The 54,819-nt window shown below is 64.4% G+C and carries 59 protein-coding genes, 2 tRNA genes and 1 CRISPR repeat array (1 of these 62 running past the window's edge); of the genes, 14 read left to right on the top strand and 47 right to left on the bottom strand.

Annotation, left to right across the window (positions count from 1 at the left end):
• On the top strand, positions 1-72 hold the end of the coding sequence (locus D000_RS0100325; RefSeq protein ID WP_018871553.1) for a hypothetical protein. The gene continues 567 nt to the left of window position 1, outside the view; the window shows 72 of its 639 coding nt (coding positions 568-639); its start codon lies beyond the left edge, outside the window; it ends in the stop codon at positions 70-72.
• A 13-nt stretch (positions 73-85) separates the two neighbouring features.
• On the opposite strand, the gene D000_RS0100320 is transcribed toward D000_RS0100325, so the two are convergent.
• The 7 genes from D000_RS0100320 to D000_RS0100290 all read right to left on the bottom strand — a co-directional run bounded on the left by D000_RS0100320 (position 86) and on the right by D000_RS0100290 (position 7,165).
• Positions 86-820: a ThiF family adenylyltransferase gene (locus D000_RS0100320; RefSeq protein ID WP_018871552.1), complete on the bottom strand. Its 735-nt coding sequence runs from the start codon at positions 818-820 to the stop codon at positions 86-88.
• On the bottom strand, positions 817-1,599 hold the full coding sequence (locus tag D000_RS0100315; RefSeq protein WP_018871551.1) for a TatD family hydrolase: 783 nt from the start codon (positions 1,597-1,599) through the stop codon (positions 817-819). Before D000_RS0100315 ends, D000_RS0100320 begins: the two co-directional genes overlap by 4 nt.
• A gap of 11 nt (positions 1,600-1,610) precedes the next feature.
• Entirely contained in the window at positions 1,611-2,645 is a 1,035-nt protein-coding gene (locus tag D000_RS0100310; RefSeq protein WP_018871550.1) for an NADP(H)-dependent aldo-keto reductase, read from the bottom strand.
• A 26-nt stretch (positions 2,646-2,671) separates the two neighbouring features.
• Entirely contained in the window at positions 2,672-3,802 is a 1,131-nt protein-coding gene (locus D000_RS0100305) for an FIST C-terminal domain-containing protein (protein ID WP_018871549.1), read from the bottom strand.
• A complete protein-coding gene (locus D000_RS0100300; protein ID WP_018871548.1) occupies positions 3,799-4,257 on the bottom strand; it encodes a hypothetical protein in 459 nt (152 codons plus the stop codon). Before D000_RS0100300 ends, D000_RS0100305 begins: the two co-directional genes overlap by 4 nt.
• Positions 4,258-4,364: 107 nt before the next feature.
• Positions 4,365-5,255 (bottom strand): phosphoribulokinase, encoded by an 891-nt coding sequence (locus D000_RS0100295; protein WP_018871547.1) that lies wholly within the window; start codon positions 5,253-5,255, stop codon positions 4,365-4,367.
• A gap of 71 nt (positions 5,256-5,326) precedes the next feature.
• On the bottom strand, positions 5,327-7,165 hold the full coding sequence (locus D000_RS0100290; RefSeq protein WP_018871546.1) for an SLC13 family permease: 1,839 nt from the start codon (positions 7,163-7,165) through the stop codon (positions 5,327-5,329).
• Between the two features lie 266 nt (positions 7,166-7,431).
• Here D000_RS0100290 and D000_RS0100285 point away from each other — a divergent pair, with 266 nt between their 5' ends.
• Positions 7,432-8,280, top strand: coding sequence for a universal stress protein (locus D000_RS0100285; RefSeq protein ID WP_018871545.1), 849 nt, complete (start codon positions 7,432-7,434; stop codon positions 8,278-8,280).
• Positions 8,281-8,292: 12 nt separating this feature from the next.
• On the opposite strand, the gene trmB is transcribed toward D000_RS0100285, so the two are convergent.
• From trmB to thiS, 3 genes are all read right to left on the bottom strand, one after another.
• Positions 8,293-9,021 carry a tRNA (guanosine(46)-N7)-methyltransferase TrmB gene (gene trmB, locus D000_RS0100280; protein ID WP_018871544.1) on the bottom strand — a complete coding sequence of 243 codons (729 nt, stop codon included), beginning with the start codon at positions 9,019-9,021 and terminating at the stop codon, positions 8,293-8,295.
• Positions 9,022-9,323: 302 nt separating this feature from the next.
• Positions 9,324-10,130: a thiazole synthase gene (locus tag D000_RS0100275; protein ID WP_018871543.1), complete on the bottom strand. Its 807-nt coding sequence runs from the start codon at positions 10,128-10,130 to the stop codon at positions 9,324-9,326.
• 59 nt (positions 10,131-10,189) lie between these two features.
• Positions 10,190-10,396, bottom strand: coding sequence for a sulfur carrier protein ThiS (gene thiS / locus D000_RS0100270; protein ID WP_018871542.1), 207 nt, complete (start codon positions 10,394-10,396; stop codon positions 10,190-10,192).
• A gap of 66 nt (positions 10,397-10,462) precedes the next feature.
• On the opposite strand from thiS, the gene D000_RS0100265 reads away from it, so the two are divergent.
• From D000_RS0100265 to D000_RS0100255, 3 genes are all read left to right on the top strand, one after another.
• Positions 10,463-10,536, top strand: a tRNA-Gly gene (locus D000_RS0100265).
• A 186-nt stretch (positions 10,537-10,722) separates the two neighbouring features.
• Positions 10,723-11,160 carry a Fur family transcriptional regulator gene (locus D000_RS0100260; RefSeq protein ID WP_026279647.1) on the top strand — a complete coding sequence of 146 codons (438 nt, stop codon included), beginning with the start codon at positions 10,723-10,725 and terminating at the stop codon, positions 11,158-11,160.
• Between the two features lie 90 nt (positions 11,161-11,250).
• Positions 11,251-11,326, top strand: a tRNA-Thr gene (locus D000_RS0100255).
• 262 nt (positions 11,327-11,588) lie between these two features.
• Here D000_RS0100255 and D000_RS0100250 read toward each other — a convergent pair.
• The 3 genes from D000_RS0100250 to mobH all read right to left on the bottom strand — a co-directional run bounded on the left by D000_RS0100250 (position 11,589) and on the right by mobH (position 14,922).
• A complete protein-coding gene (locus tag D000_RS0100250) occupies positions 11,589-12,527 on the bottom strand; it encodes a site-specific integrase (RefSeq protein WP_018871540.1) in 939 nt (312 codons plus the stop codon).
• Positions 12,528-12,631: 104 nt separating this feature from the next.
• Entirely contained in the window at positions 12,632-12,943 is a 312-nt protein-coding gene (locus D000_RS0100245) for a carbon storage regulator (RefSeq protein ID WP_018871539.1), read from the bottom strand.
• Positions 12,944-13,089: 146 nt separating this feature from the next.
• Positions 13,090-14,922 (bottom strand): MobH family relaxase, encoded by a 1,833-nt coding sequence (gene mobH, locus D000_RS0100240; RefSeq protein ID WP_018871538.1) that lies wholly within the window; start codon positions 14,920-14,922, stop codon positions 13,090-13,092.
• 394 nt (positions 14,923-15,316) lie between these two features.
• Between mobH and D000_RS14255 the strand changes: the two genes are divergently transcribed.
• Positions 15,317-15,478, top strand: a complete 162-nt coding sequence (locus D000_RS14255) for a hypothetical protein (RefSeq protein ID WP_018871537.1) — start codon at positions 15,317-15,319, stop codon at positions 15,476-15,478.
• A 43-nt stretch (positions 15,479-15,521) separates the two neighbouring features.
• Here the strand turns inward: D000_RS14255 and cas3f are convergent, their stop codons facing one another.
• Positions 15,522-18,713, bottom strand: coding sequence for a type I-F CRISPR-associated helicase Cas3f (cas3f, locus tag D000_RS13630; RefSeq protein WP_081616616.1), 3,192 nt, complete (start codon positions 18,711-18,713; stop codon positions 15,522-15,524).
• 76 nt (positions 18,714-18,789) lie between these two features.
• Here cas3f and D000_RS0100205 point away from each other — a divergent pair, with 76 nt between their 5' ends.
• From D000_RS0100205 to cas1f, 5 genes are read left to right on the top strand one after another with little or no spacing between them, the layout of a single operon-like run.
• Complete coding sequence (locus D000_RS0100205) at positions 18,790-19,968, top strand: hypothetical protein (RefSeq protein WP_231363213.1); 1,179 nt, start codon at positions 18,790-18,792, stop codon at positions 19,966-19,968.
• Complete coding sequence (locus D000_RS0100200; RefSeq protein ID WP_018871531.1) at positions 19,965-20,855, top strand: type I-F CRISPR-associated protein Csy2; 891 nt, start codon at positions 19,965-19,967, stop codon at positions 20,853-20,855. The genes D000_RS0100205 and D000_RS0100200 overlap by 4 nt, the downstream gene beginning before the upstream one ends.
• Positions 20,856-20,867: 12 nt before the next feature.
• On the top strand, positions 20,868-21,989 hold the full coding sequence (gene csy3 / locus D000_RS0100195) for a type I-F CRISPR-associated protein Csy3 (protein ID WP_018871530.1): 1,122 nt from the start codon (positions 20,868-20,870) through the stop codon (positions 21,987-21,989).
• 14 nt (positions 21,990-22,003) lie between these two features.
• Positions 22,004-22,606: a type I-F CRISPR-associated endoribonuclease Cas6/Csy4 gene (locus D000_RS0100190; protein ID WP_018871529.1), complete on the top strand. Its 603-nt coding sequence runs from the start codon at positions 22,004-22,006 to the stop codon at positions 22,604-22,606.
• Positions 22,603-23,538: a type I-F CRISPR-associated endonuclease Cas1f gene (gene cas1f, locus D000_RS0100185; protein WP_018871528.1), complete on the top strand. Its 936-nt coding sequence runs from the start codon at positions 22,603-22,605 to the stop codon at positions 23,536-23,538. The genes D000_RS0100190 and cas1f overlap by 4 nt, the downstream gene beginning before the upstream one ends.
• Positions 23,539-23,677: 139 nt before the next feature.
• Positions 23,678-25,926: direct repeats of the CRISPR family, unit length 28 nt; unit sequence GTTTCCCGCCCCGTGGGCGGCTTAGAAG.
• Between the two features lie 73 nt (positions 25,927-25,999).
• Here the strand turns inward: cas1f and D000_RS13625 are convergent.
• Both D000_RS13625 and D000_RS0100180 read right to left on the bottom strand, forming a co-directional pair.
• On the bottom strand, positions 26,000-26,242 hold the full coding sequence (locus D000_RS13625; RefSeq protein ID WP_081616623.1) for a WGR domain-containing protein: 243 nt from the start codon (positions 26,240-26,242) through the stop codon (positions 26,000-26,002).
• Entirely contained in the window at positions 26,235-26,816 is a 582-nt protein-coding gene (locus D000_RS0100180) for a recombinase family protein (protein ID WP_018871527.1), read from the bottom strand. The genes D000_RS13625 and D000_RS0100180 overlap by 8 nt, the downstream gene beginning before the upstream one ends.
• Before the next feature lie 231 nt (positions 26,817-27,047).
• Between D000_RS0100180 and D000_RS0100175 the strand changes: the two genes are divergently transcribed.
• The 3 genes from D000_RS0100175 (at position 27,048) to D000_RS13620 (ending at position 28,107) form a co-directional block, all read left to right on the top strand.
• A complete protein-coding gene (locus tag D000_RS0100175; RefSeq protein ID WP_018871526.1) occupies positions 27,048-27,320 on the top strand; it encodes a CopG family ribbon-helix-helix protein in 273 nt (90 codons plus the stop codon).
• Positions 27,321-27,373: 53 nt separating this feature from the next.
• Positions 27,374-27,601, top strand: coding sequence for a type II toxin-antitoxin system RelE/ParE family toxin (locus D000_RS0100170; RefSeq protein ID WP_018871525.1), 228 nt, complete (start codon positions 27,374-27,376; stop codon positions 27,599-27,601).
• Positions 27,602-27,720: 119 nt separating this feature from the next.
• On the top strand, positions 27,721-28,107 hold the full coding sequence (locus tag D000_RS13620; RefSeq protein WP_081616615.1) for a hypothetical protein: 387 nt from the start codon (positions 27,721-27,723) through the stop codon (positions 28,105-28,107).
• 72 nt (positions 28,108-28,179) lie between these two features.
• On the opposite strand, the gene D000_RS0100165 is transcribed toward D000_RS13620, so the two are convergent.
• From D000_RS0100165 to D000_RS0100010, 31 genes are all read right to left on the bottom strand, one after another.
• Positions 28,180-29,715: a conjugal transfer protein TraG N-terminal domain-containing protein gene (locus tag D000_RS0100165; protein WP_018871524.1), complete on the bottom strand. Its 1,536-nt coding sequence runs from the start codon at positions 29,713-29,715 to the stop codon at positions 28,180-28,182.
• On the bottom strand, positions 29,712-30,050 hold the full coding sequence (locus tag D000_RS0100160) for a hypothetical protein (RefSeq protein ID WP_018871523.1): 339 nt from the start codon (positions 30,048-30,050) through the stop codon (positions 29,712-29,714). Before D000_RS0100160 ends, D000_RS0100165 begins: the two co-directional genes overlap by 4 nt.
• Positions 30,047-31,315, bottom strand: coding sequence for an integrating conjugative element protein (locus tag D000_RS0100155; protein ID WP_018871522.1), 1,269 nt, complete (start codon positions 31,313-31,315; stop codon positions 30,047-30,049). Before D000_RS0100155 ends, D000_RS0100160 begins: the two co-directional genes overlap by 4 nt.
• Positions 31,316-31,400: 85 nt before the next feature.
• Positions 31,401-32,438 carry a TIGR03756 family integrating conjugative element protein gene (locus D000_RS0100150; protein WP_018871521.1) on the bottom strand — a complete coding sequence of 346 codons (1,038 nt, stop codon included), beginning with the start codon at positions 32,436-32,438 and terminating at the stop codon, positions 31,401-31,403.
• Positions 32,435-32,830, bottom strand: coding sequence for a TIGR03757 family integrating conjugative element protein (locus tag D000_RS0100145; RefSeq protein WP_018871520.1), 396 nt, complete (start codon positions 32,828-32,830; stop codon positions 32,435-32,437). Before D000_RS0100145 ends, D000_RS0100150 begins: the two co-directional genes overlap by 4 nt.
• On the bottom strand, positions 32,827-33,252 hold the full coding sequence (locus tag D000_RS0100140; protein WP_018871519.1) for a hypothetical protein: 426 nt from the start codon (positions 33,250-33,252) through the stop codon (positions 32,827-32,829). The genes D000_RS0100145 and D000_RS0100140 overlap by 4 nt, the downstream gene beginning before the upstream one ends.
• Entirely contained in the window at positions 33,252-35,990 is a 2,739-nt protein-coding gene (locus tag D000_RS0100135; protein WP_026279644.1) for a conjugative transfer ATPase, read from the bottom strand. Before D000_RS0100135 ends, D000_RS0100140 begins: the two co-directional genes overlap by 1 nt.
• A complete protein-coding gene (locus D000_RS0100130; protein ID WP_155999180.1) occupies positions 35,990-36,409 on the bottom strand; it encodes a TIGR03751 family conjugal transfer lipoprotein in 420 nt (139 codons plus the stop codon). The genes D000_RS0100135 and D000_RS0100130 overlap by 1 nt, the downstream gene beginning before the upstream one ends.
• A complete protein-coding gene (locus tag D000_RS0100125) occupies positions 36,366-37,769 on the bottom strand; it encodes a TIGR03752 family integrating conjugative element protein (protein WP_018993129.1) in 1,404 nt (467 codons plus the stop codon). Before D000_RS0100125 ends, D000_RS0100130 begins: the two co-directional genes overlap by 44 nt.
• Complete coding sequence (locus tag D000_RS0100120) at positions 37,754-38,536, bottom strand: TIGR03749 family integrating conjugative element protein (RefSeq protein WP_018871515.1); 783 nt, start codon at positions 38,534-38,536, stop codon at positions 37,754-37,756. The genes D000_RS0100125 and D000_RS0100120 overlap by 16 nt, the downstream gene beginning before the upstream one ends.
• Positions 38,536-39,162: a PFL_4703 family integrating conjugative element protein gene (locus D000_RS0100115; protein ID WP_018871514.1), complete on the bottom strand. Its 627-nt coding sequence runs from the start codon at positions 39,160-39,162 to the stop codon at positions 38,536-38,538. Before D000_RS0100115 ends, D000_RS0100120 begins: the two co-directional genes overlap by 1 nt.
• Entirely contained in the window at positions 39,159-39,491 is a 333-nt protein-coding gene (locus D000_RS0100110) for a TIGR03750 family conjugal transfer protein (protein ID WP_018871513.1), read from the bottom strand. The genes D000_RS0100115 and D000_RS0100110 overlap by 4 nt, the downstream gene beginning before the upstream one ends.
• 38 nt (positions 39,492-39,529) lie before the next feature.
• The gene (locus D000_RS0100105) at positions 39,530-39,907 is read right to left on the bottom strand and encodes a TIGR03745 family integrating conjugative element membrane protein (protein WP_018871512.1); all 378 of its coding nucleotides are present in this window, start codon (positions 39,905-39,907) and stop codon (positions 39,530-39,532) included.
• A 12-nt stretch (positions 39,908-39,919) separates the two neighbouring features.
• A complete protein-coding gene (locus D000_RS0100100) occupies positions 39,920-40,153 on the bottom strand; it encodes a TIGR03758 family integrating conjugative element protein (protein ID WP_018871511.1) in 234 nt (77 codons plus the stop codon).
• Positions 40,150-40,452 (bottom strand): RAQPRD family integrative conjugative element protein, encoded by a 303-nt coding sequence (locus tag D000_RS0100095; protein WP_018871510.1) that lies wholly within the window; start codon positions 40,450-40,452, stop codon positions 40,150-40,152. Before D000_RS0100095 ends, D000_RS0100100 begins: the two co-directional genes overlap by 4 nt.
• Before the next feature lie 309 nt (positions 40,453-40,761).
• Positions 40,762-41,505 carry a TIGR03747 family integrating conjugative element membrane protein gene (locus D000_RS0100090; protein ID WP_018871509.1) on the bottom strand — a complete coding sequence of 248 codons (744 nt, stop codon included), beginning with the start codon at positions 41,503-41,505 and terminating at the stop codon, positions 40,762-40,764.
• Positions 41,505-43,586 carry a type IV conjugative transfer system coupling protein TraD gene (gene traD, locus D000_RS0100085; protein WP_026279642.1) on the bottom strand — a complete coding sequence of 694 codons (2,082 nt, stop codon included), beginning with the start codon at positions 43,584-43,586 and terminating at the stop codon, positions 41,505-41,507. Before traD ends, D000_RS0100090 begins: the two co-directional genes overlap by 1 nt.
• Entirely contained in the window at positions 43,583-44,095 is a 513-nt protein-coding gene (locus tag D000_RS0100080) for a PFL_4695 family integrating conjugative element protein (RefSeq protein ID WP_018871507.1), read from the bottom strand. Before D000_RS0100080 ends, traD begins: the two co-directional genes overlap by 4 nt.
• Before the next feature lie 118 nt (positions 44,096-44,213).
• On the bottom strand, positions 44,214-44,468 hold the full coding sequence (locus D000_RS0100075) for a hypothetical protein (RefSeq protein ID WP_018871506.1): 255 nt from the start codon (positions 44,466-44,468) through the stop codon (positions 44,214-44,216).
• 69 nt (positions 44,469-44,537) lie between these two features.
• On the bottom strand, positions 44,538-44,858 hold the full coding sequence (locus D000_RS13615) for a transglycosylase SLT domain-containing protein (RefSeq protein WP_369772905.1): 321 nt from the start codon (positions 44,856-44,858) through the stop codon (positions 44,538-44,540).
• Positions 44,859-45,016: 158 nt separating this feature from the next.
• Positions 45,017-45,787 (bottom strand): TIGR03759 family integrating conjugative element protein, encoded by a 771-nt coding sequence (locus D000_RS0100065; protein WP_018871504.1) that lies wholly within the window; start codon positions 45,785-45,787, stop codon positions 45,017-45,019.
• On the bottom strand, positions 45,784-46,023 hold the full coding sequence (locus tag D000_RS14450; RefSeq protein ID WP_018871503.1) for a hypothetical protein: 240 nt from the start codon (positions 46,021-46,023) through the stop codon (positions 45,784-45,786). Before D000_RS14450 ends, D000_RS0100065 begins: the two co-directional genes overlap by 4 nt.
• A 15-nt stretch (positions 46,024-46,038) precedes the next feature.
• Positions 46,039-46,746 (bottom strand): hypothetical protein, encoded by a 708-nt coding sequence (locus tag D000_RS0100055; protein WP_018993128.1) that lies wholly within the window; start codon positions 46,744-46,746, stop codon positions 46,039-46,041.
• Complete coding sequence (locus D000_RS0100050) at positions 46,743-47,447, bottom strand: hypothetical protein (protein WP_018871501.1); 705 nt, start codon at positions 47,445-47,447, stop codon at positions 46,743-46,745. Before D000_RS0100050 ends, D000_RS0100055 begins: the two co-directional genes overlap by 4 nt.
• A 952-nt stretch (positions 47,448-48,399) precedes the next feature.
• Positions 48,400-48,855 carry a hypothetical protein gene (locus tag D000_RS0100045; protein ID WP_018871500.1) on the bottom strand — a complete coding sequence of 152 codons (456 nt, stop codon included), beginning with the start codon at positions 48,853-48,855 and terminating at the stop codon, positions 48,400-48,402.
• Positions 48,856-48,992: 137 nt separating this feature from the next.
• Positions 48,993-49,637, bottom strand: a complete 645-nt coding sequence (locus D000_RS0100040; RefSeq protein ID WP_018871499.1) for a hypothetical protein — start codon at positions 49,635-49,637, stop codon at positions 48,993-48,995.
• A 249-nt stretch (positions 49,638-49,886) separates the two neighbouring features.
• Positions 49,887-50,261 (bottom strand): hypothetical protein, encoded by a 375-nt coding sequence (locus D000_RS0100035; RefSeq protein ID WP_018871498.1) that lies wholly within the window; start codon positions 50,259-50,261, stop codon positions 49,887-49,889.
• Between the two features lie 340 nt (positions 50,262-50,601).
• Positions 50,602-50,766 carry a hypothetical protein gene (locus tag D000_RS14250; RefSeq protein WP_018871496.1) on the bottom strand — a complete coding sequence of 55 codons (165 nt, stop codon included), beginning with the start codon at positions 50,764-50,766 and terminating at the stop codon, positions 50,602-50,604.
• Positions 50,767-50,884: 118 nt separating this feature from the next.
• Positions 50,885-52,279, bottom strand: a complete 1,395-nt coding sequence (locus D000_RS0100020; RefSeq protein WP_018871495.1) for a DNA cytosine methyltransferase — start codon at positions 52,277-52,279, stop codon at positions 50,885-50,887.
• A 107-nt stretch (positions 52,280-52,386) separates the two neighbouring features.
• Complete coding sequence (locus D000_RS0100015; RefSeq protein WP_017926590.1) at positions 52,387-52,722, bottom strand: hypothetical protein; 336 nt, start codon at positions 52,720-52,722, stop codon at positions 52,387-52,389.
• A gap of 280 nt (positions 52,723-53,002) precedes the next feature.
• Positions 53,003-54,727 (bottom strand): DUF4942 domain-containing protein, encoded by a 1,725-nt coding sequence (locus tag D000_RS0100010; RefSeq protein WP_018871494.1) that lies wholly within the window; start codon positions 54,725-54,727, stop codon positions 53,003-53,005.
• Positions 54,728-54,819: the final 92 nt, after the last annotated feature.

The following is a 54,819-nucleotide window of genomic DNA, read 5'->3' as shown; positions in this document are numbered from 1 at the left end:
CCGGCCAGCACGCAGTACGGCCCGGACGCCGACCAGCACATCCAGGCCCGCATCGAGGCCGTGTTCGACTAAGGATTGCGCCGCGTCAGGCGCGGGCGATCAGGGTCTGGATCACGTGGCCGGCGGCGGTCAGGCCGAAGATCGCGGGCAGGTAGGAGATCGTGCCGTTGACCGAGCGCGGGCGCCCGCCGCCGTCGACCGGGCGATGCTCGGTGCCCTTGCGCGGCTGTTCGATGGAAAACACCACCGGGTAGTCGAGATGCGCACCCAGGCGTCGCAGGCGCTTGCGCATCTGGCGCGCCAGCGGGCATACGCGGGTACCCGACAGCGGCCCCACCCGCACGCCGGTGGGGTCAATGCGGCCGCCGGCCCCCATGCTCGAGATCACCGCCTGGCCGCGCTGCTGTGCCGTGGCCACCAGGGCCGCCTTGCAGACGATGGAGTCGATCGCGTCGAGGACGAAGTCGGCATCCTCCGGCACCAGATCGGCGATGGTATCGGGCTGCAGGAACTCGTGGCGCACCGTGACCTCGATGTCGGGATCGATGTCATGGATCCGGTTGGTCATGATCTCGGTCTTGGGGCGGTCGACGGTGGAGCGCAGCGCAACGAGCTGACGGTTCAGGTTGGAGGCCGCAACCACGTCATGATCCGCAAGCGTCAGGCGTCCCACGCCGGCACGGGCGATCGCCTCGGCCGCGTAGCTCCCAACCCCGCCAAGGCCGGCAATGAACACGTGCCGGTCGCGCAGGCTTGCGGTGACGTCCGCGCCCAGCAGCAGGTCGGTGCGTTCGCTGTAAGGGTTGTGAGGTGTGCTCATGACTCCGGGTCACCTGGGAGCCGGAGGACCCGGCGTGCGTTTTGTGACGTGATTATAGCCATCTCGGCCGGGTCGATGTCCCGCAGGCGCGCCAGATGGCGGTTTACCTCGGCGGTCATCATCGGTTCGTTGCGCTCGCCCTGGTGCCCGGCCAGTGGCTGGTCCGGGGCATCGGTCTCCACGACCAAGGCCTCCAGCGGGACTTCGCGCACGACGCGGTGCAGTCGTTTCGCCCGTTCGTAAGTGACCGGCCCGCCGATGCCCAGGCAGCAGCCAAGGTCGGCGGCCTGCCGGGCCTGCTGCGGCGAGCCGATGAAGGCATGCAGGATGCCGGTCACGCCGGGGTGCTCGCGCAGGCCCTTCAGCACCGCGTCCAGCGCCCGGCGGCTGTGGACGATCACCGGCAGGTCGTGTTCGCGGGCGATGGCCAGTTGCCGCGTGTAGAACCGCCACTGCCGGTCCCAGTCCAGTCCGTCCTGGTAGCCATCCAGCCCGATCTCGCCGATGGCGATGGTCTCCGGGTGCGTATCCAGCCAGGCCTCCAGGGCGTCGAGGTCCGCGTCCGCATGTGCCTGCAGGAAGATCGGGTGCAGGCCGTAGGCGACATGCAGACCCGTGTGCTGTTGGTAAAGGGCGTCGAGGTCCGGCCAGCGCGCGCGGGTGACGCCGGGCAGGACCAGTTCCCGCACCCCGGCGGCGCGGGCGCGGTCCAGCACCGCCGGGCGATCCGGATCGAACGCGTCCAGGTCCAGGTGGACATGCGTATCGATCAGGTGCACCGGCGGTGGTCCTACGGACAGGGGTAGGTATAGCGGGCGTGGATGGCCTCGATGGCCTCCAGCACGGCATCGGACAGGGTGATGTCGACGGTCGCGATGTTCTCGCGCAGCTGCTCCATGGTGGTCGCCCCGATCAGGTTGCTGGTCACGAACGGCTGCTGGTTGACGAAGGCCAGTGCCAGTTGCGACGGGGTCAGGCCATGTTCGTGCGCCAGGCGCGCGTACTCCGCCGTCGCGGCCAGGCCGGATTCGTTGCTGTAGCGCTGGAAGCGTTCGAACAGCGTCAGGCGGGCCCCCGCAGGCTTCGCCCCGTCCAGGTACTTGCCGGAGAGCATGCCGAAGGCCAGCGGCGAATAGGCCAGCAGGCCGGCCTCCTCGCGGATGGCCATCTCGGCCAGTCCCGCCTCGAAGCTGCGGTTGAGCAGGTTGTAGGGGTTCTGGATGGAGACGATGCGTTCGGACAGGCCGCGGTCATGGGCGCGGATCCACTCCATGAATCCCCACGGGGTCTCGTTGGAGATGCCGATGGTGCGCACGCGGCCGCTCTCGACCACGGCCTTCAGCGCCGCCGCGGTCTCCTCGATCGGAGTCGCGCTCTCGTCCGGTTTGTGGACGTAGCCGAGCTGGCCGAAGAAGTTGGTGGCGCGCGCCGGCCAGTGGACCTGGTAGAGGTCCAGGTAGTCGGTCTGCAGACGCTTCAGGCTGTCGTTCAGGGTCTGCTCGATGTGTTCGCGGTTCAGCTGCGGGCCGCCGCGCAGGTAGTCGATCATCCCGGGGCCGGCGACCTTGCTGGCCAGCACCACGCGGTCGCGGTTGCCGCGCTTCGCCAGCCAGTTGCCGATATAGGTCTCGGTCAGGCCCTGGGTCTCCTCGCGCGGCGGCACCGGGTACATCTCGGCGGCATCGATCAGGTTCACGCCCTGGCCGAGCGCGTAGTCCAGCTGCTCGTGGGCCTCGGCCTCGGTGTTCTGCTCGCCCCAGGTCATGGTGCCCAGGCCGATCAGGCTGACGTCGATGTCGGTGCGTCCCAGTTTGCGGTATTGCATGTCAGTCCCTCGCCTTCGCGGGCGGTTCAGGTGAACAGGGTGAGGACCCCGGTGTAGCCATACAGGCGGTTGGCGAAGATCTCGCCGTTGGCGAAAAAGCCGACCAGGGGTACATCTCCCAGACCCTTTTGCACGATCGCCAGTTCCGCGCCCTCCTGACCGAACTGATGGCGCCCGCGCCCGACGCAGGAGACGTAGATGGCCCCGCGAATCCCGTTCGGGGCCTGGGCGCGGATCTGCTCCAGCATGCGCTCGAGGTCCTCGATCGCGGCCTGGCCGTCGCGGCGCACGAACAGGATTTCCGCACCCGGTTCCAGCATCTCGCCAACCGCCAGTACCTCCTGGTCCAGGTCCACCCCGATGATGTTGCGCACCCGATAGTCGCCGGTGTCGGAGCCGGGGATCGGGAAGCCCACCAGGATGTAGCCCAGCGCCCGCTCCAGATCGCGCGAGAGCACGTCGCCGATGATGCCCTTGAACGCCGGCAGGGCCTGCTGCCCGTCCAGGCGCACGATGATGTTGCGCCAGGTCTCGGTCAGTTCGTGCTTGCCGGGCAGGGGCGTGCAGCCCTGGCTGTGACGCGCGGCGATGGTTACGTCGTCGCGCAGGGCCAGGCCGGTGATACCCGAGGCGGCGACACCGTCGGCGATCTGCACCATCCCGTCGGCGCCGGAATTGACCCCCCCGGTGGCGAACCAGGCGGTCTCCTCGCCGATGGCGGTCAGGACTGCCTCCAGACCCTCCATGCGCGGGTCGGCGTTCAGCAGCAGCCGCCCCGGGGACTGCGGATCCAGGAAGCCGTCCAGCTCGCGCCGGAGATCATCCAGCGAGCGCACCGGGCGGGCGATCACGCGCACGCTGGCGGCGGGCAAATCCCCGACCATCAGGCTCGCTCCGGCCGTCTCGTACAGCTCGGCATCCGGGCCGATCACGGCCATGCCCATGCCGCCGACGAAGTGCTCGATGTCCAGGGTCTCGCGCAGCTGCTGCAGCAGGCTGCGGGCATGCCGCGACAGCGCGTCGGAGAGATAGATAAAACCGATCCGGGTCTGACCGTCCGGACACGGCAGCAGGCTGCCCAGGCGATCGACCAGGTCCGCGGCCAGGGCCTTGGGTTCGGTTCCGGTGGCGGATGCACTGCGGAAAGTCGAGGTCATAAACCGAGTTGCTCCGGCATGCTGAGGGCCTCGTTATCGTTAACCGGCAGGCCGTACTGCACCTGCGGCGCGGCATCCCCGTCCAGGGTCAGGCGCGCATGGTGGCGGGTGTCCAGCTCCTCCAGGAACCAGGCGATCTCGGAGGGGTGCACCGCATGCTCGCCACGGGTGAGGTGGCGCACCAGGATGGCGCCCTCACGCACGTCCAGGAACAGTGGCTGCGGCAGCCCCAGGGGCAGGATGTGGGTCTGCACCAGCCACTCCACCGGAGACGGACGCCGCCGCGGCAGGGGGCGGCTGTCGATCCGGAAATGGCCACCGCCCCCGGGCTGTTTCAGGAGCTCCTCCAGCCAGTCGCCGGCGAAGCCCTGATGGACGATCAGGGAGCGCCCGGTGTAGCGGTCGCGAAAGCGTTCCATCTGCTGGGCCGGCCGTGGCCCGAAGAGTCCGAACACGCCATATCCACCTGGTTGGGGAAAGCCCGAATCGTAGCCGAATGCCGGCCGCAAACGAAAAAGGCCCCGCCGAAGCGGGGCCTGGGAACTTCTCCGGCGCAACCGGATCAGCCGCGACGCGACAGCATGTCGTGGATGATCGGCGCGAGGATGACCTCCATCGCGAAGCTCATCTTGCCGCCGGGCACCACGATGGTGTTCGGGCGCGACATGAACGAGTTCGGGAGCATGTTCAGCAGGTAGGGGAAGTCCACGCCGAGTTTCTTCGGATCCTCGAAGCGGATGACCACCATGCTCTCGTCCGGGGTGGGGATGTCACGGGCGATGAACGGGTTGGAGGTGTCCACGGTGGGCACGCGCTGGAAGTTGATGTCGGTGCGCGAGAACTGCGGGGTAATGTAGTTCACGTAGTCCGGCATGCGGCGCAGGATCGTGTCCACGATGGCCTCGGCGGAATAGCCACGCTCGGCGTTGTCGCGGAAGATCTTCTGGATCCACTCGAGGTTCACGATCGGCACCACGCCGATGCCCAGGTCCACGTGCTGCGCGGCGTTCACTTCACCGTCGACCACCAGCCCGTGCAGGCCTTCGTAGAACATCAGGTCGGAGCCCGGCTGGATCTCTTCCCAGGGGGTGAACTCGCCCGGGCCGAGGCTGGTGCCGAGGCGCTCGTTGTGAGCAGCGGCTTCGTCGTCGGAGTGCAGGTAGTAGCGCTTCTGGCCCTGGCCGGTCTCGCCGTAGGTCTTGAACAGGTCCTCGATGCGATCGAACAGGTTGGCCTCGGGGCCGAAATGCGAGAAGTGGTGATTGCCGTCATCGGCGGCCTTCTGCATGGCCTCCTTCATCGCCTTGCGGTCATAGCGATGGAAGCTGTCGCCTTCGATCACCACCGGGTTGATCTGCTCGCGGCGGAAGATGGACTCGAACGAGCGCTTGACGGTGGAAGTGCCGGCACCCGAGGAGCCGGTCACCGCGATCACGGGATGTTTCTGGGACATGGGTTTTCTCCTTGCAAACAGCGTTGCCTAAAGATGATGGAAAGGGCGTCCGGGTGCGCGCCAGCGCCGCCCTAGAAAACGAGATTCAGCATGATCAGGGCGACCACGGCGAACAGGATGGTCATGATGCCGCCGGCCTTCATGAAGTCCTTCACCCGGTAGCCGCCGGGACCCATGATCAGGGCGTTCACCTGGTGGGTCGGGATCAGGAAGGAATTCGAGGTGGCGATCGCCACCGTCAGCGCGAACACGCGGGGGTCGGCCTCCATGCCTGCGGCTTGTGCGGCGATCGCGAAGTTGATCGCCAGCGGCACCAGCAGCACGGTCGCACCGACATTGGACATGACCAGGGTAAAGAACGTGGCCAGCGCGAAGATTGTCGCCTGCAGCACCCAGGGCGGGACGGTCCCCAGCATCTCCAGCGTGTTCTGTGCGATCCAGGCGGCGGTGCCGGTGTTCTCCACCGCCATCCCCAGTGGTATCAGCGAGGCCAGCAGGAAAACCGTCTTCCAGCTCACCGAGCGATAGGCGTCGTCGATACTGATGACCCCGGTCAGGATCATGCCCAGCGCGCCGGTCAGCAGCGCGACCGACAGCATGATGTCGGTGAACAGGATCAGACCCACGGTCAGCGCGAGGAAGAACAGCGCATGCGGGACCTTGGAGGGGCGCAGTTCCTCGCGCGGGTAGTCGGAGGTGATCACCACGAAGTCGCGGTCCGTCTCCAGGCGTGCCAGCGATTCCCAGGTGCAGTGCACGACCAGGATGTCGCCATTCTCCAGCGGGATATCGCGCAGGCCCTCGCCGAAGGTCTCGCTGCCGCGCTGGATGCGCATCACCGACAGGCCGTAGGTCTGGCGCATGGCCAGTTCGGTTACGGTCTTGCCGGCGAGGTTGGAGCCGGGGGCGATGGCGACCTCGGCGACCCCCGAGCGGCCCGTATCCAGCGCGTTCGCGAACACGTCCAGGCGCGTGGTCGGGCGTTTGCGCGTGCCCTCGCACAGCTTTTCCATGCGTGCGGGGCTGGCCAGTATAGCCAGGTGCGAGTTGGCCTGGATCTCGTAGCCGGTCCAGGGCGCCATGCGCAGCTCGTCGCGCACGTAGGTGCCGACAATCGCGATCCCGGTTTCGCGTTCGATCTCGGCCACGGTGCGGCCCACCAGCGGGTCCTTCTCGGGCACGAAGACCTCGTGGATCTCGTAGGACAGGCCGTACACGCGCTGGAAGTATTCCTGTGCGCTCTCGCGCTGCGCGGACTTGGATTGGACCGACGGCAGGACGAAGCGGCCCAGCAGCACGAAATAGACGATGGTGGTGGCCAGCAGGGCCAGGCCGATCGGGGTCACGTCGAACAGCTGGAAGGGCTCCATGTCCGACGGCAGCAGGTCGTTCAGCAGGATCAGCGGGCTGGAACCGACCAGGGTGATGGTGCCGCCGACGATCGCGGCAAAGCCCATCGGCATCAACAGGCGCGACAGCGGGATGCCGAGGCGGCTGGAGATCCGACTCATCACCGGCATGAACAGCGCCGCCGCGCCGATGTTCTGCATGAAGCTCGAGATGACCCCGACGGTGCCGGACACGGTCGGGATGATGCTCTTCTCGGTGGTGCCCCCCACGCGCATGATGAAGGCGGCCACCTTGTGCATCACGCCGGTCTTGTCGAGCCCGGCGCCGATGATCATCACCGCGATGATCGCGATCACGGCGTTGGAGGCAAAACCGCTGAACAGCTGATCCTGCGCGACCAGCAGCCCGAGCCCGGGTACCAGCGTCAGCAGGCCGAGCAGCACCATCACCGATATGGCGGCCAGGTCCACGCGGATGACTTCCGTAACAAACAGGAAGATGGTGAACGCCAGCAGCGCGAGCACCACGATCATCTCGGTGGTCAGCGTAAGGTTTTCCATGTATCGATTCGTGTCCTGAAGGCCCGTGCCGGACGGCGCGGGGCCGGAAGCCGAAGGTGGCGCGTGCGCATGCCGGGCCTGCTGGCCGACCGGGGCGCGCCTTTCCCTTGAAAGCGCGGGATTATTTCATTCCGCGCGCCTTGACGCAAAAAACGCGGGGGGCGTGCTTCCGTGACCGCGCCGATTGCAGCCCTCCCGCGCACCGGTGGTGGCGTTTGCCGGTGTGTCGGTTATGCTGAGAAAAAACGATCAGGTGGAGACCCCGCATGTCCGATTCCGATGCCCCGCTGTGCCGCTTCGAGACCATTCTCCTGGCGACCGACGGTTCCGAGTACAGCGAAGCTGCGGAGAACGTGGCACTGGATCTTGCGCAACGCTGCGGAGCGCGGCTGGTGGCCGCGCGGATCATCCCGACGGACACCCAGCATGACGCCCTGTCGCCGCCGCGTGGCGGCGAGGCCAGCAAGGAAGCCCAGGCGCATCTGGATACGCTGGACAAGCGCGCTCGGGAGGCCGGGATCGATGCCTCCATGGTTCTGCGTCACGGGGTCGACCGGCATCAGGAGATCGTGGCCATTGCCGAGGACTTCAAGGCCGGCCTGATTGTCATCGGGCGCCGCGACCGCGGTGACCTCTCGCGTCTGATGGTCGGGGATGCCACGCGCAAGGTGATCGGCCTCGCCCCGTGCAATGTGATGGTCATTCCGCGTGGCGCCCAGGCGCCGCATCGCGGGCTGCTGGTGGGGACCGATGGTTCCGAACTGGGTGACCAGGCCGCGCGCGCCGCGATCGAGCTGTCCGGGTATTGCCAGCTGCCGCTGACCATCGTCTCGGTTGCGGTTCCGGGGCAGAACGAGGAGCGGCGTCAGGAGGGCGTTCAAGCGATCCAGCGCCTGCAGGCCGAGGCTCGCGAGAAGGGACTGGAGGCGGATGCGACCTTCGAGGAGGGGCGCCCCGAGGTCACCCTGCTGGATGTGGCCGCGCGCGAGCACCGTGACCTGATCGTGCTGGGCAGCCATGGCCGCACCGGCCTCAAGCGCCTGCTGATGGGCAGCGTCTCCGAGCGTGTGATCGGCGGTGCCGACCGCCCGGTGCTGGTGGTCAAGAACGTCTGATCGCGGTTCGCCTCAGGCGGGTGCGGTCGTGCGTCGGTAGAGCAGGTCGGCCACCGCGTGACCGCGGCGTTCCCCGCGGCGCTCGAACTTGGTCACTGGCCGCTCCGGCGGCCGCCCCGGGGCCGGCACCGGGCCGTCCGGCTCGAACCACGGGGCGCATTCCTCCAGCACCGCCATCATGTGCTCGGCGTACTCGGCCCAGTCGGTCGCCAGATGCAGCCGCCCGCCCGGACGCATGCGCGAGGCCAGCAGACGCACGAACGGCGGCTGGATCAGGCGGCGCTTGTGGTGGCGCTTCTTGTGCCACGGGTCGGGGAAATACACCTGTACGCCGTCCAGGGCCGCCGGCGCGATGTAGTGCTCCAGCAGTTCCACGGCATCGTGGTCGGAGACACGCACGTTGGTCAGGCCGCGCTGTTCCACCTCGCGCAGCAGGTGGCCCACGCCCGGGCGATGGACCTCGGTGCCGATGTAGTCACGCCCCGGGTTCTGCGCCGCCTGTTCGGCCAGGCTCTCGCCATCGCCAAAACCGATCTCCAGCGTCACCGGCGCCTCGCGGCCAAAGACGGTCGCCAGGTCCAGCGGTGCCGCGGGCTCCGGTAGTGCGAGCCCGAAGCGTGGCAGCAGCTCGTCCAGCGCGCGCTGCTGGCCCGGCGTCAGCCGCCCCTCGCGGCGCACGAAACTGCGGATACGGCGGTAGAACGGCTTGTCTTGCGTCGCGGGGCTGTCCGGATCGTTCATGCCAAGGGAGACACTGACCAATGTACACGCTCGCGCTCGAGTCGCTTTTGCGTGCGAACAAGGCGCGGTGACCGCCGTGCAGTCATTCTGCACAAGGGAGCCGCAACGCAGTGCGCGCGCCCGTTTTTGATAATCACGGTCGGCCGAGCCCCTTCGTTCATTAAGTTGTGGGGTTGGCACCCCAGGTTCCCCGATCCTGCGTTGCGCCCCTTGCGGGTAGAACCACTACCCGCTGCACGACGCGCCTTGTCTCGGAAAACCTGGGGTACCAACGCGAGTGTGTACATTGATCAGTGTCTCCCTCAGCTGAAAAACAGGCCGGTCTGCGGCGAGGAGGCCGAGGCGTAGCGGCGCGGCGCCATGCGCCCGGCACGGTAGGCCTGACGCCCGGCGATGATTGCGTGGCGCATGGCCGAGGCCATCATCACCGGATCCTCGGCGGCGGCGATGGCGGTGTTCATCAGTACGCCGTCGCAGCCCAGCTCCATCGCAATTGCGGCATCCGAGGCTGTACCGACGCCGGCATCGACCAGCACCGGAACGTTGGCGGTTTCGACGATCTCGCGGATGTTGTAGCGATTCTGGATGCCCAGCCCGGAGCCGATCGGGGCGGCCAGTGGCATGATGGCCTGACAGCCGATGTCCTCGAGGCGCCGGGCCAGCAGTGGGTCGTCGGTCGTGTAGACCATCACGTCGAAGCCCTCGGCCACCAGGATCTCCGCGGCCTTCACGGTCTCGAATGCGTCCGGATACAGGGTCTTCTCGTCGCCCAGCACCTCCAGTTTCACCAGGTTGTGCCCGTCCAGCAGCTCGCGCGCCAGGCGGCAGGTGCGGATCGCGTCCTCGGCGTTGAAGCAGCCGGCGGTATTCGGCAGCAGCGTGTAGCGCTCCGGCGAGATCACGTCCAGCAGGTTGGGCTCGTCCGGGTTCTGGCCGATGTTGGTGCGGCGGATCGCGACCGTGACGATCTCTGCCCCGCTGGCCTCGATGGCATCACGGGTCTGATCCAGGTCGCGGTACTTGCCGGTGCCCACCAGCAGACGGGAGGTGAACTCGCGTGAACCCACGCGGAAGAGATCGTCGGCAGACGCGGCGGCCGATTCGGTCATGGTGATTCCTTGGTTGAAGGTGGTTGCGGACGGGCTGCGGCCGGGCGAAACGTATTCTCCTACCCGCCCCCGATCGCCTGCACGATTTCCACACGATCGCCGGGATGCAATGGGTGCGCGGCATGCGCGCTGCGTGGCACCAGTTCCTCGTTGACCTCCACCGCCAGGCGGCGATCCCCCAGGCCACGGGCCTCGATCAGCGCGGCCAGCGTGGGCGCGCGATCGTCGGGGAGTTCGAAGGGTTCACCGTTCAGCTGGATCTGCATGGTTGGTCGTCCGGCGTTCGAAGCCGTTGAGCCGGAGGCCGACAAGGCCTACAATCGCCGGCTCAAGCGGGTGTAGTTCAATGGTAGAACGGGAGCTTCCCAAGCTCTTAATGTGGGTTCGATTCCCATCACCCGCTCCATTTTAGGGAACCGCTGCGCAATGTACACACTCGTGCTCGAACGCCTTCGAGCCGGGCTGCCGTGTGCGCCGGTTCGAGCGTTCCGCGCACCGCCGTTTGCGCGGGTCTCGCGGCGATCGCGGGCCCCGGCCTGCCGCGACCGCGGGATATGGACTTGCTCCAGATCCCTGTTATATCTTCCGTTTCATGAGCACTGTACCCCACAGCTCGGATCTTCTGCCGGTGGACGAGGCCCGCGCCCTGTTGCGCGACCACGCGATCTCCCCGACCGAGCAGCGCGTCGAGATCGCGCGCGTGATGTTTGCCCGGCACCAGCACCTCAGCGCCGAGCAGATCCTGGCGCAGCTGGTGCGGCATGATTCGCGGGTATCCAAGGCCACGGTGTACAACACCCTGAACCTGTTTGCCGAGAAGGGACTGGTGCGCGAGGTGCTGATCGATCCCGCCAAGCTGTTCTACGACTCCAACCTGAACCCCCATCACCACCTGTTCCACACCGATACCGGTGAACTGGAGGATGTGGACCCGGCGCGGGTCGATCTCTCCGACCTGCCGCCCCTGCCGGAAGGCAAGGCGCTGCAGGGGGTGGACGTGATCATTCGGGTGGGGCGCCCGCGGTCCTGAGTCGCGCCCCGGGCATCATGGCCCGGGAACACGCGGCGCGGCGGCCCTGCATTGTGGTCGCCCCCGCCCCTCGCTATCATGTCGCGCTTCGCCGGTGTAGCTCAGTTGGTAGAGCAATCGATTCGTAATCGATAGGTCGGAGGTTCGACTCCTCTCGCCGGCACCAAACTTGCAGTCATCGTCAGATCAAGGGGACGATGACTGACCAGAGCCAGGGACAGGTCCGCCCTATTCGGACCATCGGAAGGGCGGTGTTGTGAGCACCGCCCTTCTTTTTTGCGTCCCCCGCTCACAATGTCGAGGCGTGCCGTCAGGTGGCACGTGCTGACTGGCTGCTGGCGGCACAAGGCCGCTTAGCCCGTTACTATCCCATACCTGAACCCATAGTCAAGGCAGGGTTTGCTTGTTTGCCGCAACCCGAACTAAGGCTACGACCGCCCTGGCTGCGGCAGGTGGTCAACCAGCTGCCGCAGCTGCCCCATGTCGGGCTCTACGTACTGCATGGTAGTCGAGAGGTTGGTGTGTCCCAGCAAGTGTTGCAGCGCACGAAGCGGCGGATTTTCCCGCCGCCCCACCTCGGTCCCCAGCGTATGCCGGAGACGGTGCGGTGATATGGGCTGTCCCAGTACCTCGCCTAGCTTCCGAAAAAAGCCGCTGACCTGTCCTACTCGGATGCCGTCTCCCTGGTAGCGCGTTTCGCCTCGATGCAGGCCCAGGTCGAATACTGGAGCTTTCTCAAGGCCCCGGGGACTGCGTAGCGCGATGGTGCGCCCGTATAGTTCCCGTAACGGTTCCATCAAGGGTGCGGGGATCGGAATATCCCACTCGCGGTGGGTTTTGGATCCCGCTGCTGAAAGCCGCAGCTCGCCTTCTTTCCAGCACACGTCGCCCCAGGTCAGTGCCACCAGTTGCCGCCGTCGCATGCCGGTGTAGTAGAAGGTGAGCAGCACCACGTGCCAGAACCAGCGGGGCTCAAGGCATCGGTTCTCGGGATCGTCCAGCGCGGTGATCGCCTGATCCAGCAGGTCTCGGGAAACCGTCTTGATCCGGCGATCTTCAGGAGCCGCATCCACCCGTTCCAGCGGGTCGTGGCTGATCCATTCCGCTTCCATGGCGAAGCGCCACATCGCACGAAAATGGCGCCGGTAGTAGTTCCAGGTCGTCGCACGGGCGCGCTGCAGGACCAGGCTTCGCCACTCCAGCAGTGTCTCGCGCTGGATCGTCTCCAGCGTCCTGGGGCCCAAATCATTCTGAAATTGACGAGCGACCTGTTGATAGCGCATTGCGGTCTCAGGCCGCAGGATCCGCTCGCGCAGATAAGTCTGCACCAGGTCGTCTAGGGTGCGGTGGGTTTCCATCGCGGGCATGCCCTCCCCTGTAACGGGTACAAGTCACGCCCCTGGCATCACTGAAATTAGCACACGGTCTCCCTGCCAGGCGCGCGTCCTCACGAATTCAGCAGTGAAACCGCCTACTCCGTTTGCGATGGAGTCGAAATTTCCTGGGAGGATTGACGTCGTTCGCGCAATACCTCGCGCACGATCTCTACGCTTTCGGGGGCCTCGATGCCAAGGCGCGCCTTGCGATGATCGATGTACTCCATACGGACAGGGCCGTCCGGGTGGTGAAGCGTGATTCGGCTACCTGCACTGTCCCAATCGACATTGAGACCGGGCGCGCACGCCGACAGTCGAAGGGGTGCTTCCTGGGTCTGCACCGCGACCACGAGGGCGCTATCCCCCACGTACAGCGCTTCCCCGTCCTTCAGGGTCACAACCAACATTCCTTTTCCTCCTCGGTGCTTCCTTGCTTGTTCCTCCGCATTTCTTCCGAATATTCGATTTTTATGATGCCGGAAGAAGCCATGCAGACTATTCCGTTATGGCTCCCGTGTCACACGCCCATAACTATTTGGGCAAGACGGCTAGCTCACGCTTCGGCGGCGGGTGTCAGGTGGTCGTTGGGTGAGGGTGTCCAGTCTGGACCGAAGACAACGGAGACGTCGCGGATCAGGAGACCGTTGATCCGGCTGGTCTGGCGTTCGCCCCTCACCACATAGCGATGGATGTTGGTGCCCTCGGAGGACTTCTCGTGCAGCTGTAACCGCTGAAAGCGCTTCTGGGCCGCGTTCCACGTGTGGCCAGTCGCACTCGCAAAGTCGCGGAAGATCCCGGGACTGACGAGGAGCACGCCCTCGGGGACGACGTGGATCCGGGCTTCTCGCGTGTTCACCAGGAGCGAACCATCCGCCACGCCTCGCTGGATCCATTCGAGGCAGGCGTCGCCCGGATCTTCGGGCAAGCGAGTGTCCGCATCCGTATCGCAGGACGACATCGCCTGCGATGGTGGCTCGGCTGTCGGTTCGTCAGCGGTTTTTTCCAGGGCACCGTCGAGCCCCGGAGGGAGCGGAAGATCCTCAACACCGGCCGAAATGGCCGGGTGGGGGTTTGAGTGGCTTTCCGCCACCACGCCAGACTGACCCGTCTGGATCGCGACGGGTTCGACGGGGGCCGGATCTGACGCGGGGGCGTTCGCCCCTTCTGGTGCCGGGGGACTTGGCGTTGCGTTCGCAGATTCCGTTGTCTCCTCGGTCGATGCCTCGCCAAGCGGAGTCACAGAACCCTCGAACACCATCGGCATCGTCTCAGGTTCGGACCAGAGACGGGCCACCGGCAGGCGGATCAGCGTCAGCTCGTGCGACCAGCCGTCACCGGCAACTTGTGCCCTCCAGATGGCCCGATCCCCATTGGCGACCAACAGTCCGTGTTCCTGCAGCGTGTCGAAGATCCGGTCGTTACTCGACGGAATACCGGAATGCCCCTCCTCACGGAGCTGTGCCCGCAGCGCGTCGGCCGCGCGTTTCGATACGAGCCACAGATCCGACTCCGTGCGCCAGCCTGCCGCCCCGTTGCGATTCAGCGGCAGATCCGCGCTGCTCAGCAGGTGCCGAAGCGATGTCATCAATTTCTCGTGAAGCGGCTTCGTGGGCGTCGGAAGTCGGTCCGGTGATTCGCCGCCCAGGTTCCGCGCCACCGACTCCCGGTCGGCCTGTAGGATGATCTGTCCCAGCGCCCCCGCATCCTCCATGTGCCCGTGGATTGCATGGATCCATGACTGCAGCAGCTCCTGGTGTTCACCGACCCAGGACATGCCTTCCGGCGGCAGGATCCAATGGGCCATGAGACTGGATACCGGTTCGTGGAGTTTGTGAACGCGACCGCGTCTGTACCGAACGGAGTACCAGTACGCACCCGGCCGCTCGGTCATCGGCCCGTGCCAGGGTTCCCAGCGCCCCAGGCGGTCTCCTGAGCGGTCGTACAGTACGATCTCCTGGTCAACCACGGGCTTGCCTACGTCGTGCAGCAGAGCTGCCGAGAAGACGCCGTAGGACCACACATCCGCCTCGTGTGACAGCCGCTCGGGTTCCGCCCCGGGTGGCAGGACGTATCCCCGGCGGATCTGAAGCGCCTTGAGCACCACCTCAAGGCCGTGGTCCAGCATGCCCCCGCGACCGGAGTGGTGGTGTACCTCGGACGCGGGTACTTCCTGGACGAATGCTGCGTACTTGCGCAGGGCCGAGGCGACATACCGTTCGGCGCAATCCGACGGAAGCGCGAGCAGGCCGGTGATCTGGCGCAGTAGTGCCTGACGGTGGGGTGGCTGCAGCAGATCGTCGGGCGTGAGGACGGGAAGCAGGCCGTCAATCGGCGGCTTGAGCTTCGGGCCATCTGGACGGGTCGATCGACGAAACAGGCGCAGCATGGTTCAGCCAGAAATGGGGACCGTGTGATGATGCTGGCTTCGCGGCGCTGATGTCGGGAAAATCCCTTTTCGCGCTCTGCCGCTTTTCTCGAATGAATCGTCCATGTTTCTATCGCTCCCGTTCCTTTGGTAGCGCCCACTCCAGGGCCTTACCCCATGCCTGCCCAGCGTTGCCGGCGCTGGCGATCGCGCGCCCATCCCGCCAGGGAAACGGCTTCAGATTGCCGGGCAGATAGAGCGGGGTGGCCGTGACCTTCATGGCATACCCCGCCGGCGGTTCATCTGAGACATCGACAGGCTCATAGCTGTATCAAGAGCCGTCCTTATGGTCGCCTGTTTTTGTGGTTTTCCCGCTAAGGGGGAGTCTTCGATTTCCTACGAGGATGTTCGGGCGATGAATATCGATATCCAGAAGGGTGAACGGTACGTCCATGCGAATGGCCGCACCTGCGTCGACTTCACCGTGGATGCCTCGAATCTTCCGGAGGGGCAGGCGGACCAGTTCCAGCAAACCACCGCCTGCAAGACGGCGGATGGGGAGTGGGAGCCGATTTGATCGTGCTCCTGCTCTCGCGGCCGGCCCGCTAAACGGGGGAGGGCTATCGCCCTCCTTCCCACTCATCGAACCGGATGGCGGTGCGACCGTTCGCAATCGTATCGGATACCTCTACCTGCATACCCAGCCTCGGCATACCGATCTTTTCCGCGTAGGCTTTCGCTTCCGGAAGACTCCATGAGAGCCAGGATCGATTCCCTTCCCGGATCTGGAAGCCGCTATCGTCCAACAGTTGATCTTCGTGGTCCCGGCTAACCCTGTACACCTCAAACCGCCCGTCGTCTTCCGCGAACTCGAATGTCACGGTCCCGCCTTCATCGCGCAGAGGGTAATCGCGGTAGTGCGCCATCACCATCCACGCCATGTTCATGGCGTCCTCGCCCTGGATTACGTCCATTCCGCCCCGAAGCGCTCGCTCGACGGCTGCATCGTCCATTTCCGCGAACCGGGCTTTTTGCCCCTCAAGTCCGAAATGAACTGCGGCCGTGAGGTCTAGCAGGCCGTCAGTGCTCCATCCAGGCGCCTGCGCCAGCAGGCGGCTCATCCGGTGTTCCCCCCTCTCCGCATCGGTGTAGGCATAGCCGTTCCCCGGCATCACAAAACAGTCCTCGCCCTCACCGTGCAGCAGCGACCGCCGGTTGCGGTCGAGGATTGCGACATTGGCAGCCTTCACGCTTGTCCTTCGATGCCGGTTCACGCGTCCCGCCGTCTGCACGATGGACTGCGTACTCGATGGCTCGATCACGCCCCAGTCAAAATCATGGTCGCGCCCGATTTCCTCAACGGGCGTTGCCACCACTACAAAGATCAGCTCGTCTTCGCCGGAGGCCTCGATCATCGCCTCAATCTCGGGGTCCAGTGCCAGCGGATCGTCCGGGCCTGAGCGCTGAAAGAGGCGGTCCATACGTGCCTCCTTCATGGCGCGACGCGCCTTCACGTCCATCGAGTGGTAGGCCGAGGCGTGGATGTCCAGCCGGTCGTTCAGGGCCTTCGCCAGTGCCACGCAGGGCGGCACGTTGGCAACACGGACCAGCCCGAACGACACCCAGGTTCCGCTCCGGTGCTGCCAGCGCTGGTTACGATGCAAGGCGCGGGCGGCTGCCTCCACCGCAGCATGGAAACGGGCATCGACATCGTCTTCCCCTTCGTCCACCTCCTGGATAAAGGCCCGCCGCCGGGGCTCGTCTTCCAGGACGCTGCGCATCATTTCGTTGACGCGACGCTCATACCACTGCGTGACGCCCTCAAGGGATTCGAGTGGTTTCGACTCCGGGGGGAGCCGGTTATCCATCACGGACACCCGGCCGGGTGTCGCCCCCGCGGGCTGCTCATGCAGCGCGGCGTACATCCGGGCCCCGACGTTAAAAGCCGTCACCAGTGCGTTCGCCACAGGGCTGGACAGGGTTGCGCTGGATGCAACGATGCGTCGGCCCATCATGGCGGACATCACGACCAGGCGCAGTACCGCGACCAGCGCTTTGGGCTCGTAGCTGTCGATCTCGTCAAGCACCAGATCACTTTGCGCGATGCGGAGGAATGCTTTGACATGGTGGCCCTGCCGCCCCGGTTCTCCGCATTGAATGAGGTAGTCAATGGTGGATACCAGGAGTGGCGATCCCAGCAGTGTTCGCGTTCGTGTACCCGCAGGCCCCGGCGCCCAGTGTTCCAGCCATTCAGGGAGATCAGGGGCGTTCGGTTCGCCCACTACCTGAAATTCGCCTTGCTCGGTCTCGTCCTCATCTTCGTCATTGTCGTAGCGGGCTTCCTGTGCCTCGTTGAACGCGGCTCGAGCAAACGAATCCCCCACCAGGCAGACCAGCTCGTCGTCCCCGAGCCCGAGCTGGTTCTGTAAGGCGTCATGCGTTTGCAGCGTCAGTGACCGCAGGTTCAGCGCGATGGATGCGCGCATCGGGCACCCTTCGGGGGTCATCGCTTCAATCGCACGGAGATTCGCGCGCGTCTTCCCCGCACCGGTTTCCGCGTTATTCAGGACCAGCCAGGGGCCTTCGTGTCCACGCTGGCGATCGAGGTGATCGACGGCTTCATCCTGCCACTGGAATCGCCCGGATCCGGAGCGCATCTGGAGCTGCTCTCGTGTCTCCCGATGGAGTCCCGGAAGATCCAGGTGATCGATTCGGTACACCCACTCCTGAGCCTGCTTCCCGACTTGATCGAGGTGATAATCAAGTGTCTGGTTCAGCCGTGACGGGACGCCAGGGGCTCCCCGTGCAGTGTTGGCGAACAGCGCATCAGGATCCGGGCATTCGGGAGCGATCCTTTGTGAGACTTGATGGTCGGCTGCAATCAAGGCGACACGGGCGAGCAGGGTGGTTGCGCGCCAGTACAGTTCATCGTCCTTTTCTTCGAGCCTGTTCAGTCGCTTGAGCATACCCCGAAGTTTTTTCTCGACGTTCTCGCTGAACTCCCGGGATTCAAACACACCGCTGTATTGGTCTGCACCCTGATTTGGGTAATTGGCAGGCGCGCGCACATGGCGATTGTGCTGGGGTTCGTGCGCTCCGCCAGCGGCACCATCTGATTTCTGCGGGCCCAGCAGGCCGTGATGAGTAAGAACCGCTGCATCGACGGCGGCATGAACGTTATCAATACGAGGCGAGTTTTCTTCATCATCAAACGGATCAAAGCCGTCTGCGTCGCCGTTCTCGAAAAGACTGGGGTAGCGCTCCATCTTTCCGATCTTGGTCCATGCGTGTTTTAACGAAACTGGGGACACACTTTCTTTTTGTAATTCACGCCATGTTTCCAGGACGCGCGTGGATACCCACTCGTGCCGAATTCGGTCCGCCATGCCCTCGTTAGGGCGCCCCGAAACGGCCGCTCGGAGCTTTCCCTGAAAGCGCGGAGTGGCCTTTCCAATGTCGTGCGCCAGGCCGGCCATTGCGGCTACGAGGGCTGTCTTCCGCACCCAGGGCGATGGTGGGCTACGCCGGGTGCGCTTGGTTTCGCCTACAGCGGTTTCGCCGGCATACCCAAAGGCACTGCGCCGCCCGACAACCCACAAGAGGTGATGACGGCTTCGGTCGACCTGGTAGCAGCCTACGGCTGTGCTGCGAGAGGCGGTTCGACGAAGGGCTTTCCGGGTCTCTTCCAGGCCCTCCTGGGTGACGGGTGTTATCCAGGACCGACCCCCATTGCGAATGGCGTATCGATCCAGGACTCGGCGTGTCTTCCGGATCGCTTTTTTCTCACAAAGCGAGACCAATATCACTTGCATCCGTGCTCTTCCTGTCCCTTTTTCAATCTGCTACTGTGCATTAAAATGGACTTTACCTACAACCGAAGGAGCGGGCGTGCAGTTACCCGATACTGAAACGATCCGGCAATGGTTTTCGCAACAGCTAGTTCATTATAGTTTCAAGGTCGTCAACACCAATATATCCCCCGGTGGCGGCGTCCGAATTAGCCAGGATCAGAAGCTCCATTTTCCCCATATTTGCGCGCACACGGCCCTTTGCGAGCGCGATGATTTCGCTAATGAAGTCCTGAGCGGCCTGGATTGCACGGCCAATCTCGCTGTTTCCGGGCCTGACCGACATGATGCATCCAAGAATGCTCGCGTGGGGCCCTCAAAGCTGCTGACGGCTGTCCGTTTCCTCCGCGGCGAATCGGTGAAGATGGACGCGCCGCCTGCGCTCGACCTGTTAGCACAGACGGAATTACTCGAGGCGTATGCGGAAGTGGCAAGCCGCCAACCCGCCGTCCTCAATGGTGATCGGCTTTCGCCCCGTCTGCGGCAGATCCTTCTTCCCCGGAATGATGACTACCTGGCCGTAACGCCATTGACGTCGACCGGTGTCGGGCTGTCCGTGAGTCGCGCGGTCCGCGCGCGGGACGATGACTTCTTCGCTCGGCTGAAGGCGGGGGAGGGGGCTGTTACCCGACGCATTCCTCGGGTCTCTCAGTTTTCGGTCGGTGGGTCCAAGCCGCAAAACGCCGGGGTGCGCGTGGGCGAGTGGACGCGCCGGCCCCTGGTCTTTGATTCCGTTCCCAGGATGGGGGCTGGTCTGAAACGCGCCTTCCATCTCGCGTATTCCGGATTTCACTACCGACTCCCGGTGCAGCTCGTCTCGGAGCACCAATCCCTCCTCGCCGAGATGGACGATGGCACCGCCTCCAAGGCATCCGAGATCTCGTGGACGATGCGTAACCGCGAGCGCGAACAAGTCTGTCTGAGCGCCCTCTGGAGGGCCATTGAACGGCAGGCCGCGGATGTACGCGAATGCCTCTCCGAGCATGCACAAGATCTCCCGAATCCGCTGCCGGCGCTGGAGAAAGACGCTTTTCTGGAAGGGTGGCTGGACCCCGACAAGCGTTCGCGCGAATGGCGAGAGGGCGTCAGCCGAATCATCGCCGATGACATTGTTTCAATGGTTCGAGGGCGGTCGTTCGAGCCGCACCGGATCTTCGAGCTGGATGACAGCGATGCTCGCCGCATGGCTGACGCACTGGCACAAGGAGGCGCCGAATGATGTATCTCGCCCTTCCGCACCTTCAGGTGCAGCAGGCCAATGCTCTCTCGACCCAGTGGATGATTTCGCTGTGCCCGGTCATGGCCGCGGTACTGATGAGCCACGCCCTGGGGCGCGCCCTGAAGGTTCAGCCATCCGGTGTCGCCATCATCCACCATGACGCCTATCTTCGCGCCGAATCCTTCGGGGATGACCGTCACCCGCATCAATTCCGTGCCTCCACCTACATCGATGGAGATGATTACAGCTCCCATTCCAAGGACCCGACGTTGTCTCTCCAGCCGACGGCGACCATGGACCTCGAGTGGTCCCTGGTGCTGCGCTTCGATGAGGACCTCCCGGAACGCGCTCTGCGCAAGGTCCACACATTTCTTCAGCGTGGCCGCCTCGCGGGTGGGTTGATCGTTGACTACCGAGACCCGGTTCTGGGGTATTCGCTCAAGGGGCGCAGCGGGGGTGATCGATCGAATTGGGGTGTGATCGATCGAGTGGTGGGCGGCGGGCATATCCTTGCGGATCGCAGTTCACTCCTGACAGGGAAGGGGCCGCATACCCGGATCGATCGGCTTCTGGCACTGGCGGGAAATGACCCCGACCCGGAGGCCAGTGGCGCGCAGCCTTTCTCGGGCTGGCTCACTCCGGCGGTTCTAGGGTATGCGCTCACCTCTTCCGTGGAGTCGCGCGCCAATGTCCGCAACGACCTGCCGCACGCCTACTGCGAGCCCATGGTGGGGTTGGTCGAATACATCGGCCTTCGGACACTCCAGGAGCACCCCGACCTCAACCCCGAAGACCTCTTCTGGCGGTATTCCTGGCCGCATGAGGCGGCGTTCATGCTCGATCAGGACGTCGATCTCCCGGAACTTCAATCCAATCCGTCTCAATAAGGAAACGCAATCATGGACGACAACATCGCCTCTCTGGCAAAAATCCCCGGCGTCACCAGCTTTCAGCGTGGCTTGATCGTGAGCGACGGTACCTTCTTCAACGTTGGCGCTGAATCTGGCGAAACCCCGCTCGAGGTCATTCGACATGGAATCCGGGGCACCCAGAACGTCAACAAGGAGTCGAGCAAGGCCCGCGACGTCTCCAACATCCAGATCACCGAAACGGCGCGCACCTCGGAAGATGCCACGGCTTTCGGGGTGCGGTTTGGGCTTCGCTTCCTGCCGATCAAGGAGGCGATCCACAGTTGCGCAGGGGATGAGGCTCAGCAGATGCGCGAACATTTCCAGCGGTTTGTGACGTCCGCGGTGGAGAGCGACGGCCTGGCGGAAGTCAGCCGGCGCATCGCGCGCAACATCCTGAATGGGCGCTGGCTGTGGCGTAACCGCAGTCTCGGCCAGCGGATCGATATCAAGGTGGTTGTGAGCAACAAGGCGGACTCCGACCGGTATCCGGCAGACACGATCCAATCGGCCGCATTGGATGTCCCGCTCCTGCATTTCAATGACTACTCCGACGATGAGAAGACCCTGGCTGGGTATATCCAGGGGGCTCTGGCGGGAGACAAGGACGCGAAGATGCTCTCGTTTGCCGTTGAAGCGGTCATCGACGCCGGTTTCAAGGGGTCGATTGAGGTGTTCCCCAGCCAGAACTACGTCGAGAACAAGCCGAAGGGGTTCGCGCGTCCGCTGTACAAGGTCGGGCGGGCGCACCCCGTGAATGCTGCCGGGAGCAACATTGGATTCAACGATGTGCGCGTGATGGGAATTGCGGCCCTGCGTGACCAGAAGATCGGCAATGCCCTTCGCACGATCGACACCTGGTACCCCGGAGCCGAGGACAACGACTACGAGCCGATTGCTATCGAGCCAGAGGGTGCGAGCCTCAATGCCATGCAGTTTTTCCGCAAGCACAAGGCGAAAGGGGGCAGCTCTTCGTCCTTCCGTCTGGCGCGTGACATGGGGAACCTGGACCCGAACTCCGATGATGGTAAGTACATGATCGGCTGCCTGATTCGCGGTGGCGTCTACGGGGAAACGGGGAAGTCCGATAGCGCCGAGAAAGCCAGCAAGTGAACAGGGAGGTTGGAATGCAGCCATCGCATTACATCAGTGTTCACCTGCGACCCGTAGCGGGTACCTCCATCTGGGATCTGGCGTCCGCCGTGGTTCGTCAGGTCCACGGCCACCTCCAGGATGCGCCGGGCTCGGTCGCACTGGCGCTCCCCGGCATGAAGGAGGGTTCGCCCCCACACCCCGGGCGCGTGTTCCAGGTGTTCTCGGACGAGAGCCTGGACCTTGGCGCCGTCATGGGTCGTATCAACGGGCTGCGCAGCATGTCCGACATGCTGCATGTTGATCGTTCCATCCATGCGGTCCCGGAAGGCATCGAGGAGTGGGCGGCCTTCACCCGCTTCCGTGTTCCAAACCGGGGGCGGCGCGCGCGCGACACGGATGCGTGTTTTGCCAATCGCTCCCGGGCCCGGGCGGAGGCGGTGGCGGAGGCGGAGCAGCTTCCGACCATTCCGTGGCGCACTGCGCGCGACAAAGGGGGTTCCTTCGGCCTGTCCATTCGACGAATGCCCGCCGAGCCCGGTGTTCCGCTGGAACAGGGCGCCTTGAACGGATACGGACTTTCGAGTGCCGCGCATCCTTTCTGGCTCCCCGTCCTGCGCCAGGGCGGAGAGAAGTGAAGAAGCAGGAACGCCCGCGCTCGGTCATCCTGAGCAAGCGGGCGAATGTTTTCTACCTGGAGCGATGTCGAGTCCTCCAGCGCAACGAATCCGTCGTGTACCTGACCGACACGGGCGAGGATGTGGAGTCCTACTTCAACATCCCGGATCGGAACACGGCGTTCCTCCTTCTGGGCACGGGTACATCGATCACCAACTCCGCGATCCGCAAGCTCTCTGAGTCCAATGTGGTCGTGGGGTTTGCCGGTGGCGGTGGCTCACCCCTGGTGGCGGCGTGTGACATGACGTTCTTGCTGCCCCAGGACGAGTATCGTCCGACGGAGTACATGCAGGCATGGATGCGGATCTGGGCGGATGAACACGCGCGCATTGATGTGGGGCGATCGCTTTTGCGTATTCGTATGGAATGGGCCCGTGAGGCGTGGTCGGCGCATGGACTGGCTTTGCCTGCGGACCTCTGTGATCGGCTGGAATCCAGCATCCAGAAGGCCGGTACCGCCACCCAGCTATTGTCCGCGGAAGCGCAGTGGGCGAAGGGGCTTTACGGCTTCCTCGCGCGGCACTGGTCCATCCGCGACTTTCACCGTGATGAGGGCAAGCAGGCCACGGGTTCGGCCGCCGATGTCGCAAACGGGCTCATCGACCATGGCAATTACCTTGCTTACGGCTATGCGGCCACTGCGCTCCACGCGCTCGGCATTCCTTACGCGATGCCCGTTCTTCACGGCAAGACGCGCCGAGGGGGCCTGGTTTTCGATGTTGCGGATCTCGTAAAGGATTCTCTGGTTTTGCCCGTGGCTTTCGAGATGGCCGTCAAGAAAGGGGGCGACCGCCACCTGAACCGTGAATTTAGGAGGAGTGTGATCGATTCGGCACATGAAACCAGGGCGTTGTCCAGGATGATCGACACGATGAAATCGTTCTGCCTCTAGCGAAACAACCATGTTTTCCTTACCGTTTTTTATCAACCAACAAAACAACTACTTACATAGCATTTCTTTTCGTATGGTTATATCTCTTTCTGTTCTGTTTTTTCTATTGAAATCCACGTTTTAGAGCTGATTTGCTACGGTTTCCCGCCCCGTGGGCGGCTTAGAAGCATGTCTGCTATCTCTGATATAAGAAACGGAAGTTTCCCGCCCCGTGGGCGGCTTAGAAGAGCGCGGCACCGGCGCGGTCGACGTCGAACGGGTTTCCCGCCCCGTGGGCGGCTTAGAAGAGCGCATCCGCGCAGAGCGAAAAGCAGCAGCAGTTTCCCGCCCCGTGGGCGGCTTAGAAGTGCAGAAGTCTCAGCCGAACAAGACTCCGCAGGTTTCCCGCCCCGTGGGCGGCTTAGAAGTCGCGGCTTGTGCGACAGCGATATAAGCTGCCGTTTCCCGCCCCGTGGGCGGCTTAGAAGGAGATCGGAGGATAGGACGCCGCGGAAGAAGGGTTTCCCGCCCCGTGGGCGGCTTAGAAGTGCGATATAGTCTGCCTGCGTTAACACATTCGGTTTCCCGCCCCGTGGGCGGCTTAGAAGCTCGAGGCCGCCCCTAAAGACGACATGGGCAGCGTTTCCCGCCCCGTGGGCGGCTTAGAAGTCTCAAGGGAGGCCAGGGTGCGGTCGAGGGTAGTTTCCCGCCCCGTGGGCGGCTTAGAAGTTGCAGAGCGAGGGCGCACTGAGTCGACATCCGTTTCCCGCCCCGTGGGCGGCTTAGAAGAGCACCAGGTCGATCTCGCGGATGCGCACTTCGTTTCCCGCCCCGTGGGCGGCTTAGAAGTCAGAAGCGCGCGGAGTACGTCGCCACTCCGGGTTTCCCGCCCCGTGGGCGGCTTAGAAGTCGACCAGGGGTGGGGTGAGTTTCGCCGCCAGGTTTCCCGCCCCGTGGGCGGCTTAGAAGAGTCGCCGGGGTGTTTATGAGTGTCGGGGGCGGTTTCCCGCCCCGTGGGCGGCTTAGAAGCGTCCGAGCGCCTTTTGACCTCGAGCTTCTGCGTTTCCCGCCCCGTGGGCGGCTTAGAAGTGGTTCCACGCGGACGTGAGCGAGATCCTGGAGTTTCCCGCCCCGTGGGCGGCTTAGAAGGCATAGAATTGGCGGACGGCAAGCGGTGCCGGGTTTCCCGCCCCGTGGGCGGCTTAGAAGGTCACCGATCCCAGCCGACACGACCGAAACGTGTTTCCCGCCCCGTGGGCGGCTTAGAAGTCCAGAACGACCCGCGGCTCCGAGTCTCCTTCGTTTCCCGCCCCGTGGGCGGCTTAGAAGACCAATCGATGCAGGTCCTTCCGAACTTTGGTGTTTCCCGCCCCGTGGGCGGCTTAGAAGTGGGGGACAGGTGGATGGCAGCAGGACTATGAGTTTCCCGCCCCGTGGGCGGCTTAGAAGGACAAAACCCGGCGAATTATTTGTATGTCGCGGTTTCCCGCCCCGTGGGCGGCTTAGAAGGAGGTATTGATCCGCTCGCACAGCTCGTCAATGTTTCCCGCCCCGTGGGCGGCTTAGAAGCGGCGGAGTCAGCCCCGAGCAGGATACTGACAGTTTCCCGCCCCGTGGGCGGCTTAGAAGAGGAACGCGCGCTTGTTGACGCACAGGTAGTCGTTTCCCGCCCCGTGGGCGGCTTAGAAGCACTGGAGGTGATTGGCTGGGTGCGCCATGGAGTTTCCCGCCCCGTGGGCGGCTTAGAAGTCGCTGAAGAAGAGGGTGCTCAGGTTCGACTCGTTTCCCGCCCCGTGGGCGGCTTAGAAGTCGCCGCGAACAAAGCGGCGCAGGAGATCGTCGTTTCCCGCCCCGTGGGCGGCTTAGAAGGCCACATCCACGGCCTCGCGGCTCTCACGATTGTTTCCCGCCCCGTGGGCGGCTTAGAAGCGGACGGAGCGCACGGCATGACCAAAACCACCGTTTCCCGCCCCGTGGGCGGCTTAGAATTTGAGCAGGTGCCGGTTGGGGCGCAGCACTTCGTTTCCCGCCCCGTGGGCGGCTTAGAAGGACCAGTTCGTGCAGCAGAAGGGCCGCAACCTGTTTCCCGCCCCGTGGGCGGCTTAGAAGCGCGAGGAACGCCGCGCCCGCCTGGACCGTTGGTTTCCCGCCCCGTGGGCGGCTTAGAAGTTTGGACGCGGACACCCAAGTGGATATGCCGTGTTTCCCGCCCCGTGGGCGGCTTAGAAGAAGACGACGATCCTGGTGTGCGGTGAAAAGGCGTTTCCCGCCCCGTGGGCGGCTTAGAAGCAGGAGCGCGCACGGCAGGTGCAGTGCTACGAGTTTCCCGCCCCGTGGGCGGCTTAGAAGGTGTGCACAGCCGCTGCGCGGCCGTGGGCACAGTTTCCCGCCCCGTAGAAGTTTCCGGGCTTGTCCGGCCCTTTCAGGGTAAGCCCCTTGCCATTCTCTCTACCATTCCCTTCCCGGGCCTTTCCCTTTTGCCCTAAGCATCCTGCGACCAACCGGTGTAGCCGCGCCGGACTTTGGCCGCGGTCCTTTGCCCCAGGCTCGCCTTTGCCTCCTCGATGGTGCTGCACCAGTCTTCGCGAGTGGTTCCTGGGTGTCCGATACGACCCCATTCGCGACAGACGGCATACCCACCGAAAAGGCCTCGCTGAATGAACATCCGGTAAAACCGGAATTGGTTGCGGTCAGGGGCGACCTTGCGCAGACGGACCTCATTCATCGCCATTGTCACGGAGCGCGGCCCGACCGCCGGGAAAGTGGCGATAGAGCGTGGCGGGCGAAACGCCCAGCTGCTTGGCGAGTTCCCGCACGGGGGCACCGGAATGGGAAAGGACTGTCGACGCAAAGGCCAGCTGTTCGTCGGTAAGCGCTGGGGGCCGTCCGCCGGTGCGGCCACGCTGGCGCGCGGCGTCTAGGCCCGCACGGGTCCGCTCCTGCATGATGGAGCGCTCGAACTCGGCCACTGCGCCAAATACGTGAAAGACCAGCTTCCCGCCTGGCGTCGTCGTGTCGATGGACTCGGTGAGGGACTGGAACTCGATCCCGCGCTCCTCCAGATCCCCAACGGTGGTAATGAGCTGCCGCATGGATCGGGCAAGCCTGTCCAGTCTCCAGACCACCAGGACGTCGCCCTGCCGCATGTAGTCCAGGGCCTCCCGAAGCTGCGGGCGATCACGCTGGGCTCCCGATGCGCGGTCCTCGTAGAGTCGGTCGCACCCGGCCTGCCGCAGGGCATCGGTCTGGAGCGATGGGTCCTGGTCCCGTGTAGAAACGCGTGCATATCCGACTTTCATAGGCTTGGCCTCTCGAAACTCATGGCCATGCTAGGTTTTGCGACACTAGGTTTCAACACATGGTTTTGAGACACCGAGCCGGAAGAAATCGAGTCGCTCCGCTGGGTTCGGCCTGTCCATCTCGAAAACGATCGTTTTTGAGACCGCCTGTTGAGTAGTCGTAGGAGTGGACGAGGGCAGGAGGCCGCGCTAGAGTATTCCGAGGTACTACCCGGTTATACGAGGGCCGCCATGGCAACGTCCCTGAAAATCGATGACGCGCTGAAAGGTCGCCTCAAGGATCTGGCCGCCCAACGCCGGCGGTCGCCCCACTGGATCATGCTCGAAGCCATCCGCCAATACGTTGAGCGGGAGGAGGCTCGCGAAAGTTTCCGGGAGGAAGCCCAGGCGTCCTGGACGGCCTACCGGGAAACCGGTCAACACCTGACCGGGCAGGAAGCCCGAGATTGGTTGAGTACATGGGGCACTGACGATGAAAGAGCCGTGCCCGAGTGCCACGAGTAATCGTCACTGCAAGCGCCGTAGAAGGTTTGGAACGATGCAGGCGCGCGCTCGCCATGAAAGCCCCGGGTGCCGCCCGGCGCGCGGGGCAGGCGATCGAGCGGCAATTCCTGCTGCTGGAAACGACGCCCGATATGGGGCGGCCGGACCCTGTGATCCCCGAACTGCGTGAGTTGGTGATTGCCTTCGGCGACTCCGGATTTGTGGCCCTCTACCGTCACGAACCAGCCGATGACGCCGTGTATGTCCTTGCCTTCCGGCACCAGAAAGAGGCCGGTTACTGAGTACGGGGTCTGGGCTTCAACCGCTTGTGCCACTCGTCGTGGGTTGAATGCCTAGACCTTGAATCTCGCCGCAGCGTGCGCTAATGGTGTAGTTAAGGACGAAAACGACTGGATAAAGCATGTTGGTACTTACAACACTCATTCTTGCCCCCTTGGCCGTGTTTCTGGCCGCGGGACTCGTCACTTCGATCCGCCGACGAGGCTGGAAGGCTGGCGTGCGGCAGTTCGGTGTGGCCTCTGCGGGCTTGGGCTCAGGTGTGGCGCAGGCTGTTGGTCGAAACGCCGTCGCGGCGCCCGTTTCACCACAAGCACAAAACGGCGTTGAGCCATTGGCATCGGGGGTTAGTTCGGGAGAACTATTGGCGGTGCTTCTGGAATCCGCCGCAGCAGAAGGCGGCGGAAGCGACGATTTTTCCGCCTTCGGAACGCCATCAGAGGACATCGCCATGTCCCCTGGGAGCTACTACGGCGAAAATGATTACGCGCACTATGCCACCAAGGAGTGATGGGCTTATAAGCTGTTGATGCCCATCATCGTCTGACAGCACTCCTCCCTCGCCAACAACGAGCGCGGAGTGCTACTTCTTCCCTCGACTAGCAAAACGACCGGCGGCGGAGGCTGTGGCGGGCCCAGCGTTAGCCATTGGCCCCGTCGTTTTGTCGGCTGCAGCGACGGAATCGGCCACCTTGTAACCCGCCCAACCGACAATCATACTGAAAAGCACGGGCAAACCAATGTGCAACATCCCGATCACTATGTTAAGGATGCTTGCTCTTGTCCCTCCATCAGCGGACAGCAGAGACCCTAGATTCGATGCCACCAAGTAGGAACTCGTGGACGGATGCAACGCCGCCATCATACTGTCCTCCAGCCAGCGGCTGACGGCCCATAAGTAGCTCCAAAAGGTGATCGTGAGGATCGAGGCCGTCGCGATGAACACCGGACCCCAGGAGTACAGCGACAAAACGAGGAGGATCGGGAGCAGCATGTAGATCCCCATGAGCAGGAAGCTCTGCACCATAGGTGCCGCCTCGCGGATGGTGAACATCATGGGGCCATGGGTAAACATTTCGTGCGCGCCGACTCCAATCGACGCCGCAACCATCGAGAACATCCCCGACAACCCCCCGGCATTTGAATCGGCATTAGTCAGGCCGCCCGTAGCGACAGGAGCGTTGACTTCCGATTCCGCGACCAGTCGCCGGATCATCCGATCCTCGAGTTCCTCGTCTGACGCTCCAAACCACCCGGACATACGATCACGGGCACCCTCCCAAAACGTTGCGTCCATTTGCTCCAGGATCTGCCCCCGCAGGCTCGGGCCCGTATCCCCGTTCCACCAGTCCTCGCACGTTGGACGCCCGTAGTCCGGCTCGGCCCCCTCGTTGTAGTCGGGGTCGTCACGGGCGGCGATGTAATCAAACCCCGGCACGGGGCGGGCCGCTCGATAGTAGTCGTAGAATCCTTCGGTCTGCAGATACACGCGGGAACCGACGAACTCCGGGTCATCGATGCCGTGCTGATCCAGAAGGGACTCGACGTCCGGGCGATCATTCTGGAAGCGGGACCGTGCCCGGACAAAGCATTCGTTCGTAAAGCGCTGGACGTTCTGCGCCACTTCCGGGTCCGAGATCCGCTGGAGATCCAGCTCGATTCGTGTCCGGACCATATCCTCGGAGCATCCGATCCCCGCGATCGCGGCACCTGTGATCCCCTTCGAGATCGCCATGGTTGCGTACCACCAGACCGGCACGGTGGCATTCGATACATCGAAGGAGTCCTGGTAGGTAGTGTCCTCGATGTTGGAAATGTCCGGGACCTGATCGCAGCTGTTATCGAACTCCAGTTCATTGAGGGCAAGAGGCCAGATCGGCTGCGCAGCCAGCACGACGACCGAGAGCGCCTTGACGATCTCGACCTCCATCATGTGAACGGACTTCCGCGTTCCGGCCTTGGCCTCCTGCCCGGTGTAGTTGTCCACGAACGCGCGGACCACGATGAGCAGGAAGGGGACGAACGCGATCCCCGAGAACACCAGGATGTCCCACAGGTTCTGGAACTGCATCCAGCCGAAGATGGTCGTGAAGGCCTCGAGGGGATGACCGACGTTCATAGCATTAGCTCCACTGTGTGGCCCAGCAGGTTCTGTCCCAGCAGGATTTCCAGGATCACGAGCCAGCCCGCGACCCTCCAACGTGCATCCACCAGACGTCGTTGTGCCTCGTGGGGCAGGTGCCCACCAAGCCAGCTGACCCAGTACCGCCAACCGAACACCACGACCGCGATCAGGACCCAGCGCCAACCGGCCAGCATCCATTCAATCCGGTCGAGACGCGCCCGCACGACCTCTGCGCCTTCGATCATGTTCCACGCGAGTCCCGCCACGATGACGATCGCAAAGGCGGCGGTGACCCCGAGCAGGAGGTGGAATGGGATACGGGCTCTCATGGCCGTGGCACCACGCCGCCACGGACGGGGTCCGTGTCTTGCGGCAGCGGTGACGGCGTCCCGACGGATGCGCGGGTACGGCGCTGTGCTTCACGCAGGATCGAGCTGGCCGTGTTCGACACCACGGCCTGACGCGCCTCGATTTCCATCATCAGCGTTTCGATTTCGGAGGTGATCTCCTCGATGCCGTCCCGGATGTCTTCGCGGGCGACTCCGGCCGCATTGATCTCCGGTGCCTTTCGGCCACTCAGCAGCATGCGGCGGGTCAGCAGGGCCTGTTCCATCGTGCGCGCCGTTGCGACCTCCTGTGCGAGCCGTCCGGCCGCCACCATGCGGTCGGACTCCGGGAGTTCGCGCAGTGCCTCGATCAGGCCACGCGATACCGCTACACCGGGCGCCGAGACGTCGCGCAGGTTGCTGCGGGTGGGGTTGGTCGCCCCCGAGACGAGCTGCATCAGATCCTCGCGGACCTGCTGGTTGGTTTCTTCGAGGATGGGCAGGAGGCCCACGCCGGGGGTGGTCTCGCTGCTACAGCCGTCGCATGTGCGGATGTGTTTGTCTCCGATCACCCGGGTTGCCCACTCCTGCGCTTCCTGTGGGGTGTTCCAGGTCCGTGCCAGGAGGGGTGTTTCACCACTGCCGGCATAGGGCGTGCCGGCGTTCGGTGGCCGATCCAGGGTGATGTTGTAGCCCGCCCGGACGGTATCGCTGATCACGTCGATTGGCTCCTGATCCTGTCCGCCGCGTTTCCCGGAAATCCATCCGACCCCGCTATTCCCGGCATTTGCATCGATGTCCTGCCGGACCTGTACGATGTCGCCGCCAGTACCCATGGCGGAACGCCAGTCCTCCCCCTTCGAGAGGGTGACCCATTCCTGGTAGGGATTGCGGCCGTCGGCGATCGCGGCCTCCATTTCCTCGCAGCTCTGCGTCGCGAGCGAAAGCTCCTCCTCGGCTCGCAGCAGGTTGTTCTGGAACAGGTCGTACAGACCCGGATTGGACCGCTGGAGCACCATGGCTGGTAGAGAGGCGATCGCATTCGTGGCGGCCTGAACCATCTGATCGACCATGTCTTCCATCCCCTGGGCGACTTCGTTCAGGGTGTTTTCGACGCTGAGAAGGGGGTCGAAGCTGCCGCAGCTGTATCCCGCGCTGGCCTCCGCTCCGAACGCGAGTCGGATCGTCGTGACATTGGGATTCGGGGCATTGGAAATAGGCTCGGCCCCGCCCACTTCGTAGTACCAGAACCCGTCTTCGGACGGCACGAGGGCATGGCCGGCGGTAGGTCCCCAAAGCGCCGCGCAGGCTGTAGCAGCGATCAGTGTTTTCCGCATCCGCATGATCCGTCTCCTAGAACGTGACGGAGCCGAGGTAAACCTGGCCCCCGATTTCGCAGCAGTTGTACGGGCGCCAAAGCGTCCAGACGTAGTTGCCCTTGAGGTTCGTCTTGTCGCTGGACCAGCCATCCTTGTCCCCGGTGTCGTCTTCCCCAAACACTTCGCAGGTGTTGGTGCTTGTGGGCATGTGCATCTGGAAGGTGCCGGTTTCTTCGTCCCGCTCCACCAGTTCGGGGGGGAGCCAGACGCGGTATCCGGATTCATGCACCACGTCGTCGCCCGGGAGCTGCTCGTAGACATGCCCCGACTGGCTTTCGCGCGTGGTGATGTCACCCGCCCGCTGGGCGACGATCGCCGCCGCCTTGGCATCTTCGGGCTGGGAGACATAGCCGGAGCGGGGATACAGCGCGCCCCAGGTGTAGTCGTCCCATTCCCCTATTTCCCGCTCACCCTCCACGAGCGATTCGGTGTAGAACATTTCGGGCACCGCGTAGCGCCAGGCGAGTACGCTGCTCGCGGACTGGTAGTAGGGGTAGAAGGCTTCGGCCGTCGCGGCTCCCGGGCAGATATAGGGGACGTCGATGTACTCCAGGATCTCCATGAAGGGATGCCCGACCACATCCGCTTCCTTGAAGCGCAGTTGGCGCGCATCGCGGGAATGACGCCCCTCCAGCGTGTTTCCGCCGCCCACGAAAGCGTCGAAGGACAGGATCGATTCGGCGGCGGATTGCTGCGCGGATCCGAGCGCTCCCCGAATCTCCGCCCACGGGTTTTCGCCCGTGTTCTGATAGGCTGAAATGACGGCATCCGGGACGTAATGCCGGATCCGCTCGGTCGTGACTACGCTGCAGCCGGTAATGGTGCAGCGCAGCCACAGACAGATTCCGATGATTTCCCAATTCAGGCAGGACGAGAGGGCGCTGCTCGTCTGCGAAGTGATCTGGGCGGTACTGATCGTGTCCGGGTCCTCGGCCTTCGCGGGGCTTCCCACCAGCAGGCAGAGCGCGGCCACGATCCCGACGCCGGTGCTACGCACGGAACCCCGGATCATTGCCGCCACCGTTCATACTCGCGCAGGCCGCGCGCGAGGTCCGTCGTGCCATACACCACGGCCTGGCCGTCGAAGACGATAGCCGGCACCTGTTCAATGTTCAGGCGATAGGCGCGCAGCAGCGGCTCGTAGGCGGCTTCAAGATCACGGTGCGCCTGGGCGTCCAGGCGCTCCTGGGCGATCGCGGCGGCGGCGTCGGGGTCGGCGGGAAGCCCCTGACTCAGGGCTTCCGTTGCGCGGTCCACTGCGTCCACATGATGGATCTCGACGGGGATCCCCCGGCGGTCGGCCGGCGTGGTGGACACGGTCGTACCGGTGGTCACGAAGACCTCGATCTGCCCCGGGTCGGCGCTGACGGGGCTGACCCCCACCAGGAGTAGAACGGCCATCATTCGTCGCATGAGCGGCCTCCTGCGCTGGCTTTCGGAGGAAGTTGCAGCTGCGCCCGGAAGCGCTGTTGGGGCTCATTCAGCATGCGCTCGCATACGTGGCCTTCTGCATTCGCCAGACGTATCGCCAGATCCCGCAGCGGCCCTGTCGGGACGTCGCCACGCTCGACCTCGCGTGCCAGTGTCTCGGGCGTGCGCCCGTGAACGGTCAGCTCCATCAGCACGACGTCGCGGTGGGGGTCGGTGAGCCACCCGCCCTTGTGGATCAGCTGCCCCTCTCCCTGCAGAGGCAGGGTATGGATCTCCAGGCGCTCCGGGCCGCCGTCGTGGCCGGGCATCAGGAACAGGCCCTTGCGGCCGCCGGCGACCAGCAGCCATTCGGTCCAGGCGAAGTCGCTGGCCCAAAGGTGGAGTCGGTTGACCATCACGCACCTCCCCCGATCCGGCGCGCGACTTCTTCGGCGGCTTCGACTTCCGAGCATCCCAGCTCGTCCATGATCTTGCGGCGCTCCGACTTCTCGTGCTTCTCGGTCATCGCCAGGGCCAGGGCGATCGGCGGCGGTACGTTGCGGAACAGCGTTTCGACCTGATCGGCGAGAACCACGCCCTCGACGTACTTGCCGGGTTCCTTGCGGGCTCCGAGCAGCAGGCTTTTCTGCTCGTTGGTGAGGTCCTTGAAGCGGGCGATCTGCTCGATCTCCTCCTTGGGCATCACCAGGCACATCCACCACTCCATCATGTTGAGCATCTTCCGGGACGCATCCGGGAAGTCCTCAAGGTTCTGCGTGGCGATCCAGAACCAGGCCCCGAGCTTGCGCCACATCTTCGTGATCTTGACGACGTAGGGCGCAAGCAATGGATTGGTCGTGATCATGTGCCCCTCGTCGGTGAGCACGAGGGTCGGGCGTTCGGAGTGCTGGTGTTGCTCGACCAGGTCGTTGATATGGTTCATCAGGCCGACGTAGGCCACCGTGAGCTGATCCTCGTAGCCCTCGCGCGCCATGATCCCCATATCAACGATCGTCACGTCGGCCTCCGGCCAGCGTTCGCCGGGCCGGTTGAAGACCTTGCCGGCGAACCCGTGACAGAACACCTCCATGGACTGCGCCATTTCGCTGACGCGCTTGCGGCGTTCGGGGGAATCTTCTTCCTTCGCCACCTCATGCAACCCGGCGACCACGTCCTCGGTCAGGACCTGCTCGCGTCCCGCTGCGCGGACGTTCTTGGCGGCACGGAGGATGCCGTTGGCGATGGCGGTGTTGTCCGGGCGGCGCATGTGCGCCTCCTCGCGAGGATCGCCGCCGGTGATCATAATCTTCGCCGCGATCTGCATTTCGCCGAGCAGGTCGCGTCCCTCCTCGATGTCGTCCTCCTCGTCCTCGTCGGGGACGTCTTCCTCGATCTTCTTGTCTACCAGGGGGTCATCGAGGAGCTGGGTCGCCGCCGCGAACGGCGGCAGGCTGACCCGCTCCTTGGGGGTAAGGGAGACCTGATTGACCGAGACGCCCCGGTGGTCCAGGTACCGGCCCAGCAGACCGAACGAGTTGCCGGCCTCGATGATGAAGATCCGGGGCCGGTAGACCGCCACCATCTGGAGGATCAGATAGGTGAGCAGGGCGGATTTGCCGGCTCCGGTGGGGCCGAGGATCAGCGCGTGGGCGTTCTTCTTCCGGTCCGAGGGATGCAGCGGATCGAACATCAGGGGCTCGGCCCCCCGGTTGTAGAACAGAAAACCGGCGTGGTCCGTCCCCTTCGTGCGCCCGTAGAGGGGGAGCAGGGCGGCGAGGTGGTCCGCGTACACGTAGCGGCTCCGGCGTGTGACACGCTCCAGGGACGGGTCATAGGCCATCGGCAGCGCGCGCAGATAGGTATCCAGCGGGAGCAGCTCGGCCTCTCGGGTGATGATCTGCAGGCCGTTCGCCACCAGCCGCGAGGCCAGTTCGTTGCGCCGGCGCACCAGCTGCGTGTCGTCCTCCGCGCGGATGTAGAACGCGATTTGGGTGGGGTAGAGCTTGTTGCCGCGCGCGAGTTCTTCCTGCGCGGTCTCCACCTCCTCCAGTGCCAGCCGGGATTCGATGTTGTCCCCACGGGACGCGGCGTGGATCTGCCCGATATGGTTGGAGACCTGGTCCTGCGGCTGAATGGTGATCGTGACCGAGAGGATCGTGCCTTCGGGGGCTCGGTCGAACAGCGCATAGATGTTCTCGCCGGCCTGGCGTTCCGCCGTGAAATGCCCGGTCTTGGGGGCTTGCCGCAGACTCTGGACGTTCAGCACCGCATGGGGCATCCCGTCGAAGCGCCAGACGCCGGCCTCGGCATCCGACACCGGCATCGAGTAGGTGAACAGTTCGGCCAGGTCGCGGCCGAACGGGAGATCCTCGTCCCCCGGATAGGGGGCGACGTTCAGCAGCTTCTCCGGGTCGCCATCGGCGACCTCGGGGCGAGGGTTGAACCACGGGACGAGCCACTCATACAGGTCCTGCGCCTTGCAGCGCTTCACGCCGACTCCAACGGCCTCCAGGGAGGTCGCCCATTGGGCGGCCACCTGGTTGAGGGTCTCGTCGGGGGACAGATCACCCGCGATCGAGCGACGGTACAGGCAGGCGCGCACGCGGCGTTTCTGCCCGCGCCATGCGCCCCCGGTCACCTGTTGATCCACAAAGAGCCCGCCCTCCTGCGAGATCCGGTGGAGGTGGTGGTCCACCTCTGCAAGGTAGGCGTCCCGAAACGGACTGTCCTCGGACCGCTCGCGGGCATAGGAGCGGATGTGCTCCGTGACGCCGCCGAGAGCGGGGTCGTCCTGCACGAACACCTGCAGCACCCACGGGGACCCGTCCACTTCGGGAACCGAATCGGTCAGCGCGCCCTGGATCTGCTGGCGCAGGTCCTCCATGTACTCGGGCGTGCGCGCCTCGGAGCTGGCCGGGGTCAGCTCGAACAGCGCACCAACGCTGTTGCGGTCTTCCAGGAGGAACACCTGAGTCGCCGGATCGTAGTCCGTCCACGGCAACAGGTCCGTGAACGAGTTGGGCCGGCGGTAGAGGTCCTTGACCTCGGCATGCGTCACCGGACGCGACCCACCGAGGTTTGGATTAGGCCCCTGGCTCTCGTCGTCACCCTGGGTTGAGCGACCCGGTAGGAGCGAAGTCAGCATCTTCAACATCATCGGGCGCCCGCCTCTCCGGGAAGTGCGTAGTGGTGGCGGTCGTACATCGGGAACGACGTTGAATACCCGGGCACCGGGACCTCGTCACGACCGGCCAGGTGCGGGTAGACGAACATCACCAGCGTCGGATTGGGGACCCGACTGAATCGCGTCTCGATTTCGTCGTGGGCGGATCGGGTGTAGCCCGCGAGATCCGCCGTGCCGTCGTGGACGTTTCGGCCGATCGGCTGCTGCAGCGCCTGACGTGCATCATCGACATTGGTACGCCCCATGGACTCGAAGTGTCCTTCGTACACCTCGTCCATGGTGGGCCCGTCCTTCGGGATCACCTTGTCCGCCGATGTGGAGGCGCAGCCGGCGGTCAGGACCGCACTAATCAAGAGTGCGATAGGTAGAGCGGCGCTCGAACGCTTCATGGGAGACCCTTCTGCCTTCAAGTTCATAATCGATCCTCAGTTCCCGGTCGATGTGGACGGCGACCGTCTCGCCGGCGGGGGCGAAGACCGCGTCGAAGTGACTTTCCTGACGTTCCCGCAGCCACTGCGCGACTTCGCGGGCGGCACCGGAAGCTGCGCGGCCGGCAATGAACTCCCCGGTGTCGCCGGTGACGATGTTCTGTGTGAATCCCTCCTGGCCCACGATCTGCGTGGTCTGCGCGGCAGCGGCGGCGTCCGCAGCGGCTTGTGCCGTCACGATGCCGGTGGCCTGTGCCAGGTAGGCCGGCGCATTGGAAATGCGATCGCCCGGGATGCAGGGCACGCCCTGCTCATTCGAGATCCAGCCGAGGGTGTCACCGGAATCCCCATCGGGATCCGGCAGAGTGCGAACGGTGCCGTCCTGAAAGACGAAGGTGACCGACTCCACCGAGCCCCGGACACAGGACAGCGTCCAGTCACCCATCGCGGTCCCAGAGAAGATCATTCCCTCGATATTGGGGATGTCGATGTCGTTGGCGGCCAGGTTGCGTTCGCCCACGATCACCTTGAACGGCACCGGGTCTTCGACCGTCCCGCCGTGCGGTACGCGGCCGATCAGGGCCGTCATGGCAGTGGAGCCCATCAGGGTCGAATTGCGCGGCACCGTGTACCGAGGATCTTCCTCCGGCGTATCCGTGCCGGTGGCGCGAGCCGCCGTGTCACGCGCGCGTTCCACCCCGGCGGTCCCACGATCCCGGATGGTGCCGGCCGCCGACCGGCTGCGATCGAGAAGACCGCCCCCTTCTTCCTCGGGGTCGTAGCCCACGGGATTCGTCCAACGCAGGGTATCGGCGGATTCGGGTTCGGCCGTGCGGGTGCGGTCCCGAATGACCGGGGCCTCGTCCTCCCGGATGCCCAGCCCGATCGGGATGTCGCTCCCGGGCACCAGGTCGGGATCCTCGTCGCGCTGCTCCAGCTGCTGCCCCATGTCCTGTACGCGGGAACTGAGTTGGTCCATGCGCCCGAGGAGTCCCTCCAGGTGGCTTTGGCGCTCCGGATCCGGTTCCTGGCGTGCCTCCTCGGCCAGCTGCTCGCGCATCCGCTGGTTGTCTTCGCGCAGTTCGCGCAGCTGTCGGCGCGTCTCGCGCTGCTCGGCCGTCAGGGTGCGGATGGTGTCGATGGCGGTGTCCGCGTCCGGCTGCGCCGCCGTCTGTCGCTGGTCCAGCGACTCCGGCGCCTCGGCCGTGGGTTCGGTGCCGCAGGAGCGAAACATCACCAGAATCATCAACACCCCGACGACCAAGCCGATGATCGGGAGAAGTCGATTCCCTTGGGTGGAAACCATCAGCGCACCCCCCAAAAGCTCTCGTCAAAGGGGCGATCGGACACGACGTACACGGCGGTCGTGTCGGCTTCGTGACCGGCCGGATGCAGCCGCGCATGCTGAAAGGTGGCCGTCAGCCAGTCGCCCCGCAGGTCTCGGGGATCGAGCGTGACCGGGGACTCCGTGGCGTTGCGCAGCTTGACGGCGGTGACGTACCAGCGCCCGCCGCGCCAGGCCGCGAGCGGTTCGGCGGTGACGGCCGCGCCCCGGACCAGCCGGACCGGCTCCTGGTTCAGCGACACCTGGCGCACGCCGGGCATCTGCGGGGCGAGCCGGCTGGGGCCGTACAGGGATTGGGCCGCGAAGCGTGTCAGCGCCACGTAGTCCAGGTTCTGGTGGTCGGGTTCAGAGTCCGGGGCGTCGGTGGCGTGGTCTCGCCGGCTCCCCGGCCGATGAATGACGACCTCATTGGCGCGGGCACCTTCTTCGGCCGAAAGGTCGAGCATGAAGGTCGCCCCGGACTCGACATCGGCGATGACGGCACGGGCGGAAGCGAACGAGGATTGCGCCTTGAGGTAGACGATCCCATCGTTCGAGAACACTCGGACCTGATCATCAATGTGAGGGGGAAGCCCCACGCGGACGTGCCCGGCCGGGAAGCGGATCAGCCGCTCCTGGCCCACGGGCAGGGTGACCTGGACGGGCGTGCCGTCCCACGTAATGCGGTCGGGGCTGTCGCCGGCGGTGGCCGACACCGGCCCCGCGAGGGCCGCGATAAGGGCAATGGCGAGGATCGGGCGCATTACTGCTCCTCCTCCGGGTCGATGCGATAGGGGTCTTGGGCGAAGCCCGCAAGGGCGAGCCCCCAGGGGTTGGATTCGGGGTCGATGTCGTAAGCGACGATGCGCAGGGGATACCGGATGAAGACCTGCTTAACCCGCTCGCCGTCGATGCGTTCCTCAACCTCCACGTCCAGCCATACGGTCCACGTACCGTCACCCGTGGCCTGCACGCGATCCGGGGTGTAGCGCAGGCCATCAATCTCGCGGATGGACCGGCTGCGATCCCGCAGCTCGCCGCGCCGTTCGCGTTGCTCCCGGTCCGCTTCGAGGGTCTGCTGGAACCGTGGGGTCAGGAACGCCTGCAGCGACCAGAGGTTGTCCGAATAGTCCTCGCGGCCGTCCTCGGGCCAGCGATGGATCTGCTGCCAGATATAGAACGCGAAGGTGTAAACCGAAGCGGGATGTACCTCTCCGGCCTGCATTACGCCGCCGGTGCGCAGATCCGGGGGGACATGCACCGTCAGGCGATCGGGGGCCTGCTGCCATCCCCACCACAGGCCGAGGGCCACGAGTGCCATGACGGCGATGACGCCCCGCAGGGTGTTGATATGCGATCGGGCGCTGTCGAGTTCCTTGCGGTATCTCACGAACGTCTCCCCAGGTCCCAGGTGCCGCTGCGCAGCGTCACCGGAACCTTGCGCAGCCCGCTCCGGTGCAGGGCGAGCATGGCGCGTTGTTGGTAATAGCCGGTGGGTCGGCCCCGCTTGATCTTCTGGAAGACCGTGGCGGTAATGAACACGGTCCCCAGCACGGCGACTGCGGCGATTCCGACACCCATCATCGGGGCACCGACCACGAAACCGATCAGGATCCCGACCGGCAGCCAGCCGATCACGGCGAGCGCGAGAATGGCGAGCAGCTCACTGGAGGAGCAGCCGCGAAAGATCGGCGGCTCCTCGTTGAGCCGCTCGGCCATTCGGTTTTCGAGTCCGGGTGTCGCCATGACGAAGAAGCTCAGGGCGACTGCATGATCGACATGGCCTGAGTGACGAAGAAGCTCAGGACGAGGAGGATCACAGCACCCACCACGCCGAGCAGACCGACTTCGCCCCATTCGGCCTTGCCCTGCCGCGCCTCGTTGAACTTGGTCAGCGCTGTCCAGGAGACCCACAGGAAGGAAGCGATGGCGATCAGCGTCCCGAGGAGGGTCGCTCCCTCGTAGAGGTAGCCGCGCATGAGGTCGATCCAGTTGCCGGCCTCGAAGCCTCCGTCGGGCTCGGGCGCCGTGGGCAGGTTCTGCGCCCAGGCGGGCGTGCTGTGCAGAGCGAGCACCGCGCCACTCAGGAACATGGTGCGGGCGCGGGCCCAAGAGCGTTTACAGGTACTCAACATCGTTGTGTCCTCCTATGGACGGATGAAAAAACCCACGAGCATCACCACCACGGCGGCTCGAATCGCGACCCAAAGCAGGTCGAACATCGGTATTTCGCGATCGCTCCAGGCGCGGAATTGGCCCATCACGACCCACATGAGCCAGATCAGGTAGGTGACCGCGACAATCGCCGCGATCGCGAGCCCGAGGTCGGCGCCACTCGCGCCGGCCCACTGCTCGAACTGACTGGAGGCGTTCCCGCTCACCGGCGGTAATCACCGCTGAGGGGCTCCACCCGGCGGGGTTGGGCGCGCGGTGCCCGGAGGTGCTCCTCGATGCCGGCTTGCACCCGCTCCAGGTCGTGGCGCAGCCAGTCGTACTGGAAGCGGATCCGTGCGTCGGGGTCGGCATGAGCTTCGGCCCGGTCAACCAGCGCGTGCAGGGCCTGGATCTCGTGGGCGAGTCGGCTCAAGCTCTCGCGTTCCGCATCGCGGTCGGCCAGCGCCGCTGGTGTGAGGGTGATCATCACCACGCCCGTAGCGAGCGCGACAAGGGACCTGTGCATGACGTGTGACTCCCAGGCGTTAGCGTGAGCCACAGTCTTGTGATTTCCATCCGTGACGACTACGAAAAATCCTTAAACCGATCGCAAGGGTTTTTCGGACGCCATGGGTGGAGCCCTGGCACCGTGCCAGTCGAGGCTTTGAAAGGGCGGGTTTGGCGAGGGTGAAACGTGGGCGGGTCGCGCGGGCTGTATCGCACGGCCGAGCGGGCGTGCGGTGTCGAACGTCGGTGGAAAGGGGTTTGGCGTCCGGCCGTCCGGGACTGGAGAAACGCGGTGCGCTCGTGACACTCGCCGAGGCGGGTGGGGTTCTCAGAGGTATTTCTTGAAGCTCGAAGCCGTAATGGCGATGGTGATCGCATTGAGCAGGGCGAACGGGAGAATGACCCAATTCGGGTGGACCGAAAACGGCAGGGCGAGGTAGACCACCCAGGCCATGGCGATCGAGGGTGCCATCAGTCGTTTCGCGTGGTGGTAGACGAACGACGATTCGCGGCCACCCCCCCAGCGGCGCAGATCGCGCTGCACGAGTCCATCCACCATCGCCACCAGGGCGAACAGGACGAACACGGGCATGGCGAGGGTCAGCACCCCCAGGCGGAGTGCGAAGACCTGTGTGATTGCCATACCGGCCAGCACATAGGGCTCCACCGCGACAAACCCGTTGCGCAGGGAGTGGGCGAATCGACCATCTTCGGGGTGCGCCGGGACCGAGAGCCATTCGACCAGGGAATGGATACCCGTGTACTCGAACATCAAGCGATAGGACACATCCGCGAAGCTACGGGCGAAGTCCGCCGGATTCGAGGTCAACATCGACTGGCGAAAATCCTCGTTCAGGTAGCCGATCTCGCGTTCGAGCATCTGCTGACTGTGCTGGATGCCCTGGTCCGGCCAGATCCAGGTCATTCCGACCCATTCCGCGATCAGGGAGAACAACAGCGCCGCGACCAGCCAAAGGAGGATTTGGCCGACGAGGTTCAGCGTGCGGCCGATCAGCCCCGGCTCGCGCTGCTGCGCGGGGTGTTTCGATGCCTGTCGGCTCGCGCTTGCCATCAGGCGGATTCCTGCGGACCGACCGGCATGGCGGCGTCCTGCCACCAGTGCTCGGCCGTGGTGTAATCGCGCTGCATGCGCTCGGCGATGTCGGCGAGGGACCCGGGCATCACCGGATCCGCTTTGCTATCGGGGAGCGGCATGCGGATTTTCCAGAGCTGCCCCCCCTCGATCAGGGCGAAGGCCTGGCCCTTGGGCAGGGTGACGATGTCGGCCGGCGTGAGCAGCGGAACCTCGGAAACCGTGATGCGATCTTCGTTGCGGCTGGAGAAGTGCTGGTCCGATTCGGGGTCGGCCGAGTCGTTGGTCCCGGATACCTGCATGAGCGTGTTGATCTCGACCTGCGGAAGCTGCGCCGTGAGCATTTCGGCCGTCTCGTACTCCTTCACCCGCAGCATGACCAGTGTGTTGAAGTTACCGGCAACCTGGCCGGCCTTGGGCTTGGATCCGATTCGAGCCTCGACGTCGGACCAGGTCTGCGTATAGGCCGTGACCTGGAATCCCGCTCCACCGGCCTTGTTCAGCAGGGGGATGAACTCGTCGCCGATCAGCTCGTTGAACTCGTCGGCATGCACATTGACCGTCGGGAGCCCCGACCGGCCACCGTCCGGTAGGCCGTCGTCCTGCCCATGCTTGTACAGCTGGCCCGCGACGGAACAGAGATCCGCGAACATCGAGTTACCCACGGCCGCCGCCACGTCGGCATCCGAGAGCGCGTCGAGGCCCACGTAGACGATGCCGCCGGTGCGGATGATCTCCCGCCAGGAGAAGATCGGGCGAGGGTCGTCGGTGTCGAGATAGTCGGGGGCGATCAGCTCCGCCGTCTTGCCGGTGGTCAGCTTTTCCATCAGGGGGAGCAGCGAGGCCACGATCTTGTCGAAGTAGGTCTTGTCGTACTCGAACGCGCTGCGCAAGCCATCGGCCACGGGGTCGAAAAGCCCCTGCTCCTTGGCGTAGAGCATCAGCGCGACGGCACGCCGGTCCCGACCCTGCAGGTTGCGCGGCAGCTGGCGTTCATTGGTGTTGGCCTCACGCCGCTCCACGTCCTCTTTCCAGCCTTCGGGCGCTACGCGAGGGAGCCAGTGCTCGTAGTATTCGATCAGCAGGGGCTCGATGTAGGTGATGTGTCGGAGGATCTGTTGGTAATCCGGGCGTCGGCCGAGGGCCACGATCGCCTGTGAAACGATATTCACGAACCGCCACGCGAACTCCTTGAAGGCGGCGCTGTTGCCTTCGCTCGGGAGCTGGTTCGAGACACGGGTGGCGACCTCGGTGATTCGGCTGAACGATCCGACGGCGTTGTAGCGCGCGGAGTGGTCCGGGTAACCGAGGTGAAACATATAGAACTGGTCTTCGCGCCCCGCGCGGCGGGCTTCGGCATACATGCGCTTGAGCAGCTCGGCATCCCCCTTGGGGTCGATGACAATGGTGACGTCGCCACGCCGGATGTCTTGAGTGATCAAGACTTCGGCCAGGCGCGTCTTGCCCACCCGGGTCGTGCCCAGGACCAGGGTATGCCCCACGCGCTCCCCGAGATCCGTCCAGGCGTCTTCCTCGTCCGGCTCAACGGCGTGCAACGCGGGTTTCCCGCCCACGGGGGGCAGGGGGGCCGCAGGGTTCCACCAGGATCGTTTCCCGAGGGCCCGCGCGATCCCGCGCAGGCCGGGAGTGGACTCCCACTGAACTTCCTTGCGACGCGCCCAGCGGTACAGAGGGCCGGGGTCCACGTAATGCTGGACCTCGGGTCGGATCGTGTCCCGCAGGCGCTGCGTGTGCTTCTGCGTCCAACGGAACCCTCGCCCGAGGTAGAGCTTCCGGCGCGAGACGGGGATCTGTTTCGCGCTCATTGAAAACTCGGGCAGCTGTCGGAGGTGGCGGTGATACCGCATGATCCTCCATCCCTGTCGCGCTCGGTGTACGGCCAGCGCCCCAAGCAGAGCCGCCGCGACCCAGGCGATCGAGGGGGTCATCATCAAGGCCCAGGGTGCGACGACTGCGATGACGGCGGCGGCACCGGCCACAAAGGCGGAATAGAACTCGATCGGCGGCCGCAGCAGGGCCTCGACGGGCAACTGACTCACTGCTCGATCCCCTCGCGCGAGATCAGGACCGGGTAGACGTCGAGCTGCAACCGCTCGGCCAAATCATCACCGTGCGAGAGCTGCACCGGGATCCCGTTCGCGGTGTCGCGCACCCGCTCGAGGTCCTCGGAGGTTTCTGCCTGAACGAGCATGCACACGGCCCCTGCCTGCAGCAGGGCCGCGCGGTGGTGCTCCAGCCAGGCGAGCGATTGCGAGTCCGATCCCACCAGGCAGAGCGGACGGGGCATATTCCGGAGTGTCTCGCGCACATGCGCCGGCGGCTGTCCCTGCAGCGGTGCCACGCGCAAGCGGGACGGCTCGATGGGCAGCATGCGCTCGGCCGCGTCATTCAACGGGGGGAGCGCGGCCCTGCTGCGAGGGGCGGGCTCCTCGGCTCCCTCCAGCCGCTCCAGGTACGGGCCGGCCGGTTGGCCTTCGCCAGTGTCGAGGATCACCTCCAGGGCCTGCGCAGAAGCGGGCACAAGGAGGAAGGACAGCAGAGCAGCCACAAGGGGTTTCGGAATCACGGCAGGACCTCAAACGTGTGGTGAACTTGGGACCGGTGGAGGGTGCGCGCAGCAAGCGGCGCGATAGCGTCACGGCGCTGGTTACACACGTTGGCGTTCGCTACTCCTCGCGTTCCGTGGAGCGGCGTCGGCGAGCAAACGTCCACCATGCGATCCGCGTGGTCAGACCGACGAGTACCAGTGCGCCGATCCAGACACCGAAAGATCGGGGGTTTAGCTCTACGCCGGCCAGATACCTGAATCCGGCAAGGATCAGCGCGACGTGGATCAACGCCAGTGCGACGAGAAACGCCGCGATCAATCCGACCGCTTGCGCGCCGCGCAGGTAGTAGAGCCAGTGAGATTCGGGATTCACTGCAGTCTCCTTTTTGGAACCGGAGTCTCCCGGTGCTGGAGTCACCGGCTGCGGGAACATCGATCGCGATCACGGCAGGGCCTCCAGATGGTGTTGGACGCGGGCCCGATGACGGGCGGCGTGGGCGGTGTTCGAGGGCGCGTGATAGAGGCCGCTGGCTTCCAGCCAGTGGCCGCTGCGTTCGTACTGTTCACGCAGAATGGCGGCACCGATGCGGAGGTTTCTATAGGGGTCGAGGGCCAGCGCTGGATCCCGGAGCCGTTCCTCGTGCCAGTGCCAGTTGACCTGCATGAGTCCTATATCGATGTTTCGCTTTCCGGCCGCGAGGTGACGCTCCAGGGCCTCCAGGGCCTCTTGGTAGGTCCGGTATCGCTCCGGTCGTCCACCCACATTGAGGGTCCAGGGCCAAGGCCGTGCGACACCGGTAGAGAGCCGCGCGCCAGACTCGGCGGCGGCCAGGGCGTACAGAACATCCGCTGGGACGCCCTCGGCCTGCGCAACACGGTGGTAACCCTCGGGCACTCCCGCCGCCGCCTTGGTTGCAAGCGCTAGGGCAAGACCGGCTGCCAGCGCTGTCCGGATTGCCGCAACAGCGAGGGGGTGTCGTGATCGGCCAGAGTGCCGTCGTCGTGGTTGAGGGTGATACGACCGGCTCGCACCAGATCGATCGGAATCGCATTCTCCGCCGCCCATCGGCGCACCTCCTGATCCGCATCGGTATCCGTCAGAAAGATGTCCAACCGCCATTGCGCTCCGCCCTGCAACCGCTCCACGGCACGGTCGAGGATCTCCGCGCAGGCCGCACAGTCGCGGGCAGCGACCAGTACCACGCGATCGTCGGCATGAAGGTCGGCCAAGGTGGGGGCGCTGGGTTCACTGATCCGAGACGCAGAGCGGCCCGCATCGCCGGACCGATCACGGGGCTCAATCAGCACCCGGTCCGGGTACAGGCGATCCCACGCGGCATCGTAGGCATGCTGGAAAGCCAGCTCCCCGGTGACGCGGTCCCGCTCCTGCTCCACGGCCAGCTCGGCGTAGTACCGCCGTTCGCGCTCGGTCTCTGCATGGATACCCAGGACCCATATCGGATCCAGATCCGGCGTCCAGAGTCCTCGTGGACCCTCCATGATGGAGTCGTATCGTTCCCATTCGGTGTCGGATAGATCCCAATGTTGGGTCCGGGCCGGTGCCGACTCGACACCCTCGGACGCGCGGGCCTCGGCGCGGGTTGCGTCGGACTCGACCGAACCGGCCTGAACGGTTCCGGCCAGGCCGACCGCGACCAGTGACGCGATCACGCAGTAGCGAGACCGGGTCATGGGTGCCCCCGCATGCAGGGGCGGCCGTCAATGAAATAGGTCCGCCGCTCCCAGGAGGACGAAAGATCCGCTTCGACCCGGGCCTGCTCCGCGAGCCGATCGAGGCAGGTGGGGGGTGGCTCCGGGATTGCGACGGGCTCGACGGGGGCCGGCTCGGGTGCTACCTCGGGTTCCGGATCGTGTGTGGCCGCGATGACGCCGACCCCAATCAACAGTAAAACGACAGCTCCACCCATGATGCTCTCCTGCTCCTACTCGTCGTGGATGGCGAGGGCGTGCATGAACCCGCGCGGGTGCCGGAGGACCGCAACGCCGGCGTCCGAGTCGAGGCTTTCCAGCGTCCATTGCCCGTAGCGGTCACCAACACGGATCCGCTCGCGACCGTTCGCGCCTTCCAGGATGGCGAAGTGTCGAGACCCCCAGTGTTCGATGCCCGTCAGGGTGGCATTCGGTTCCGGTGTCTCCGGAACGGCCTCCAGGCGGGTCACCCGGCGCTGTGTGGCGTCCAGGTCGTCCCTCAAGGCCTCGATGGGATCGGTGGATCCCGAGGGCTCCACCTCGTCCCGCAGCTTCGCCAGTTCGCCCTGCAAGGCGTTCAGTTGATCGGTCACTGCCTGGTCGGGGTCTCGGTTGTCGATCGCCGACTCCAGGCCGTTGAGCGTCTCCCGGAGCGCACGGTGCTCCGAGCGAAGGGTACGCAGCTCGTCGTCCTGACTGGCGACCCGCGCTTCCAGGGACGCAAGCAGCAATTCCAGATCGTTGACGCGATTGGCGTCGTCCTCGGTTACCGGCTCAAGGGCGTCGAGGGTGGGCTCCTCGGTCTCGTCGCCACCGCCGCCCATGAAGATCAGGAGCAATGTCACCACAACGGCGAGCCCGGCGACGGGTCCGCCAACCTTGAGCCAGCGCGGGACGGGCCGAGGGGATGGACGGGGTTCCGACTTCTCGGTGGTGCTCATTGGTCACCTCGCAGAATCGACCGGGCGCGCGACGGGCTGTGGTGGTTGGCCGCCGCATCGCTGGGGATTTCCAGCTCGACGCCGGTGCGGAGCTGATTGGGATTCGGTGCATTGGCCGGGAAGAAGGCGTGCGGGTTGGCCTCGAACAGTGCTGCGGCCATACGCACCGGTTGCCCCGGCGAAATCGCCTCGGCGATGGAGCGGAGAGTCTCGCCGCGCTGCACCGGGCCATACATGCGGGTCGTTGGGGGCTTCGGTGCGAGCACGTCGCGCACGTTATCGGCCTCGATCGCTCGGCCGCGAGCGCGCGCGGCTTCGGCGTAGGGCTCACGAGGCTCGTAGGAGATCTCGCGCATGGTGGGATCAACGACCAAACGCCAGGTGGAGCCGGCGAGGGTGGTGAGCGCATTCTCAAGGCTCAAGGGGCCGAGTTCTCGATGCACCTCGGGAAGCGGACGAGTCAGCAGCACCCGCATGGCAGGGTCCGCCGTCGCGGGGTCCTCCAGTCGATACCCGCTGTGTGTCAGGAGGTAGGTGAGTGCCGCGCCGACGTGTTGGATGTCCGAGGGAAAATCCATCTGGACCGTGACCTGCAGGGGTTGCACCTGCTCGGGCGCGGGTGCGTCAGCGGCGGTCAGGTATCGGCCCACCTGAATATCAGTAGCGGCGGCGCTCCCCCAGGAGGTGAACGCCAGCGCCACAAGGAGTGCGGGTAACCGTTTTCGCATGTCTTCCTCGCCTGCTTGGAATAAAGGCCCGCGCCATCGGAGGCAGGCGCGGGCACCAGCCCTACGGGTATGGGCTATCCGATGCCAAGGCAACGGACAAGGCGTATTGTCCGTACCCCGTCTGCGGCGGCTACGAAAAATCCTGAATCGAGCGCCAAGGGTTTTTGAGTTATCCACAAAAACTGTGGATAACTGAACGGAAAAGAGGGGGAAGAAAGCGAGGGAACAAGGACTTGCCAAAGGTGGGCAAAACGTAACCAGCCACCCCGGTTGGTCGGGGGTGGCTGATCCGCGAGTTGACTTCGATTGAGGTGCGTCAGGACCGGGCGCGTCGATTGTGCGATGGCCCGGTCGAATGGGAGGCGTCCCCGGGGCGGATCGATCTCACCCTCCTGCAGTAGCGAGTCGTCTTCCGGCGATCCATGGTTTGGGGGAATGGATCTATCTCGAATGGCGCGGCAGTGCCGCACAAAGGGACCCACGCTGCATCTGGCGGTGGGCGGCCAGTGATTTTGATCACGGAGACCAAGGCCTCCCCACGGCGGACGCATTGCACCCGCCGTGGGGAGACCTCCCTAAACCATTCGAGAAGAACTCGTGCCGGGCCCGGAGGGCCCAACGAGTTGACTTGTGAGCCTCCACCGAGGCTCGGTATTGATCGACTGACCCGAGCCAGGGACAAAAGTGGGCCAGCCGTTAGCACCGGGCCGCCTACGGGGTCGCGGCGCCCCCACTCTCGGCGCGTAGGGGCTTTTGCCGACGGGCGCCGGCAAGGGGCCTGATACGCTCAGGCGGGCGGTGTAATACGCATTCAACCGCAAGGGTCTATTCCGGGCAATCCTCCCGGCTCAAAATGTTGAAAATCAGCCGTCATTCCCCAGGGCCGCCCGCGACCCTCGGGAATGACGGCCCGAAGGCCGTCAGATTAGATCCAGCGGAAGACGTGTTGCAGTCGCTCGCCGGCGGCGCAAGGAAGCTCGACCACGTCCGCGCGCGCATTGCTCCACGCAGTTCCGCCGAGTGCCTTCGCCTCCTTCCGCAGCGTCCTCAGTCTCCCGAGAGCGTCCGGAGCAGGAAGCGTGGCGACGTAATCGCCCACCAGGGGTGAGCCCTCGTCGGACACCCGCAGGGTGCGGTATTCCGGCGAAGGAAGCGATGCCGCCGCGATCCGGGGTAAATCGATCATCCCTGAAACCGCGTTGGCGGCCTCCGTGCGGCTCAGCCGAGGCAACCCCTCGGCATCACAGTCTAGGTCGAGAAACATCCCATTGGGGTCCTTCCAGGCGGCCCAGGCAAGCAGTTCCGCGCGTGTGCCGACCTCCAGGAGTCGCTTCTGGTACAGCGGGTCGCGATACAGCTCCGCGAGTTCATAGGTGTGCATGTGTCTGTCTCCTGCATGGAGGGGACAGACCGCCCCCATGGGGACGGTGTCCCCTTGGGGTGAATAAACGTCATGGACCCACCGGCAATACCGATGGATCCATGGACCGATCGGGCCCCTTGGTAAAGGGGGCTGGCTTACGTGGTGACGGGTTTCGTCACGAAGTCGAGGGGGTGGTTGCCCATATCTCCGAAGAACTGCTTGTACTCGCGGAGCAGAGCCTCCAAAAGCCACGGCTTGTCCGCGACTTGATGGTGGGCTTCCGGTTTCAGGGGCTCCCCAGCCATGGACACGACGAGATCGCCGTTGCCATCCAGTTCGAGGATCAGCGTTTTGCCGTCCGGTCGTTCGATCAGGCTGGGTCCCTGGTTGAGACGAACGAAACGGCTCGCCAAACGGGGAAGCATGGGCTGTTCTTGGTAGAGGATCATTCCATTGACCGCCTCGGCGACGGTCTTCGTGATGTCCCAGACCTCGAACTCCGGCCCTAACAGCTTGGCGAAACAAACGGGGATGTATTCCCCGTCTCGGGTCGCAAACGATACCCGAATGATGTCGCCCTCCGACCCGCCCGGATGGGCGTAGACGGCGCAGTGGTGGATCTGTGAAAGATACTCATGGAGGCCTTGGCCGTTCATGTCGCGGGGCTTCGACCAGTATTCAATGCTGTTCTCCGGATGACGGCACGCAACGGCGTTTTCGATGAAACGCCGGAAGTTGTCCACGGTGTCCAGCAGTTGCCCGTCCAGGGGTTCCCAGGCATGAAATTGAGAGTAGCGCATGTGTCTGTCTCCGAATGGAGGGGACAGACCGCCCCCACGGGGAGCGGTGTCCCCGTGGTGGGTGAAGTGAATGGATCGACCGGCGAAGCCGGCGCACCCCTGCCCGATCCGGAGGTGCTTTCAGGGGCCTGATACGCTCAGGCGGGCGGTAAAGCCGTCATTCCCCAGGGTCGCGCGCGACCCTCGGGAATGACGCCCCCGAAGGGGCGTCGTTTTAAGGAAAGGGACTCCCCGGAGAGGATCCGGTGGTCACATCAACTGCAGCATGGCGAACATGGAGGCCAGGATCGCGCCGGTTTGAATGAGCAGGGCCCGATACATTTCGGCACGGGTCACGAACGCCTTTAGGTCCTCCTTGGAGGCCATACGCGACTCGATCGAATCGATCCTCGATCCGATCTCCCGGAGGTCCTCCTTGGAGGCCATACGGGCTTCCAGTTCTCGGAGGTCCTCCTTCGTGGCCATCTGCTCGCGAAGGAGCCGGAAATCCTCCTTCGTGGCCACTCTCGATTCCATGAGCTCCAGCATCGCCTGCGCCTGCACTTCCGCCTGCTCCTCCGATACACCGGCGGAGCGGAGCTTCTTGACGTAGGCATGGGTGTCGAACGCAATCATGCTTTCCATTATAGCGGTCTCCTCAGAGTTTCGGGACAGACCGCCCCCACGGGGGACGGTGTCCCCGTGGTGGGTGAAGTGAATGGATCGACCGGCGAAGCCGGCGCACCCCTGCCCGATCCGGGGGTGCTTTCAGGGGCCTGATACGCTCAGGCGGGCGGTAAAGCCGTCATTCCCCAGGGCCGCGCGCGACCCTCGGGAATGACGCCACCCCGCGCCAGTGGCGGGAGTGGCGGTTGGTCAATGGCGCCGACGGTTTTGCCGGCGGGCGATCAGGTAGGCGCCGATCATCACGATCCCGATCAGTGCCAGCCCAATGAACACGCCGAAGTCTTCCATGAGCATCATCTTAGCTCTCCCAGCAGCCCACGAGCCAGAGGATCAGGCCCAGGACCACGGTGCTGAGTCCTCCTGCGGTGAATCCACGTTCGATGAACAGAGCCAGGATCCCGGCAACAGCCAGCAGTATGCCAGCCTGCCGCAGGCCTTCCTGGATTCGTGCGAGATCGAACATGCTCAGTCTCCTGCATGGAGGGGACAGACCGCCCTTACGGGGATCGGCTGTCCCCGTGGTGGGTGAAAGCGTGCTCGCCCAGCAGATCGCTGGGTGAGCACGGACGGAGCGACAAGGGTTATGCCGCGACGGATTGATGTGGCTGCATCGAGTCCCGCAAGGCTGCGAGCGCACGCCCGAGGTGCATTCCGACGGCTTCAAATGCGGCGTACACCACAGACTGACCCAGGATTTCATGCGCGCGCGTGGCGGAGAGCCCTTCGATCAGGGACTCGGGAACCGCTTTGACGCGGGCATGCTCCTTCGGTGTCAGCAACCGAGTGAGTGCCGGGTCGCTCGGATGTCGAATGAACGGCTCGGTGGACCGCGCCTTGGCGTACCCGCGCCCGATGGTCCCGAGGCTTTCCTCGGATCCATCGAGGAGCTGCCGCCGAAAGCCTTTACCGGCGGCCTTGTCGCGGACCTCCTTCTCGGCCAAGTAGCTGTAGGCCTTCCAGGCAGGATCGTCAGGGTCGATGTCCTCCAGGATGTCCCGGATGCACGACTCACGATCCCGAACGGCACGCAGCCCGTCGAACGAGAATGGAACCTCCGGGTTGGTTGCAATCATGCAGAACCGATTGCGGCGCTCCATCGAGCCCAGCTCAAATCCGTCGAGAACCGTCTCGTGCAGCTCGTAATCGAGGCTGCTCAAGATGGACCGGATCACCGTCATGCTGGTCGTGGTGCCGTACTGAGGCACGTTCTCCAGCAGGATCACACTCGGCCGCAAGGTCTGAATCGCCGCTAGGAACGCGACGAACAAAGGACCAGCGGTTTCGTGCTCCTCGGCTTTCGCCAAGCGGTTTTTCGCTCGACCCGAGAGGGAGGCCCCTGTGCAGGGAAGCCCCGCCGCGAGGATGTCGATGGCCGGTAGCTTGCGCCATTCCACATCCTGCATTGGAGCCTCGATGGCGATCGAATCCGACTTCCAGATCGGGTTGTTCGCCAGCGATGCCTCCAGGTAGTCACCGTCCGACTCGTTGGCAAAGGCCAGCTCGACGGGGACACCGGCGGCGGCAAGGCCTCGATGGAGCGCGTGGTCCAGAATGCCGCCACCATGGGCCAGAGACGCCATGCGTAGCGGATCGCCTTGATTCAGGCGTTGTAGAAGCCGTTTCGAGCGTTCAGCCGTTGCTCGATCGTGATGGTGGACCCGGATCTCGATCGAGCCAGGACGGATAACGACGCGGACCCGTTTCGCTTCGCCAAAAGCGGTCACCAGTGTTTCGCCCGACACGTCGATAACGGGCAATTCCTGGTCGCCGCGTTTGCGACGGGACACCCTCCGGTCACCCGTTGGGGTGAATCGAAGGGTGAGGCCGTCATGCGAGCCCTTCACGTTATCGAGACTCGTAAGCTCGAAATGCTGGCCGGGACTGATTCCGGCCCGCGCCAGCCGTCGGCCTTCCAGCCACAACCGCTTGGTCCCCTTGCGTTCGCCCAGGGTCGTGTAAATCACTGTCGTTGCCATACGTCTATCTCCTGCATGGAGGGGACAGACCGCCCCCACGGGGATCGGTTGTCCCCGTGGTGGGTAAAAGAAAGTGGGCGCGCAGATCGCGTCTGCCGCCCGGGGCGTTAGCCGTACCGGATCCGGTGGAACACCTGGAGTTCTTCCTCCACGGAAAACCCCTTGAGGTGGTAACTCCGGATCTCCTGATCCCCGGTCTCGAAATCGATCTCGGGTTCAGTGGAGAACCACAGGTCGATGCCGGTTGGGGGATCACTGGAGGGGTGAACAGCTCCCTTGCGGTTGAGGAACTCCACGGCCGCTTCGACCGCCGACCGGTCCTCGGGATCTTCGGGGTCCATTCGGACGCCCTCGGAATCGATCCATCCCCGCTGTGAGGGTTCGCCAAGTTCCAGATCGACGGGCTTCCATCGCTCGAACGTGATCTTGATACGCGCAGTCATGGTCTGTCTCCGAGTGTTGGGGACAGACCGCCCCCACGAGGGACGGTGTCCCCGTGGTGGGTGAAGTGAATGGATCGACCGGCGAAGCCGGCGCACCCCTGCCCGATCCGGGGGTGCTTTCAGGGGCCTGATACGCTCAGGCGGGCGGTAAAGCCGTCATTCCCCAGGGCCGCGCGCGACCCTCGGGAATGACGCCACCCCTAGCCAATGGCAAGGGCCGCGGTGGTTCAAACTCTGTCATAAAACCCGCCACAGGCAAATGCCTGGGCGGGTGTGGTCTTCATGCAGTGAGACGCTTCTGAGACGCTTCCAGCGCCCTGTCCACGTCAATGCCATGGCGTTCGAGCACGCGCCCGATGGCCTGGTCCACTGCTTCGTGGGCGCGGCGCTTTCCGTCTTCGTCCCGACGGCACAACTGGTCGAAAGGAGACCCCCAGCAGAACCTTTCCATCGGGGTCTTCCGGACCTCCTCTCGAAGCTCCTTGTCGAAACGCTCCGCTTTCTCGTATTGAAGCCAGAAGTCCTCGCTAACGCGAGCATCTTCCGGCGGCAGCCACTCACGATGCCGACCGACCAGGCGGTTCAGACGATCCACCACCTCCTTGTTGCGAGGGAAGAAGTGGATCGTTCCAGCGCCAGGGTAGTACCGAAGGTCGAAGTACGAGCTGCTCACCCGCTCTCCCGAGCGCAGCGATTCAAACTCCTTGGTAAAGGCGTCCTCAATGCCGTACTCCGGCTTTTGCTTGCCGTCGAGCATCGCAAAGACCTTGTCGAAGTCGCTCAGTAGACGAAGGGAATCAAAATCGAGGCTCTGCCTCCACGATGCCGTTTCATGCCCAGGAAGGATGAAGCGGGTCATCTTGATCCGCATCCCGGCTTCCCTGTGACGATCGTTCGACTTCCACCCCCGGTAGTACACGGCATTCTCCGAGTGATACCGGGTGATCTGGTCGAACACGCTGCACGCCATCTTGAGCTGGATCTCGCCCTGGTTCTCGATCACGCCCAAGAGGAATCCGTAGATATTGCTCACGGTGAACTCCAGGGTCTTGATCTGAGCGAAGTGCGACTCAACCTGCTTCTGCCCGGCCGAGGACAGCCGGTCGGTCACACGCGAGGATCGGAGAATCCCGGTCCATGCGCGATCCTTGAGGTCGTCGTAGCGCTCGGCCAGCTCACGTCGGACGTATTCCACCGAGGTTTTATCCCCGAAGGCATCATCACAGTATCCGCCGGTCACAGCGCCCATTGAGCGCCCCAGGAGGGCCTTGTACCGCCGAGCCCTTGCGTCCGAAAAGACCGACTCGCGCGCGGCCCTTACGGCTGCGTTGAAGGCGGTCACAGCGTTTTCAATGGTCGAGCCCCCCAGGGCCAGCTCCTGCGGCTCGTGATAGCCGCTCGCGAGCCCTGCGGCCGTCATGGAGTCCCGCTCAAGGTCTTCCATGATCGTCCCGGCCAGATCCTGCTCCAGGTCAGCGGTCTTCCGCAGATACACCAGCGCCACCTCGACGTTGGTTTTCCGCTCGGAATCCTCCCCGGCAAACGCGGTTTCAACGAACTCCACTTCGCCATGAGCCTCCACAAGCTGGACGAGACGGCCCCGTTCTTTCGAGCACGGGTTTCGGATCGTTTCAGCGTTGAGAATCGCCACGATCTCCCCATCCCACAACAAGTCCCAGGCTTTCAGCGCGTGATGCACGCCTTGGGCGAAGGGTGGATTGAGAATGACGTGGCTGTACATCGAGCCGGAATTGAACTGGAGGAAGTCGAGCCCAACGACCGAGTAACCCTCGTCCCGCAAACGCGGGTGGCGGGTGATGTCGATCTCGACGCAGTCGATGGGGGATCTCCCCATCCGCCGATCCGAGGGCGCGGCGGCCAACAGGTCGCCGTTGCCGGCGGATGGCTCCAGGACGCGAACAAAGTTGCGATCCCGGAACTTGGACCAGGCCTTCTTGGCCAGGGACTTCGGGGTTGGATAGAACTGCAGTTGTTCAAAGGACATGGTCTGTCTCCGAGTGTTGGGGACAGACCGCCCCCACGAGGGACGGTGTCCCCGTGGTGGGTGAAGTGAATGGATCGACCGGCGAAGCCGGC

Source organism: Thioalkalivibrio sp. ALJ16, from assembly GCF_000377345.1.
GTDB lineage: Bacteria > Pseudomonadota > Gammaproteobacteria > Ectothiorhodospirales > Ectothiorhodospiraceae > Thioalkalivibrio.
Note: the sequence above shows the minus strand (reverse complement) of the source record. Positions and strands in the feature narration are given on the sequence as shown.

What these genes read in the sequence shown, in the direction of transcription:
- D000_RS0100035 (WP_018871498.1), bottom strand. Translation starts at nt 50,261, where the DNA reads ATGGAAAGCATGATTGCGTTCGACACCCATGCCTACGTCAAGAAGCTC.
- D000_RS0100290 (WP_018871546.1), bottom strand. Translation starts at nt 7,165, where the DNA reads ATGGAAAACCTTACGCTGACCACCGAGATGATCGTGGTGCTCGCGCTG.
- csy3 (WP_018871530.1), top strand. Translation starts at nt 20,868, where the DNA reads ATGGACGACAACATCGCCTCTCTGGCAAAAATCCCCGGCGTCACCAGC.
- D000_RS0100180 (WP_018871527.1), bottom strand. Translation starts at nt 26,816, where the DNA reads ATGAAAGTCGGATATGCACGCGTTTCTACACGGGACCAGGACCCATCG.
- D000_RS0100120 (WP_018871515.1), bottom strand. Translation starts at nt 38,536, where the DNA reads ATGCGCCCGATCCTCGCCATTGCCCTTATCGCGGCCCTCGCGGGGCCG.
- D000_RS0100250 (WP_018871540.1), bottom strand. Translation starts at nt 12,527, where the DNA reads ATGCCCGCGATGGAAACCCACCGCACCCTAGACGACCTGGTGCAGACT.
- cas3f (WP_081616616.1), bottom strand. Translation starts at nt 18,713, where the DNA reads ATGCAAGTGATATTGGTCTCGCTTTGTGAGAAAAAAGCGATCCGGAAG.
- D000_RS0100090 (WP_018871509.1), bottom strand. Translation starts at nt 41,505, where the DNA reads ATGGCAAGCGCGAGCCGACAGGCATCGAAACACCCCGCGCAGCAGCGC.
- D000_RS0100320 (WP_018871552.1), bottom strand. Translation starts at nt 820, where the DNA reads ATGAGCACACCTCACAACCCTTACAGCGAACGCACCGACCTGCTGCTG.
- D000_RS0100135 (WP_026279644.1), bottom strand. Translation starts at nt 35,990, where the DNA reads ATGTTGAAGATGCTGACTTCGCTCCTACCGGGTCGCTCAACCCAGGGT.
- D000_RS14450 (WP_018871503.1), bottom strand. Translation starts at nt 46,023, where the DNA reads ATGGGTGGAGCTGTCGTTTTACTGTTGATTGGGGTCGGCGTCATCGCG.
- D000_RS0100190 (WP_018871529.1), top strand. Translation starts at nt 22,004, where the DNA reads ATGCAGCCATCGCATTACATCAGTGTTCACCTGCGACCCGTAGCGGGT.
- D000_RS0100010 (WP_018871494.1), bottom strand. Translation starts at nt 54,727, where the DNA reads ATGTCCTTTGAACAACTGCAGTTCTATCCAACCCCGAAGTCCCTGGCC.
- D000_RS0100285 (WP_018871545.1), top strand. Translation starts at nt 7,432, where the DNA reads ATGTCCGATTCCGATGCCCCGCTGTGCCGCTTCGAGACCATTCTCCTG.
- D000_RS0100065 (WP_018871504.1), bottom strand. Translation starts at nt 45,787, where the DNA reads ATGACCCGGTCTCGCTACTGCGTGATCGCGTCACTGGTCGCGGTCGGC.
- D000_RS0100175 (WP_018871526.1), top strand. Translation starts at nt 27,048, where the DNA reads ATGGCAACGTCCCTGAAAATCGATGACGCGCTGAAAGGTCGCCTCAAG.
- mobH (WP_018871538.1), bottom strand. Translation starts at nt 14,922, where the DNA reads ATGCTGCGCCTGTTTCGTCGATCGACCCGTCCAGATGGCCCGAAGCTC.
- D000_RS0100055 (WP_018993128.1), bottom strand. Translation starts at nt 46,746, where the DNA reads ATGAGCACCACCGAGAAGTCGGAACCCCGTCCATCCCCTCGGCCCGTC.
- D000_RS0100020 (WP_018871495.1), bottom strand. Translation starts at nt 52,279, where the DNA reads ATGGCAACGACAGTGATTTACACGACCCTGGGCGAACGCAAGGGGACC.
- D000_RS0100110 (WP_018871513.1), bottom strand. Translation starts at nt 39,491, where the DNA reads ATGGCCGAGCGGCTCAACGAGGAGCCGCCGATCTTTCGCGGCTGCTCC.
- D000_RS0100040 (WP_018871499.1), bottom strand. Translation starts at nt 49,637, where the DNA reads ATGCGCTACTCTCAATTTCATGCCTGGGAACCCCTGGACGGGCAACTG.
- D000_RS0100200 (WP_018871531.1), top strand. Translation starts at nt 19,965, where the DNA reads ATGATGTATCTCGCCCTTCCGCACCTTCAGGTGCAGCAGGCCAATGCT.
- D000_RS0100045 (WP_018871500.1), bottom strand. Translation starts at nt 48,855, where the DNA reads ATGCACACCTATGAACTCGCGGAGCTGTATCGCGACCCGCTGTACCAG.
- D000_RS0100095 (WP_018871510.1), bottom strand. Translation starts at nt 40,452, where the DNA reads ATGCACAGGTCCCTTGTCGCGCTCGCTACGGGCGTGGTGATGATCACC.
- D000_RS0100310 (WP_018871550.1), bottom strand. Translation starts at nt 2,645, where the DNA reads ATGCAATACCGCAAACTGGGACGCACCGACATCGACGTCAGCCTGATC.
- D000_RS0100170 (WP_018871525.1), top strand. Translation starts at nt 27,374, where the DNA reads ATGAAAGCCCCGGGTGCCGCCCGGCGCGCGGGGCAGGCGATCGAGCGG.
- D000_RS0100150 (WP_018871521.1), bottom strand. Translation starts at nt 32,438, where the DNA reads ATGATCCGGGGTTCCGTGCGTAGCACCGGCGTCGGGATCGTGGCCGCG.
- D000_RS0100130 (WP_155999180.1), bottom strand. Translation starts at nt 36,409, where the DNA reads ATGAAGCGTTCGAGCGCCGCTCTACCTATCGCACTCTTGATTAGTGCG.
- D000_RS13620 (WP_081616615.1), top strand. Translation starts at nt 27,721, where the DNA reads ATGTTGGTACTTACAACACTCATTCTTGCCCCCTTGGCCGTGTTTCTG.
- D000_RS0100145 (WP_018871520.1), bottom strand. Translation starts at nt 32,830, where the DNA reads ATGATGGCCGTTCTACTCCTGGTGGGGGTCAGCCCCGTCAGCGCCGAC.
- D000_RS0100295 (WP_018871547.1), bottom strand. Translation starts at nt 5,255, where the DNA reads ATGTCCCAGAAACATCCCGTGATCGCGGTGACCGGCTCCTCGGGTGCC.
- trmB (WP_018871544.1), bottom strand. Translation starts at nt 9,021, where the DNA reads ATGAACGATCCGGACAGCCCCGCGACGCAAGACAAGCCGTTCTACCGC.
- D000_RS14250 (WP_018871496.1), bottom strand. Translation starts at nt 50,766, where the DNA reads ATGTTCGATCTCGCACGAATCCAGGAAGGCCTGCGGCAGGCTGGCATA.
- D000_RS13625 (WP_081616623.1), bottom strand. Translation starts at nt 26,242, where the DNA reads ATGAATGAGGTCCGTCTGCGCAAGGTCGCCCCTGACCGCAACCAATTC.
- D000_RS14255 (WP_018871537.1), top strand. Translation starts at nt 15,317, where the DNA reads ATGAATATCGATATCCAGAAGGGTGAACGGTACGTCCATGCGAATGGC.
- D000_RS0100305 (WP_018871549.1), bottom strand. Translation starts at nt 3,802, where the DNA reads ATGACCTCGACTTTCCGCAGTGCATCCGCCACCGGAACCGAACCCAAG.
- D000_RS0100015 (WP_017926590.1), bottom strand. Translation starts at nt 52,722, where the DNA reads ATGACTGCGCGTATCAAGATCACGTTCGAGCGATGGAAGCCCGTCGAT.
- D000_RS0100105 (WP_018871512.1), bottom strand. Translation starts at nt 39,907, where the DNA reads ATGTTGAGTACCTGTAAACGCTCTTGGGCCCGCGCCCGCACCATGTTC.
- D000_RS0100260 (WP_026279647.1), top strand. Translation starts at nt 10,723, where the DNA reads ATGAGCACTGTACCCCACAGCTCGGATCTTCTGCCGGTGGACGAGGCC.
- D000_RS0100160 (WP_018871523.1), bottom strand. Translation starts at nt 30,050, where the DNA reads ATGAGAGCCCGTATCCCATTCCACCTCCTGCTCGGGGTCACCGCCGCC.
- thiS (WP_018871542.1), bottom strand. Translation starts at nt 10,396, where the DNA reads ATGCAGATCCAGCTGAACGGTGAACCCTTCGAACTCCCCGACGATCGC.
- D000_RS0100245 (WP_018871539.1), bottom strand. Translation starts at nt 12,943, where the DNA reads ATGTTGGTTGTGACCCTGAAGGACGGGGAAGCGCTGTACGTGGGGGAT.
- D000_RS0100140 (WP_018871519.1), bottom strand. Translation starts at nt 33,252, where the DNA reads ATGGTCAACCGACTCCACCTTTGGGCCAGCGACTTCGCCTGGACCGAA.
- D000_RS0100275 (WP_018871543.1), bottom strand. Translation starts at nt 10,130, where the DNA reads ATGACCGAATCGGCCGCCGCGTCTGCCGACGATCTCTTCCGCGTGGGT.
- D000_RS0100165 (WP_018871524.1), bottom strand. Translation starts at nt 29,715, where the DNA reads ATGAACGTCGGTCATCCCCTCGAGGCCTTCACGACCATCTTCGGCTGG.